Source organism: Pseudomonas sp. SCB32, assembly GCF_009189165.1.
In the GTDB taxonomy this organism is placed as follows: Bacteria; Pseudomonadota; Gammaproteobacteria; order Pseudomonadales; family Pseudomonadaceae; genus Pseudomonas.
Window position 1 is genome coordinate 3,673,147 of the sequence record NZ_CP045118.1, and the last position, 56,731, is coordinate 3,729,877.

Consider the following 56,731-nt stretch of genomic DNA (forward strand, 5'->3'; position numbering starts at 1 on the left):
AGTCCTGCCGAGGTCGATCAAGAAGTCCTGCCCACGCAGGCCATGTCGGCGCAGGATGGTCTCAACGACTTCCGGCACACTCTGATTTTGGTAGATGCGGTACTGGCAGCCGTTATTGAGCAGGGCCAGGCGCGGCTCCAACGTCAGTTCATAACGCGCTTCGTCACGGGATGCAGAGAGTCGTTTGAACCCGGTGATCACACCGTGCAGGGTACGCAACGGCGGCACTACGGGCGGTGTGTAGCCACGGAGGGTGAACGCAGGGGGCGCCTCGCGCAGGCTGAAGGTGCCATCCTTGCCGAGCATGCTCTCAGCAGGAATATCCAACTCGGGGCTGGTAACTTCGATGCCATAGCGGAAGGTCTCGCTCAGCGCCTCCGTGCCCTCGAAGGCCAAGACATCCAATTGTGCATCGAGGCCATCGACACTGAGGGTGTGTCGACTATGGTCGAAAAACGTGCGGAGCTGATTCAGCATGCGAGTGGGTCTCCCTGACTCCTCTAATACACGAGCATCCATTGCGCCATTCGCTGCAAAGTACGGACTGGCTGGCTCAACTACCGAGCACGTACTGGCTTTAACTGCGCCACGGCGCAGCGGCTTTCTTCGCCAGGCCCTACGTGACTATCGGAGCGAATCTCAGGTGAGATGAATTCATGAAAAAACCTCCTGCCTCGTCTTTAAACGACGCAGGAGGGCTAGTTCACTCACAGAGAGCAGTCCCTTGGCGAAGGGGACTGTTTATCCACGCTACAGAACAGCTATATGCCTGCGATATCAGGCATTTCTGTAATACATGAGAAGATCTTCTGATCTGCCTGTAAGCGGATTCCTGGCACTTCGATAGAAGGCCGCACCGAGTAGGCGGCAAGGGATCCAATCAGAGGAGGCATTTGCGCTTCGGCAACATCAGCACCGAACGGGAGCAGTAACCAGCACCGGGTCAACGGTAGCTCGCACATGGGAAGGCGGGGGTTGCAAGTGCTCAGCTGGGATCAAGGTCATGAATCAAATGGGCAATAAAAAAGCCCCCTTACACCGGGTGACCAGCGGTGTAAGAGGGCTTCACTTAGCTTTGCAGACTACAGGTCCTGATCCCTGGCCCTGTTGTGAATAAGGTACCGAAGCCTATTGATCTGGGGAGCAGGAAAATTCCCAAAAATAACCAGACATTTTCCGAAGTTCGGCTTGGTGTCGGCGCCCCCATGCTGGCATGCGATTTGCGCTTTGCGCTTTGCGCTTTGCGAGCCTGTCAGATCGCTTGCCCCACGAAGCAATACTGCTAGCCGGCGGAATTGCACTCCACCTGACCACTGATTGCATCGGATATGGCCAGCACGCTTTGTAAACATGAAGGGCAGAGAACGGCCAAATGCAGCCCTCAATCCAACCACAGCCTGCGCGAACTTCGTCTCGTCTGGATAGAATTTTCCGATATGGAGTTGGCCCCCAAAAGCAGTAGATCGACCCCCAGAGGCCTACCGGAAGGCAGGCCTTGGAACGAGCACAACGTACAACATACCCGCAGCCCGCACTGCCTCAGGCGCATCAAGCTGGGGGCTCCCAAGGGGCGAGCTTGAAGTGCAGCGTCAGCAGGGCGCACGAGAGCAGAGGCAGCTTAGTCGGTGGTCTCATTCGCCAACGCAAGGTCATACGCTGCTATGACCTTTGCCATTGCCTGATTCGAGTCATAGAAGTTGTTGTCGTAGATATAGGCCAACTCGGTATCCGGGTGGTTGTAGGTGCTGTGCGCAATGACGTGCTCATGCCTGGCAACCTCCGCTAAGTCATGAACCTGACTCAGCAGCCGGCGTGTACTCACCCTCCCGCCGCTAATACCTGTGATACCCTCCATCAGAACGCAATTGAGCACATCTTGTGCGGCGTCGGTGCACTTGAAAATCCGAACCATTGGCTACGCCTCTCCAGTTAAAAACCTTCAAAATCAAGGCGACGCACTTGCCGCCCGCTTAGTCGAACTAGGGGCCGGCGAGAAAATTTTCAAGCTCCAGCGAAAAGCTTCTTTCGATTTAGCCCTCGCAGCCGTCAACTTTGCCTCGGCAGCTGCCGCCGACTGACGGCTGTAACCGGTCAGAAGCCGCCATTAGCTAAGGCAATCCACTCTAGAGGGTGTTTGCGCGGCTCGTATCCAGGAGGTCGGGATGGGAATTGATTTTCCTCGGGATAGGGCAATAGCAATCCGTAAAGGTGCTGTCGTGGGCACGCTTTAGGTCTGTGGCTATTGGCTCTGAACTGGGTGTTTCAGGGTGAAAAAACCACCAGGTCGGCACCACCTAATGCCGGGTTCGAGTACAGTGGTGAAATCAACTCATTATTAGGCGCAATGCCAGGGGAGCGCATGTCTGGAGAGAATGATCTGCTACAGCGATTCAAGCTGGAGGTGTTGGATCAGGGGCCGGAGGCATGTCTGCCAGTCAATCTGAGTGAGGAGTGGCGTGAGACTTTGTCGCAGGTGATCGAGCGCTATCTCGACGATGACGATGACTCACAGTTCGGTCTAGTGGTGGGGGCTTTGCTGGGAATTCTTTTCGGCAAGAACCCAGGCGCTGAAGTTAGCGTACCGCTGGATACGATGTTCGAGTATATGCAGTCATATCGACTGGAGCTGGCCCTGGAGGAGGTCCGCCGAAAAACAGAGGTGAAGGTAGTTCCAGCGACCCTGGAAACGATCTTCACCGATAGAGACCTGGAGTTTATGCCCTCTGCTTAAAGCAGCATTTGACTTGCTCCAAGGGTATCTGTTGGAGGCTGAGGTGGTAGCAAGTCTCAGGATGGCTGTGTCGCCACTCTGTGTCCTGATTTAACTGGCAGTTCAGCGCGGACGCCAACAAAAGCCATACCTTCGCTATTCACGACCGGCAGCTAAGGGGCGTTCTCTGCCGGTCATGGCCGCTCGTGTGATGGTCAGATCCGATGCAAATGCTTGGTCAAGTCGAATGCAATCAGGTGGTCAAGTAAGTGCAATTGCGCAACCAAGCCGACCAACATGAAAATCCATTGCATACCTTCCATTCCTTAGATGCTTTGTGCGAATCCATCCCGAACTGGGAGCTAGCACCCAGGCCAACTGATTCGTCTCAGCCACAGGCGGCGTCGCGACGCTGCCCACCTGGCACTTGATAATCACGGAGATCGGCCACGGACGAACGCATCGGCTGCGCGTCTTCGCAGTGATAGAACACCAGGCTGCTGGTGACTTCGCGCAGTTGCACCAGGGACAACGGCTTGTCCAACACCTGCAGCAACGGCACACGATTTCTCCACGCCCACTGGTACAGGGCTGTCTTCTCCTCGGCGCTATAGTTCCCGGCCAGTACAAACTGGTGGAAGGCGTTGCTCTGGCTGAGGTTTTTCAGGCTCATCAGCTCGCTGGCGCCCGGCACGAAGTCATCGTGGATAAACAGGCTGTAGTGCTGCCGGCGGGACAGCGCCTTGCGCACTTCGTCCATGCCCTGGCACAGGCTCAAGTGATAGAACTCCAGGCGATTGAACAACACGCCGTAGTCCAGCAAGCGGCCCGGATGCGAACACAGCACCATGGCTCGACGCGAAATGGCAGTCATATCGTTGGCCCTCTCGGAGGTTTCGACAGGGTCAATCTAACGGCGTTCTGAAGAGGTTCTTATCAGACAAGTCTGAAATGCACGTAGCCAATGGACTACTACAACGAGCGGAAAGCCCGTCCTCGCCGCATCAATACCACCACGCCATCGTGCTCAGCCAAATCGTGCTAGCTAGTCGTCGGCCGCTGCTGCCTCAGCATCGGCTTCTAGCTCCCCCCGAATACGCTTCACCAGCAGGTTCATCACTTCCTCGGGGATCAGGTAGCGACCTTCGCTCTCGTACAGGTAGGTGGTGCCGAAGGCTTCGATGCCTTGCCAGGCGTTTCGGAAGACCCGTAACCTTTCGCTGAAGGTATTGGCATCCTCGCGGATGGCGCAGTTGTACATGCGCCTGAGATGGGGAAGAAACTGCCCAGTCGGTGTCGCCATGAAGTCCGGGTCGCCATCACGTCCAACCGTGCGGACGAACGCCGGTCCGCCGGTGCTTTTGATGCGCTCTACGAAGTAATCAATCAGCGTACGAGCACCCACCTGATCCAGCTCGTATGGATTGGCGTCGGAAAGGTTGGTCATGGCATAGCTCCTTGCTGTGGGGTTCATACCTGGTGCCGGATTGGTTATTTTTCTACCGGCAGCTAAAACAGAATGCCCAGCGCGCCGGTGCTGTGTTGACCATTACATCACCCGAGAGCGCGACAGATGTCTAGCCTATAGAAGAGATCGAGCGTTGCTGCTCGAGTGGAGCTGGATGAATGCGATACAGGCCGCCCCATGAGGGGCGAATACTCTTCGAAGGGACGTTATGCGGGACAGCCTGAGACGAAAAGTGATCGAGGTCTGCAATAGGAAAATCGAGCAGAAAGGGCCAGACGTGGGCCTGTCGTTCTACGCCTTTTTTGCCAATAAAAATGATGATCCAGAGCTGCTAATGGAGGCCGCCCGCTGGTGGATAGCGGTGCATGAGCTTGACCATTTTGAGAAGGCGTCGAAGATCAGATTGATGGTAGAGCGGGGAGACTAGGCCGCGTCCATTTCCAGGGCCGCGTATCGATGTGCACTGGCACGCCCTACGAACTCTGCCTAGAGTGAACCAGCAGCCGAGGGATCGGCTCAACCGTTGAAATCCCCTGCAACGGATGTCTTGAAGCCCTGCCTCACGGCGGGGCTTCTCGTTTATGCCACGACGAACATCATGCTGCCTGCTACTGGTAGTGCATCTGCCTCACGGCTGGCTAACTGCCCACAGCAAGGGCTGAGATTGTTGATGCGGAGGCGTGGCGATGACAGCGCACCTCCCCCTCTACGGTCGATAGCAAGGCCTGGGGCCGCTCACAGCCGGGCCCCGCTTGAGAGCAGCGCTCACGAAAGAAGCAGCCGCTGGGCAGCACGCGGTTACCTGGCAGCTCCGTGCGCTGGGCGGCAGCGTCACCAGTCAGAGGCTTGTCCAGGCGTGGCACTGCCTCAAGCAACAATTGCGTGTAGGGATGACGAGGCTGCTCAAGCACCTCAGCAGCATTTCCCAGCTCCACAATTTGCCCCAGATACATCACTGCAACCCGATCCGCCAGATGGCGCACTACCGAGACATTGTGGGAGATCAGTACGAAGGTAAGACCACGCTCGCGCTGCAGCTCAGCAAGCAGGTTAAGGATCTGGGCTTGGACCGAAATATCCAAGGCTGAGGTGGGCTCATCGAGGATGATAATGTCTGGGTCTGAGGACAGTGCTCGGGCAATGGCGATGCGCTGGCGCTGGCCGCCGGAGAACTGGTGCGCATGGCGGTCCAGATACTCAGGGCGAATACCCACCTGAAGGGCCAAGCGCTCAGCGACCGCACGCAGTTCGGCGGATGGTCTTCTGCTGCGTACCACGAGAGGCTCCGTGATGAGCTTCCAGACTGGAAGTCTGGGATCGAGCGACGATTGAGGGTCCTGGAAAACAATCTGAGTATTCCGCTGCCCCAGGTTTTCCCCGGTGGCACTCAGGGTACCGCCCACCGGCTCGACCAGCCCCATGAGTACCTGAGCGAGAGTGCTCTTGCCGCAACCGGACTCACCGAGAATGCCCAAGGTTTCACCCTTGTAGAGCGTGAGGTCGATGCCGTTAAGCGCGTGAGCCTGGCCCTTGGCGCGCCCCAGCCAATCGCGACCTACTGGATAACGCACTTCAACTCCGCTGAGCTCCAACAGTGTCGAGGGTGGAGAAGAAAGATGATTCATGTCGGAAGCTCCTCCGCTTGCAGCCAGCAGGCGCTTAGGTGATCGGTATCGCGCGTCGGCAGCAGTGTTGGACGCGCCTCACAACGCTCATGGCGCCGAGCGCAACGTTCTTTAAAGGTGCATCCAGTGGGTAGGCTGGCGAGGTTGGGCACCTGTCCGGGAATGCTGTTCAGTTCACTGCCCGGCTCAGCGTTCTCCGGCAAACACGCCAGCAAACCTTGTGTGTAAGGATGCTGTGGTGCCTTCATCACTGCAGCGGTAGCACCTTGCTCAACGATGCCACCGGCATACATCACGTAGACGCGGTCGCAGAATTGCGACACCAAGGCCATGTCGTGAGTGATCAGCAAAATAGCGGTGCCGCGCTCTCGCGCTTTTTCGCGCAGCAGCAACAGCACCTGGCGCTGTACTGTCACATCGAGAGCCGTGGTGGGCTCATCAGCGATGAGCAACTGCGGATCACAGGAAAACGCCAGAGCAATCATGATGCGTTGACGCATGCCACCCGACAGCTCGAAGGGGTAACGGTCAAGGATTTGCTCGGGGTCAGCGATGTGCATGTCCTTGAGCAATTCAATGGCCTTGCTCCGTGCCTGCGGCACGTCCAAGGCGGTATGGCGGCGAATGACGTCCAGCAACTGCTGGCCGATACGTCGGGTCGGATTCAGCGCGGTCATCGGTTCCTGGAAGATCATTGCCGCCTTTCGGCCGCGCACCTCCATCAACTGACGCTCGCTCAGTGCCAACATGTCATGCCCCACCAAGGTGACACTGCCACTGGTAACTCGGTAGCTGCCTTGCGGGAGCAAGCCCAAGGTCAGCATGGCGGTGACTGACTTGCCCGAGCCTGACTCCCCCACTACTCCAACGATCTCTCCGGGCGCTACGCTCAAGCTAACGCCATTGAGCGCCTTGGCACTGGCACGAAAACCAGGGAACTCCAGGTTGAGCTTGTCTATTTGCAGAACGGCCTGGCTCATGTCATTTCCCCCTCTGCCGTGGATCGAGTAGATCGCGAATGCCATCACCCAACAGGTTGAAGCCGATTGCCGTCACCAGGATCGCTAAGCCAGGAAAGGTGGAGTACCACCACTGATCAAGGATGAAGTTGCGACCACTGGCGACCATCACGCCCCACTCTGCGGTCGGAGGCTGGGCGCCCAGGCCGATAAAGCCCAGTGCGGAAGCCATGAGGATGGCATTGCCGATATCCAGACTGAATTGCACCAGCAGTGGGGGTAAGGCATTACGCGCTACGTGCCAGTGCACCAAATGCCATTTGCCAGCGCCGAAGGTGCGTGCGGCCTGTACGTAGGCCATCTGACGAATGCTCAAGGTCTGACCGCGTGCCAAACGAACATAGAAGGGAATACGCACCAAGGTGATCGCCAACATGGCATTGAACAGGCTTGGGCCAAGTGCTGCGGCGAGCGCCATGATCAGCACCAGCGAGGGCACCGACAGAATGATGTCCATCAGGCGCATCACCAGACGGTCAAAGCCGCCGCCGACAACACCGGATAGGCAGCCAAGCAAACCACCGGCCGCGCATGCAGCAAAGGCTACGAACAGGCCGACGCCGACCGACTGGCGGCTGCCGTAGATCACGCGGCTGAGCAGGTCACGACCCACCTCATCGGTACCGAACCAGTGCAGGGCACTGGGTGCCTGCAAGCGTTCGGTGAGTTTCAACGCATTAGGCTGATAGGGTGCCAGCCAAGGCGCTGCGATCATGCACACCAGCACCAGCAGTGTGATCAGCAGGCCAGTCAGCATGAGCGGATTACGGCGAATGCGATAGACCGACCAGGCGCACTGCTCCTGCCAGGTCGGACGCGAAACACTCAAAGTCGTCATGGCTAGTTCACCTTGCCGATACGAGGATCGACCAGCCGGTAGAGCAGGTCGATGAAGCGGTTGAGTAGCACGTAGATGAACGACACCACGATGGCAAAGCCCATCACTGCCGGGAAATCGAGCGCTTGGATCGACTTGACGACGTAGGCCCCCATGCCCGGCCAGGCGAATACTGTCTCGGTGAGCACCGCACCATAGAGCAGGTCGCCCAGTGCTAAACCAATCACCGTAATGGAGGGAATCAAGGCGTTCGGCAGTGCATGACGCAGCACTACGGTGGCCTGCGATAGACCGTAAGCACGCGCAGTGCGGATATAGTCCTCTCCGAGTTGTTCAAGCATGGCGCCACGGATCTGCCGGGTGATCACGCCCAGATTGACGAATGCCAGGGTGACAGCGGGCAACAGCAAGTGTTTGGCGGCACTGACGAATCCTTGGAGATCACCAGCCAGCAAGGTATCGATCAGATAGAAGCCGGTTACGGTTGGCGGTGGGGTAAGCCCTTGGTCGAGCCGGCCACCGCCCGGCAACCAACCGAGGTGGCCGTAGAACAGAACGATCAGGCCTAAACCCAACCAGAAGGCTGGCGTGGAGATACCAGCGACAGCCAGGGTACGGCTGATGTGATCGATCCAGCGATTGTTGTAGACCGCCGACAGCACGCCCAACGGAACACCAATCAGGATCGACAGCAGCAGTGCGGCCAGCGCCAACTCCAGCGTGGCGGGAAAGAACAAGCCCAAGTCTTCCAGCACCGGACGATGGGTACGGATCGATTGCCCCAAGTCGCCTTGCAGCAGATCCCGCATGTAGTGGAAGTACTGCTGGTACAGCGGTAGATCCAGGCCCAGTTGGTGGCGAATGCTGGCCACGATCTCGTCGCTGGCACGCTCACCAGCGATCAGCCGTGCCGGATCGCCGGGGATCAAGTGAGAGATGATGAAAGTGATCAGGGAAACCCCGATGACCACAATGAGGATATCGGTCAGCTGCTTGCGCAGCAGATGAAATACGGCCATGGCATACCTCGAAGACCAGGTGCCGGTGGTAGCCGGCACCTGCCGCCGTTACTTGGACATCGCAGTGAAGTCAAACACCTGCTCGAGCATCGGGTTGAATACGTATCCCTTGACCTCTGCTCGCATCGGCACCGTGTAGGCCTTCTGGTAGAGGTAGGCGTAAGCGTTGTCGAGGAGCACGATATTCTGCGCCTGCTGGTACAACTCCTTACGCTGGGCGATATCGCTGACACTGGCGGCCTCACGGACCAACTGATCGACCTTGGCGTTGCTGTAGAACGAACGGTTGCCCGCCAAGCCCGCATTCGAACTGTCGAACCAGAAGTTCATGAACATGTACGGGTCAGCGAAGTCCGGACTCCAATTGCCGATGGCCACGTCGAAGTCACCACTCCCTAGGCGCTCACGGAACGTCGCGTTGGCCAGCTTCTCCATTTTCACGTTGACGCCTAGGCTGGCGAGTCCGGCCTGCAGGGTCAGGCCAATAGGTTCCCAAGCTGGGTCCTTGTCGGAATACAGGAATTGCAGCTCACGCACCTTGGGCGCATCAGACAAGGCCGCCTGCGCTACATCCATATCCTGGTTGGGCAGTGGCAGGCTCGGATCGTGGCCCCACATTCCATCTGGGATCGGGCCATTCATGCGCTGGGCTTTGCCCATGGCGATACCTTCGACGATGCCCTGATAGTCCAAGGCGTTGACGACCGCCTTGCGAGCATTCACATCGTTCAGTGGCGCACGCTTGTTGTTGAGGTAGAGGTAGGTAACCCGTAGCGACGGGTAGGCCGTGGTGACGAATCCCGGCTTCTGCTCCAGCGCCTTTACCTGATCCTCAGGCAGGTCCTCGATGATATCCAGGTCGCCCTGCTCCAACTGCAGGCGACGTACCGAAGGCTCAGCGATGACACGGATCACAACCTGCTTCAGGGCCGGAGCCTTGCCGGCATAATGCGGATTGGGCTCCAGGGTCAACATTTGCCCCTTCTGCCAGGAGGCCAAGCGGTAGGCGCCTGAGCCCGCCGTATGACCCGCCAGCCAGCTGTCCATCTCCTTGCCATGCTTTGCCACCTCCGGGTTGATCACGCTGGCACCGTCGTGGGCCAAGGCGAAGAGGAAGGGTGCGAAGGGCTTTTGCAAGGTGAAGCGCACGGTATGGGCGTCCACGGCTTCAACAGTCATGTCTGCAGGAAAAATACTGGAAGGTCCCTGCTTGAGCTTCATCAGACGCTCGACGGAAAACTTCACCGCCTCGGCTGTAACTTCGCTGCCGTCGTCGAACTTGTTGCCCGGCTTGAGCGTGAAGGTCCACACCAGGTTATCGGGGGAGACCGTCCAGCCACTGGCCAGATCGCCCTCGACGTCGGTGCTGCCCTTGCCATTTTCCACCTTGTAGCGCATCAGGCGCTGGTAGGCAGGATAGGTCACCGTCCAGTCGTTGTTGTCGAACGTGACACCGGGATCGACTGTTTGTAAGTCAGCGGGCTTGCCGATCACCAGCGTATCGGCGGCAGTAGCGGCACTGGCCGGCTGCCAGGCGCCCAGGCCCAACAGGACTACTACAGTGAGGGCACGGGAGGCCGAAGAGACGAACGTACGCGAAGACGAAAACATGCCGGTACCTCGGATTGTTAGGGTTAGAAAGTGGATTCGGCAGGTGTGACAGAACGGTCGAGCCAAGGCCGGCTCGCCGGGTCTCAGGTAGCCCCCGTAATGGGGGAATCAGTCCAACAGAGCGGAAAGCTCCCTTTGGCTCAGATGGTGGTAGTCGATCAGTGGATAGCGCTCCGCGGCCGGTAACTCGAAGTGCCACCACTCGCTGGCGATACGTGCAAAACCGGCTCCCATCATGATCCCCAATAGCAGTAGCCGATGACGTTGCGCGTCGGTGGAGACGCCTGAATTGAAGTGATGTGACAGGTCACGCATGTCATCAAATCCAGTCCCCATATCCAGTGGCACGCCCTGGCTATCGAGTAGGGTTACGTCAACTGCCACTCCGCGGCTGTGGTGCGAACCTTTGCTCGGATCACTGATGTATTGGGAGTCGGGGAGCGCTCGCCAGAGCAGTTGTTGGGCATAGGGCGGGCGGTAAGCATCGAGTACGCGCAAGCGATAACCAGCCAACTGAGCGATCGCACTGGCATGCCACAAACAACGCGCGGCATCACGGTGCAGCAGGCAGCGGCTGTCTTGGTAGATAACCCGACCAGCCAGGTTGTCGGCAGTCGCATAAACCAGGTGGATGTCCACTTCAAAGCGATGAGCTTCGATTTCAACGAGATCAGGGTGAGCCATAGTTCAATGCGTCTCTGAGTCGGGTGGTTATTCGAACTGTCCGAAGCGCTGCTGTAAGGCTCGGTTGTCCGCAAGGCGCTGCTCCAGCGCATCACCCGAGCGATCAGCCACGGCCGACACCAACAAGTTGAGCAGGCAGGCAAGCGGTGCCAGTGAGTCCCAGAACTGACTGACCTCAAGCCGCAGCTGCAGCAGGTCGACGGGAAAGTCCCGTGCCCAAGGACAGTGGAAGTCGGTGATCAGGGCCATCGGCATCCCAGCGTGATGAGCCGTCTCGCACAGCTTGCGGGTCAGGCTGGAATAGGCGCGAAAATCGGCAACGACCAAATACGGCCGCTCGAAGCCGCTGTTGAAGATATCGGCATAAGTCCCAGACAGGCCGTCGACGTAGAACGCCTTAGGACGGATGTACTCAAGCAGGCTGTGGAAGCTGCTCAACACGCCGCGTGTGGTCTGGATACCGGCGATGAACACTGCATCGGCGGAATACAGTTGCTGCACCACCTGCTCGAACACCGGTCCACGGGCCAATTGGTAGACATCCTCAATGGCCGCGAGCTCTTCAGCTAGAGAACGATCCAGGGCGTCGCTGCGGCCGCTCTGTTGGCGGAAAGCACTGAAACGATCGGTGATCCGCCAGGCTTCCAGCCCCTCCTCACGGAGGCTCTGTTTGACATCATCAAGATTGCGATAGCCGAGTGAGCGCAGCAGCCGCCCTACCGAGATACCAGTCGTACCCGTGCGTTGAGCAATGCTGTCGGCCGTTTCAAACGGCAGCTTCTCCGGATTGGCTAGCAGATAGCCAGCCACTCGTTTGCCGGTGGGCGTGAGGTCGGCAAAGGCACTTTCGAGTGATTGGAAGAAACGAGGCTTAGGCAAGACGGTCAGACCTCAATGTTATTGTTTTGTCATCTTGAGATGAGATGTTCAAAATCTAACATTGCATTTTGTAGCACTGCAAGAGGGGCGCAACGGTTACTGGAGACGAAGCGCAAATGAGGGCTGAGTTGTGTTTAGAGACGCCACATATGGAGCATGGGGTGACAGGCAGGTAGCTCACGCCGTTATTGCAGGCATCAACGACGCCCCGATTCGGCGCCCTCTCAAAGTTGATGAGTTTCGAGGGTGACGCTGGCCACAGCGTCATATCTGTCAGCGCGGCTGCTTTCTTGTCTTTCTCTCAATCGAACCCGGCCACTGCTCGAATGAGCAACAAAAAAGCCCTCTTACACCGGACGAGCGGGTGGTGTAAGAGGGCTTCACTCAGCGTTGCAGACAACAGGCCCTGATCCCTGGTCCTGTGGTGCGCAAGATACTGAAGGCCATTGACCTGCGGAGTAGGACAATTCCCAAGATGGCCAAGGTGCTTTCCGAATAGTGGTAGGTATGCTGCCCCTCGCTATAGCCTTTGGAGGCAGGATGAGCAGGTGCTTCGTTGTGTGCTGGAACTTGCGGCGGGCTTTGCCTAGCGCGGGCTACCGCCGAAGGATCGCTGAGCGCTGAAATTCCCAGCAACGGATGTCTTGAAGCCCTGCCTCACGGCGGGGCTTCTCGTTTATGCCCGGAGTGGAAGAGGATGCCTATTTAGTCGATGGCTCGAAATCCTTGCGAGCCCGCTCCCGCAGCGTGCACTGCCGCGAGGAATCCCCTCCCACGATACCTTCAGACGGGTGTTTGCGGCGCTTAATTCCCAACAGATCGAGGCCTCTTTCATTCGCTGGGTGAGCCACGTGACTCCCTCCCTGGACGACCAGGTGGTAGCCATCGACGGAAAGACAGTGCGCCGATCCCATCGGCGTAATCAGCGGGCGATCCACCCGGTATCGGCCTATGGCGCCGGACTCGGCCAGGTGCGCTTGCGCATCTACCCACCAGGCCAGAAGCCAGTAAGCCAAAGGATGGGCAACATGATGAGCTGAAGGACGTAGAATTTAAATTCCGCCAGTGGCCGGAGAAACTCGTTGAGCATGCGGTTGCGCCGAAACAAGGCAGGATCATCCAAGGTCACATAAATCGTTGAATCGGAAAAACTGCGGAGATCCCTAGTGCCATCGATGTTCCGGCTGCCCGATGGGTGCCGCTGCCCGGCAACGTGTTCAGCTTTCCACACCATGTAGAGCGATGGCGCCCCCGGATTACGTTGCCCCATAGGGGCCGTTGCCCCAAAATGGTCAGCGGGTGAAAAACCCTGCCCCCGCAATTGCATGCGCTCCCCGTCGGACAGGGTGCTCCTCAGCACTCTGTGATAGCAATCTGCACTGATCTCCGGACACGGTTTCGGGCCTCCGCATGCTACCTCAATGCTCGTAGTCGCATTCCCCGCTTGATCGAATTTCACGCCATGGACGCCAAGCTCGCAATTCCCGGCAGCAAAGGCTGCGTTCAATTGATTGGGTGGCAACGCAAATTCGTAGTCGTGCTCCTTCGTTCGTAGGAACAACTGCTGGCTGGAAGCATCAAGATTGACGGCGGTCAGTGCTACGTCCAACGTAGGGGGATCTTCCTCAAAGTGCGGAACCAGAAACGAAAGCCCGAGCAGCACAGCCGCGACCATCAAAATTCGAGGAAATAGTTTCATTGTCAGTAGTGCCCTGTTCAATTGAGGTCAGATGGCACCGCCATCATGGCAATGCACCAACCCATAGCTGCCCGAGACCGTGTGCTCATAGCGGATCTGCGCACATGTGCAGATCCGGCGGAACGTGGTTACCTCGCGCACCAGCCGCGTTGGCCAGCGGCGGTCAGTTAGGTCGCCTTCAGGCGGCCATGACCAGCAGGTAGAAGGCCTCCGCCGGAGCGCCCTGCTCGAACGATGACAACGCACCTCTCCCACTGCGCACGAGAGCAAGGCCTGAGACCGCCACAGCCGGGCCCCACCTGAGGGCGCGCAGCCACTAGGCAACATTCGATTACCTGGCAACTCAGTGCGCGGGGCAGCAGCGTCACTCCTTCGACGCCGACACGGTGACGGCACCAACACCACAAGAGTGAGGTGCTTCGAAGGTCGACACTGAGCGCTATTGATAGCTGTCAGCGGGGCCCGCATCGCCTTTTCGAACAGTCGAGATCAGCGAGGAGCAGGCACGACTATGGCATCAAGGCAATATTCGCCCCACAAAAAAGCCCTCTTACACCGAGAGTGCGGGTGATGTAAGAGGGCTTCACTCAGCGTTGCAGACTACAGGCCCTGATCCCTGGCCCTGTGGTGCGCAAGATACTGAAGGCCATTGACCTGCGGAGTAGGCAAATTCCGGGGAATGGCTAGGCGCATTCCGAATGCATGTATTCCAGTGATCCAGGGACTCAATTACAACGGTTCGGAATCGCCTGCGCTGGAGGTTCAGCCCCACCTTCCAGTGACTGTGATCCACCGCACTGATGATTCTGTGGGGCAGCAGATAGAAATGGGCACAAGGGTCGTAGGGAGTGGGAAAGCGCAAGAATTTCCTTTCCTGAAATTCAGAATTTTCCCATGACCGCCGCGTGGCGACATATGCGAACTTGCCGCTCACTTCTTACGAATACGGACAGGATATGGCAGTTGGTCATTTCATCCACCGAGGCGAGAAAACGACCTGTGTCGGAGTGGTCATAGAGGGCGACCCGGCGTTCCTCCTGGGAAATGATCCGCTGGCCCGTGACGTGAAGAGGCCTCCTCATTGGCACGTCAACGGTGAACGACGCCCCATGTATGCGAAAAGCCTTCGCGTGACCCGCTATTTCGCGACATTGACTGTCGTGATGACGGGAGTTACCGGCTATGAGGTGATCCATCCACTGGAGAATCTCAAGTGAGCAGAGGGGGATTAGATGAGAGATTGAAAGCACGGGAGCGCATCCTTGGCATCGCCCAGGCGACACACGACGCTCTTCTAGCAAGCCTATGCCTGAGCGATACCGTGATGATCGGGAAGTTGGATCGCCTCGGTCACTCACTCAGCCGCACGCCACTGAACTGGACTGCCCCTCGACGTTCAGGATCATTCACCGATTATCTTGAGCCGCTCCCTACGGCCTAGCCTCCACCCAAGAGCTATGATCGATAGAGCCACAGGGCTGTGGACAGTTCGTTCCGATCGATGAGAAGGACCTTCATGATCTCCGTCTACCAACTCAAGTCCCGCTTCCAGAACCTCCTGCGTCCCCAGGTGACCCGCCTTCACCAGCGTGGCGTGACGGCCAACCAGGTGACGCTCGCCGCGTGCGGTGCTTCGCTACTGGTCGCGCTGGTCGTCGCGCTGCTCAGTGCCCATCTCTGGATTTTCCTGCTGATTCCGCTGTGGATGTTCGTGCGCATGGCGCTCAACGCCATGGACGGGATGCTCGCCCGCGAGTTCGGCCAGCAGTCGAAGCTCGGCGCCTACCTCAACGAACTCACCGACGTGATCGCCGACAGCGCCCTGTACCTGCCGTTCGCCCTGCTGCCGGGCGTCGCGCCGGGGTTGGTCGTTCTGGTCGTGCTGCTGGCGATCATCAGCGAGTACGCCGGCGTGCTGGGCGTGATGGTCGGCGCCTCGCGCCGCTATGACGGCCCGATGGGCAAGAGCGACCGCGCGCTGTGCTTCGGCATTTTCGGCGCGGGGCTGGCGACGGGAATCCTGCCGCTGGACTGGCTGAACGACCTGGTGGTGGTGGTGGCGGTGTTGCTGCTGCTGACCATCGTCAATCGCGTGCGCCATGGGCTTTCCGAGCAGCAGGAAAAGTAAGCCACCTGAGTAATCTTTACGACTTAAACGGCGGGAATGGGAAAGCCCCCCAAGCCATCGAACAGAGGAAGTTATGCGCGAATCTTCGAATCACCATTTCGTGACCCACGACGGCGTCGAATTGTTCTACCGCCACTGGCCGGCGCTATCCGCCGCAGAGGAACCGCGCCGCGCGGTGCTGCTGTTCCATCGCGGCCACGAGCACTCCGGGCGCATCGCCCACCTGGCCGACGAGCTGGACATGCCCGGCTTCGATATCTTCGCCTGGGATGCCCGTGGCCACGGCCAGTCCCCCGGCGCCCGTGGCGACAGCCCGAGCTTCGGCACCAGCGTGCGCGACGTGCAGACCTTCGTCGAGCACATCGCCGCGACTCACAGCATCGCCGTCAGTGACATGGCGGTGGTGGCGCAGAGTGTCGGCGCCGTACTGGTTTCCACCTGGGTACACGACTACGCGCCGCCGATCCGCAGCCTGGTGCTCGCCTCGCCGGCGTTCAAGGTCAAGCTCTACGTGCCCTTCGCCCGGCCGGGGCTGAAGCTGGCCCGCTGGTGGCGCGGCAATTTCTTCGTCAACAGCTACGTCAAATCCAACTTCCTGACCCATGACCCGGAGCGCATCGCTTCCTTCGACAGCGACCCGCTGATCGCCCGCGCCATTTCGGTGAACGTGCTGCTCGGCCTCTATGACGCCGCCGAGCGTGTGGTGGCCGATGCCCAGGCGATCCAGGTGCCGACCCAGCTGCTGGTCTCCGGTTCCGACTTCGTGGTGCACCGCAAGCCGCAGCAGCGCTTCTTCGACAACCTCGGCACGGCGCGCAAGGAGTTGCACGTCCTGCCCGGCTTCTTCCACGACACCCTCGGCGAGTTGCACCGCGAGCAGGCGGTGAGCCGCGCCCGGCGCTTCATGCTCGAATGCTTTGCCCGGGCGCCGGAGCGCCCCGACCTGCGCGCTGCTGATCGCTTCGGCTACACCTGCGCCGAAGCCGAGGCGCTGGCTACGCCGCTTCCGGCCTGGTCGATCCGCGACCTCTACTGGCGCGTGACGCGGGCCAACATGCGCCTCGGCCGCCTGCTCTCGGACGGCATCAACCTGGGCTTTCAGACCGGTTTCGATTCCGGCAGCACCCTGGATTACGTCTACCGCAACCAGCCCGCCGGCGCGGGCCCTGTGGGCCGGATGATCGATCGCACCTACCTGGAATCCGCCGGCTGGCGCGGTATCCGCCAGCGCAAGGTGAATATCGAGGAACTGCTGCGCCAAGCCATGGCCAGCCTGCGCGAGCAGGGCCGTGAGGTACGCATCCTCGACATCGCCGCCGGCCACGGGCGCTACATCCTTGAAGCGCTGCAGGGCGTCGGGCCGCTGCCGGAGAGCGTGCTGCTGCGCGACTACAGCGAGCTGAACGTGCGCGAAGGCTCGGCACTGATCGAGCGCCTGGGCCTCAAGGACCGCGCCCGCTTCGTCCAGGGCGATGCCTTCGACGGCGCGGACCTCGCCGCCGTCGAACCGAAACCGACGCTGGCGGTGGTCTCTGGCCTCTATGAGCTGTTCGCCGACAACGCCATGGTCAGCGGCTCTTTGGTTGGCCTGGGCGAGGCGGTCGAGGAAGGCGGCTACCTGATCTACACCGGCCAACCCTGGCACCCGCAACTGGAACTGATCGCCCGCGCCCTGACCAGCCACCGCGCCGGCCAGGCCTGGGTGATGCGCCGACGCACGCAGCTGGAGATGGACCAACTGGTGGAAGCCGCCGGCTTCCGCAAACTGGCCCAACGCATCGACGAGGACGGCATCTTCACCGTGTCCCTGGCCCGCCGGGAGCGCCGCTGATGGCGCCGCGCGAGCCCGGCGTGCTGCGCCGGGCGGTGATCTGGCTGGTGTTCCTCGGGCCGTTCTTTTTCCTGAGCTACGGCTTTGCCAACTGGTCGGCGGCGCAGCGCGAGTCGGTCGGCATGCTGGCGTTCGACTGGGAACGCGGCATGCCGCTGTGGCCCTGGACGATCATCCCGTACTGGTCCATCGACCTGCTCTACGGCTTGTCCTTCCTCCTGCCGCGCACGCGCCGCGAGCTGGACAGCCACGCGCTGCGTCTGCTCAGCGCCCAGGTGATTGCGGTGAGCTGCTTCCTGCTCTTCCCGCTGCGCTTCAGCTTCGAGCGGCCGGCGCTGGACGGCGTGTTCGGCTGGCTGTTCGACCTGCTGATGGGCTTCGACAAGCCGTTCAACCAGGCGCCTTCGCTGCACATCGCGCTGCTGGTGATTCTCTGGGTCGCCTACGGGCGCTACGCCAGTGGGCTGTGGCGCTGGCTGCTGCACGGCTGGTTCGCGCTGATCGGCCTGTCGGTGCTGACCACCTGGCAGCACCATTTCATCGACGTGCCGACCGGCGCGCTGGCCGGATGGTTGTGCGTCTGGCTGTGGCCGCGCGAAGGGCTCTCGCCCGTCGCCGCCTGGGCCCTGAGCGGCGATCCGCGCCGGCTGCGGCTGGCGGCGTCCTACGCCATCGGATCGGCCGTGTGCGCCATGCTGGCGCTGGTTGGCGGTGGCGGGTGGCTGTGGTTGTTCTGGCCGGCGGTGTCGCTGGCGCTGGTTGCGCTCTGTTACCTGGGCATCGGCGCGGAAGGCTTCCAGAAGCGCGCGGATGGCCGGCAGTCGCTGGCGGTGTCCTGGCTGCTGGCGCCCTATCTGCTCGGCGCCTGGATCAATTCCCGCGCCTGGACGCGCCGCCATCCGCAGCCGGACGAAGTGCTGCCTGGCCTCTGGCTCGGCCGCTTGCCTGGTGCTGCCGATCTTGAAGCAAGGCCCGACCTTGCTGTGCTGGATCTGTGCGCCGAGTTGCCCTGCATGGCACGGGCTCGCCGTTACGCGTGCCTGCCGCTGCTCGACCTGGTGGCACCCTGCGTCGATCAGTGCCGGCGTGGCGCCGCGCTGATCGACGAGTTGCGTGCCTCCGGGCCGCTGCTGGTCTGTTGCGCCCTGGGCTATTCGCGCAGCGCCACGCTGGTCGCGGCGTGGCTGCTGGTTTCCGGCCATGCCCGCTCGGTCGAGGAGGCCGTGGCGCAGCTTCGGCGTGCACGACCGCAGGTGGTGCTCAAGGCCGAACAACGGACGGTGCTGGCGCAGATCGCCGGCCAGCCGAACCTGTCGCAGGAGGTGATCCATGTCGGTTGATCCGGGCCTGACCCTCGTCGCCAGCCTGTTGCGCCGTGGCAGCAGCCTTAATGGCCTGTCCTCCGCGCTGACCGTGCTGGCCCTGGCGCTCGGCTTCTATGGCGTGCTGATGGCCAGCGCCACGCTGGCATTCAGCCTGAGCATGGCGTTGCTGGTGCTGCTGGGCCTGGTGCAGAAGTTCTACGCCATGCGCGTGGCGCTGGATGCCGATCTGTTCGAGGCCATGGCCAACGCCGGCGATGCGCTGCCGGAGAAGACCCGGCAGCTGGACGACGCGCTGGCCACCTACGCCGGAGTACCAGCGGACAAGGCCGGCCGTCCCTGGAGCGAGCGCAGTCGAGGCGCGCTCGCGCTGTTGCGCAGGCAGGTTCTGCTTTGCGCGGTGCAGTGGCTCGTCGCGCTGCTGTGCCTGATCACCCTGACCTTCCAATCCTGAGGAACGTACCCGGAATGCTGGAACGACTCTTCGCCTACGCCATCATCGCCGGTGCCCGCGCGGTGACCGGCCTGCGCAGCCTGTGGCTGGGTACCACGCCCATTCCCGCGCAGCGCATCTACTACGCCAACCACAGCAGCCACGGCGATTTCGTCCTGCTCTGGGCCTCGTTGCCGCCCGAGCTGCGCGCCCGTACGCGTCCGGTGGCGGGCATGGACTACTGGGGCAAGGGCGGCCTGCGCGGCTTCATCATCAACCGCGTGTTCCACGGCGTGCTGATCGACCGCCAGGGCAGTGTGGAGGGCCGCAATCCGCTCGAACCGGTGGAGCAGGCGCTGGCCGACGGCGACTCGCTGATCCTGTTCCCCGAAGGCACGCGCAACCTCGACGAGGAGGTGCGCCTGTTGCCGTTCAAGAGCGGCATCTATCACTTGTCCAGAAATCATCCCGAGGTGGAGCTGGTGCCGGTATGGCTCGACAACCTCAGCCGCGTGATGCCCAAGGGCCGCGCGCTGCCGCTGCCCCTGCTGTGCACCCTGAGCTTCGGCGCGCCGCTGACGGTACAGGAGGGCGAGGCCAAGGAAGCCTTCCTCGAACGCGCCCGCGAGGCGCTGCTCAAGCTCGCCGCGCCGGAGGGCCACTGAGATGAACCAGACCTGGCTGCTCTTCGGTGGTATCGGCGCCATCCTCGTCCTCGCCTCGCTGGTCGGCGCGGTGCTGCGCTGGAAGGCGCCGCCCGGACCGCACGCGGTGATCGACAACCTCAACGCGCGGATCAACGCCTGGTGGGTGATGGTCGCGGTGATCGGCGGCGCCTTCGCGCTGGGCCAGTGGGCGGTGATCCTGCTGTTCTATGGCGTGTCCTTCTACGCCCTGCGCGAGTTCCTCACGCTGATGCCGACCCGGCGCAGTGACTATCCGGCGCTGGTGGCCGCCTTCTACTTCGTGCTGCCGATGCAGTACCTGCTGATCGGCATCCAGTGGTACGGGCTGTTCTCCATCTTCATTCCGGTCTACATGTTCCTGCTGCTGCCGATCCTCGCCTCGCTGGGCGGCGACTCCAAGCATTTCCTCGAACGCGCCTCGAAGGTGCAGTGGGGGCTGATGCTGGCGGTGTTCTGCATCTCCTTCGTGCCGGCACTGCTGACCCTGGACATCGCCGGCTACGAGGGGCGCAACCTGCTGCTGATCGCCTTCCTGGTGATTGTCGTGCAGCTCTCGGACGTGCTGCAGTACGTCTGCGGCAAGCTCTTCGGCAAGCGCAGGATCGCGCCGAACCTGTCACCGTCGAAGACCGTGGAAGGCTTCGTCGGTGGCGTGGCGCTGGCCACCCTGATCGGCGGCGCGCTGTGGTGGATAACCCCGTTCAAGCCCTGGCAGGCGCTGCTGATCGCGCTGATGATCAACATCCTCGGCTTCTTCGGCGGGCTGGTGATGTCGGCGATCAAGCGCGACCGTGGGGTGAAGGACTGGGGCCACATGATCGAGGGCCACGGCGGCATGCTCGACCGCCTGGACTCGGTGTGCTTCGCCGCGCCGGTGTTCTTCCACTTCGTCCGCTACTGGTGGACCTGACGGGTGATGGAGCTGACTGGACGAGGCCTGGGGCGGTGTTCACCACGCTGGCAATCGGGGTGGATGGCCGGCATGGCCCTGCGGGCGGCGAAGAAACTCCCACCTGGCAGCCGCTCCAGGGCATTGTCGATGCGTCATGCGATGGACTGGCTACGCCACGCGGCATCGCTACGCCCCAGTCGCCGGCTCCAATTTGTTTGTATGGAGCAGGTATCCGGAAGCGGCGCTGCCCGAATTTCCCGATGGCATGGAATCCGCACTCGAGCATCACACAAAAAATGATCTGCAGTGCAACAGCCCTTTGTGAGGAACCTATTGATGAAACCCATGACTTCGTGGATCGCCGCTCTTGTCGTCGCCGCTTCCCTGACCGCTTGCGCAAACGTCGGCCCGGGCAATGGCGGGCCGGGTGAAATGGAAATTCGCACCGGACGCATCGAACAGATCACCCTGACGCAGATGCAGACCAACCATGACAGCGGGATCGGCGCCGTGCTCGGCGGCGTAGGCGGCGCGGCACTGGGCAGCCTGATCGGCCAGGGCACCGGCCGCGATGTAGCGATGGTTGCCGGTGTCTTGGGCGGCGCCCTGGCCGGCAACTATGTGGAGAAGAAGTATGACCAGCCCCAGGAAGCACAGCAGATCATCGTCCGCATGAGGAATGGCGTCCTGGTGTCCGTAACCCAGCCGGTCAATCAGAGCCTGAGCCATGGCATGGCGGTCTACATCGAGGGCACTGGCGGTGATGCGCGCGTAATACCACAGAGCTGACTCCAGCGGCTGAGGAATCAGCTCGATCGTGAAATCCCCAGCAAAGGATGTCTTGAAACCCTGCTTCCCGGCAGGACTTCTCATTTATGCCTTGCACCAAGCCCTAGCTATTGCCCTCATATTGCTCATCGCCGGATGCACTGCTAGGGTCGCCGCAACCTGACGCCCACGGAGTGCGCATGCCCCCATCCAGCATTGAGTTAATCGGCGCAGCTCTGTTCGCCGTAGCCATCCTGCATACATTCGCCACTAAGTTCTTTGAACACTTGGCGCATACCCGTCCTGCCCATGCGGGGCTGTGGCATCTACTTGGTGAAGTAGAGGTGGTGTTTGGCTTCTGGGCATTGGTGTTGGTCGCGGCGATGTTTGCCACTGATGGCGCAACCGTTGCGACTCGCTACATCGACTCACGTAACTTCACCGAGCCGATGTTTGTCTTTGCCATTATGGTAGTCGCGGGTACCCGCCCCATTCTGCAAACGGCCCTGGGTGCAGTCCGCTTGATTGCTCGCGCTATTCCACTACCTGGTAGCATCGGGTTCTATTTCACCGTGCTGTCGGTGGTACCTCTGCTGGGATCATTCATTACCGAACCGGCAGCCATGACGCTGGCGGCCTTGATCCTGGCGGAGGGCTTCTTTGGGCGGGGCATTTCATCACGCTTGAAGTACGCCACGCTGGGCGTGCTCTTCGTCAACATTTCCATTGGCGGCACTCTGACACCCTTTGCTGCACCACCTGTGCTGATGGTTACAGGTAAATGGAACTGGGATATTGCCTTCATGATGTCGGCGTTCGGCTGGAAAGCAGCCATTGCAGTGCTGTTGAACGCCTTGGGTGCAACATTGATGTTCCGCAGAGAGTTGGGGCAGTTGGCCGCAGCGCAGAGTGACAACGCCGCCTCAGTGCCGCCCGTCCTGGTATTGGTTCACTTAGCGTTTCTCGCGAGCATCGTGATCTTCGCCCATCATCCTGCGATGTTCATGGGGTTGTTTCTCTTTTTCCTAGGGATTGCCCATGCGTACCAACTCCACCAGGACCGCCTGATTCTCCGGGAAGGATTGTTGGTCGCCTTCTTCCTGGCTGGACTCGTCGTTCTAGGAGGACTGCAACAATGGTGGCTCCAACCTGTGCTGATGAGCATGAGCAGCGACCAGGTATTCTTCGGAGCAGCCCTCCTGACAGCGTTTACCGACAATGCAGCCCTGACCTATCTGGGCTCGCAGGTTGAAGGGCTGTCCGACGGATTCAAATACGCCCTGGTGTCCGGCGCAGTAGTTGGTGGTGGCCTAACTATCATCGCCAATGCCCCCAATCCGGCTGGCATTGCCATCTTGCGCGGACACTTCGAGGATGAGGCGGTGCATCCGCTTGGGCTGCTGTTGGCTGCACTGCCTCCGACCATCATTGCTGCGCTGGCATTCAGGCTCTTTTGACGACGGTCAATCTTGGTTCGGCGGCAGGGCCGTTCCGATACCCTGGCGCCTGGCGAAGGGCACGTAACTGCTCATTCATTTCGTTGCTCTAGCCGTATAAGCACTGGACTAGAGCTGGATTGCTTCCAACTGGAAACGCAGCCCGGTACGACTCGTGTAAACACCCGACACAACGTTGATGTCGCCCAGTTCGGTCTGCCCGGCGAAGACACGCATGCTGGAGCCAGCGCCCTGCTCCACCATCCCTATTGGCGGTCCCTCGAAACGCTCGAGGGGATTGCTGAGCCGCAGTTGCACGGCGCGGAATAGCTCTACACCACGCAGATAGTAAGCTGCCATCGGGTACAGCACACCGTCTTCGCCAATGCGGCGCAGCGAATAGTCATGATCGGGCTGGTAGTGGGGCATCGAGGCAGTTTCGCGCGGTCGGGCAGAAAGGTACTGATGTTACAAGATGGAGCAGTGAGAGGCATCCTGAGACCTGCCCACCTCGCCGCTGACGCATCGCCCGATGCCAACGAGGCGAGCAGGTCGATCTATAGACTCTTTGCCTATCGCAAGTTCCCCAGCACCTGGCTGCGTACCTCGCTGAGTTTCTTCAGCGCATCGACGAATACCAGCCTCGATATCATTCTTGTTGAATGCGAAGCAATGCCCAACACAGGCCGTGGAGGTCAACTACTCCCTGCTGTACCCGCAGGCATGCTGCCCAGCGCCGTAGACTTTGCTCCTGGCTTTGCACAGGTAACTCATGCGGTGGACGTACGCTGTGAGTCTCTTTGCTGGCAAATGCGGATGTGCGCTAGCGCGAATGAGCCTCAGACCAACAATCCGGCGTTTCCATAAAGCGCCGGACGGCGGTCCTGATGGAGGTCGTTGTGGCGGCTGATTCGTTTATTGCACGCTTCTGCCAGGTTAAGCGTCGCAACGAGGATCTGCTCGCCCACGGCCTCCGCCGGCCCCGCTTGCGGGAAACCATCCGCATCGACAATCACCGAACCCTGTACCCAATCCACCCCACGCTCGTGGCCGTGCCGGTCGCATGCGGCAATGAACAAGCGGTTTACCGAAGCGTTAGCTTGCACTCGAATGACCTCCGCCGGGCGCTCCTCGCTCGGGCGAGGTCCCCAAGGCCAATTCACTGGAGCGCACAGCAACTCGGCGCCGGTCAACGCGGGCAGGCGTACCCATTCGGGAAACTCCAGGTCGTAGCAAATCATCACCGCGATCCGCCCGAAGGCCGTCTCTACTACCGGCGGCGCTTCACTGCCTGCAGTGAAGATGGCGTTTTCGCCATCCCACAAATGAGCCTTGCGATAGATCGTTCGCACGCCACAGTCATCAACCAGTGCCGCACTGTTGGCGACCCGACCATCACTCAAGCGCTCGCAGAAGCCGCCAACGATGACGATGCCCAACTCTCGGGCCAGCATCTGCCAAAGCTGCAGTGTCGGACCGTCTGGCGTCTCGGCAAGCTCAAGCGCCTCAGCCAGATCGCGGAAGACGTAGCCGCTCTGCGCCAGCTCAGGCAACACGATAACCTGTGCACCACGCAGTGCGGCAGAGCGGATCACCCGCTCACCGAGACGTCGATTGTGGGTCAAATCTCCCACCTTTGGCGCCACCTGGCAGCAGGCTACGGTGACAAATTTGGGAGCATTCATAACTGTTCTCTCTGTTGGCAGCATCACGACGAAGACTCATCAGCCACGTGTGTCATGGCGAGAATGTCACGCTCACTAATGGCATCGACTACACGGCGCTCCGCTTCTAGATCCAGAGAGCGGCTGAGCATGAAGTAGGTCAGGCCGGATACCAGCAGGCCAACCAACCAGGCGATGTCCACGCCATTGAGCATCCGCGCGATGGGGCCGACGAAGACCTCTTTACCGGCTGCCGCATCGTAGATGTAGAAGAACGGAATCATGCAGACGAAACCCACCCCATAGGCAAGGATGCCGCGTATCTGCCAGGCGCCGTAAATGCCACTGGGCGTGAAGAAGTGCGGGATGGCATAGCGGCCTTTGCGGACGCCGAAGTAGTCCACCAAGTTCACTGCGGTCCAGGGCACCAGGAAGTACAGCATCAGCACCAGGAAGGTGTTAAGGATGGAAATGCCGTTGCCGCGAATCGACAGGACGCACGCCAAGATCACCAGCGTGATGACCAGGATCGACAACACTCGGGCGCGCGGCGTGGGTGTGATTCGACGAACGGAATCGACTCCAGTAAGCAGGGTCAGCATGGCGCTGTAGGTATTCAGGGCGATCACCGGCAGGAATCCAGCCACCGATACCAATACCAACACATGGCCGAGACCTGGCAGCAGCGAAGAGCCCACCCGATCCAGCGCCACCAGCGCATCAGACGCTTGCAGCAACTGAGCTAGCCAGGCACCAAGACCGATCATCCAGGCTCCCGACAGCGATGCGCCGAGGAACACCGCTGCAATCAGCTTGGGACGGCTGGTGTGCTTGGGCAGATAACGCGAGTAATCCGACACGTAGGGTGCGTAGGAGATGTTGTAGCTGGCGGCAATGGCGAACTGGGTGGCGAAGGCGACCCAGCTGAAGCCCAGATTGCTCGGTTGTGCGGTAGACACATCGCTCTGGCCGGCGCCGAAAATCAGCGCGACCGTCACCAACGAGTAGAGCGGCAGTGTCAGCATCAGCGCCCATTTGAACGCCTTGTGCATCAGGTCGTGGCCATAGATCGACAGCAAGGCCCCCGCAGCGATGACTGTGCAGGCGACCGGCACCGGCTCAAGACCGAAGACACTGTGCAAACCGTCGATGATGAGCGAGACGTTGACCACGTTGAAGCCGACGAATACGAAGAGTGTGGCCAGCAGCGCCAGCACAACCCCGCGATAACCGAATTGGGCGCGCGACTGGATCATCTGCGGCAGCCCCATCTCCGGCCCCTGGGAACCATGGAAGGCCATGAACAGGGTGCCGAACATGATCCCGAGTGCACCAGCCAGGGTCGTCCACAAGGCGGACAGACCGAGGCTCGGCCCGACAAAACCAATGGAAATGGTGAAGAAGTGGAAGTTGCCGAGGAACCAGAATGGCCCCTGGCTGGAGAGCCGAGCATGACGTTCGGACTCGGGAATGTAATCGATGGAATGGCCTTCGATGGCCAGTCCGCTGCCGGTTTCGGCAGTGCGGGCTGTATGGCTGGACCCGGACATGGAGACGCTCCTGCTCTACGCGATATTGTTGTTGTGGAGGATTCGACACGGCCACTGCACATGGAGTCGATCTATGCTGCACAAGGTGCAGGTCATCACGAATGGAGCAGCCCGCGCTTCATGCGTACCCATCCAGAATCACCTACCAATTACATCCCTACACTTGCGCAAATCCGTGTCGTCGACGGCAGAATCTAGGCTCAGTCAAGGCGCTGTAAAATATTGCGGCCCCACTGTTAACATTGATCTCTACCTATGTAAGACGTCCGAGGTAAGCGATGCTGGGTAACGTATCGGAACTGGATATCCGTCTGATCAGGGTCTTTCTCGCCGTGGTCGAAGCGGGTGGTATTTCCGCCGCACAAGGGGTACTCAATACCACTCAGCCGACCATCAGCGCCCAATTGGCATCACTGGAAACGAGGCTAGGCTTCCGGCTTTGTCAGCGCGGTCGCGCTGGCTTCGCCCTGACGCCCAAGGGCAGTCAGTTCCTTGAGGCCGCGCGGCGATTATTGGCTGCTGCAGAGGGCTTTCGGCTCGAAGTGCTACAGATCAACCGCACGCTAAGTGGCACGCTCAATATTGGCTTGCTCGGGCAGATCGACCCGCAGGCGAACAAGCAGATCGCCCTGGCTGTCGCGCGTCTACGGTCCCGCCATCAAGGTCTGTTTTTCCAGTTCACCGAGCTATCCTCGACCTTTCTCGAGGAGAAGCTCATCAATGGGCACCTCGACCTTGCCATTGGCTACTTCTGGAGACGCCTCGACACCCTGGATTACCTGCCGCTGTTTCGTGAAACGCAAATTGCCTACTGTGGCGCTACTCATCCCCTGTACCCAGCAGCTGGCGGGTTGGAGCACAAGGATGTAGCCGAGAATGAATGGGTTTGGCCCAGCCATCCTCTGCCGGAAATGCCAGCTCCCACAGCACTGGAGCGCCTGACCGCCTTGACCGACAGCATGGATGGTGCAGCTCTGCTGATTCTGTCTGGTCAGCACCTAGGTTTCTTACCCGAGCACTACGCCACCAAACACGTTGAACAACAGCAGTTACGTGCCTTGAACCCCGAGCTCTTGCGCTACGAAGTAGACTTTCAGGTCGCCATTCGCCACTCGGCACGCCCAAGTGAATTAATGACCACACTTCTTGAAGAGTTGATAAATGTGTTCGAGGTTGAAACCAAGATGCTCACAAAAAAAACCACTCCCGGAAGCTTAGCCCCATCAGACGCATGACCTAATGGAAATCGCTCTAGAACTGAATGGTGGGCAGTACTTCGAAAAACGCAAAATACGGCCTTATATTTCTTAGCGCACACAGCTCCGATTAGACATCTTAAAAAGTTCTGGCAAAAACACAATCCACAACTAAAAACCCCCTCCACGAAGAGCGAGGGGGCTTAATAGAAAATATCTCAGTCACCCTCTGGGAACGTGACCTTTTCCGTGATGACCATAATGCCCAGGTCCGTTAGGGTTAATATCTAGACGATCGACAGGCTTCCAGAGATCCCACTCGGTAATCGGCCCAGGTGTCAGATTGTCGCCTCCACCAAACACCACTGCGAGTTTGTTAACCGCGTTGATGGCAGAGGTCACAGCGCCTTCTGTCCAGCCGGCAGTCCAAGAAACATCATCCCCTACCAATACGAATGCATCTGGAGTCCCAGTGTCCATGCCATTCATGAATTGGCTGAAAATTCGCTGCTGGTACACATACTGGCCTGGCAGGTTCATTTTGAATCCGCCAAGATAGTAACGGTAGTTCTCCCAATTCAACTCCACACCACCATTAACCACATCCAGTTCGGTGTCAAAGTCAACGTCAGGATAAATATCCTTAAGCACCGTCAGGCATTGAGTTAAATGTGTTGGGGCAAGATCCTCGGGCCTTCCATCGAGGAATTTTAATGAGTCATCGTTCCATGTGTAGGATAGAAAAATCCCTGACCCCGTATAGCTCCCACTCAACGACCCAGAATAGTCCAACAAATAAGTCCCACGCGTCAGACGGTCAGACAGGGTTACACTCATCCTTCGTTTCGGCGGAGTCTCGTTATCGCGCTGAGTCCAGAAAGCAGAATTAGTAGCAGCAAACACCTTGGTAGACTGCATATAGTGGGTATACATGATGCTTTCCCACATTTCCGGGCCAAATAATGTTTCAGTCATAGCCCTATAGTCTTGCTCCGATCCATTGTGACGCATTTTGTCCAGCAGGCGAATCGGGGCTGCATAGATAACAGCGGGGAAATTATGCGACTCGATAGTCCCACCATTGTTATTATTCTCCACCTTAAGAGTGAAGCTGCCATCCGGCTCGCGCATAATCTGATTAACCTGTTGATTAAACGGATTACGGCCGCCCTCGCGAGACAAAAGATCCAGCGAGGCCCCACTACTCCAATGCGTATACGAGTCACCAAAAGCAGCTAGGGGGCTGAACCAAAGCCTATTCGGTAAACTATTTGCACCGTCATACATTAACTCGTGATCCACATCTAGCGACATGTACATGACGCGAAGGACTTCCAGGAAGCAATTTGGATAGTCGGTATTCCACCCGCCCGTGCCGAAACCGATCTGACCAAACATTTCGATTTCAGAGAAGCTCCACGAAGGGTCATTACTTAAGCACTCGAAGAAGCTCCGATAATCCCATGACTTCTCCCCGGATGGCGGATTTATCAGTGCATTCCAGGCATTCTTTATCGCCTGCTGCTTTTGTGGCGTGATGGGGTCGGTCATCAAGTCGACCATTTCATCCAGGTTGTATGGGGCAGCATTGAGGAATTCAACGATAAACTTATCCTCTAGGGCGGTATATTCTGGAGGCGTGGGAAAGTTGACCTGATCGGCTGGCTCGTAATAATTAATTTCCCCCAAATAGTCCACCACAGTGCTGACCGCCGCATCAGTACCTGGATTGGGGAAGGGAGCCTTGTTCTGATCCATTCCAACTTTCTGATAGTAAAAGCTCAATGCCTTCCCTGCTAAGGGAAATCGCATGGCGCCCAACTCAGCAACGGCTCCATTACCTCGAGGATACGAATACAGCCTCCCCCCAACTCTATCAGAAGCCTCAAAAAATATTGGCTTCAATCCCATACGCATCAATTCATAGCCGGCCACGATGCCGGAGACTCCGCATCCGACTATGGCCACTTCCTTGCCATAGTGCGCCGCGTCAATATTGAATGGAGTTGCGTTGTTGTCTCGAGCCGTAGTTAACAAGACATCATAGTTGTATGGGAAATCTGGACAAAGTGCTGTAACGGAAATCTGTTTTCTCAGTGGAGTGTAATTCTTTCTTGACGGAATAGATGACATATTCATTACCTCCCAAGCCAGCCAGCGTGTCCCATCCGAAGAGCACAATAGCTTGACTCATAGTTGATTTATTGAATTTTGCAGTCCCGCCATAGTCCTCGGGCCAATATTGGCCCGAGGACTTTCGAGTAGAAATCTTAGCCCACTCCTACCTAGCGCAAATGCACTGAAGCCGCCGCTCACACTCCGCCATGAATAACTAGCGCATACGGCACTAGCGCAGCCATAAATCTTGACATTAACCAAATGGCTTTGTGGTTTTATAACTAAGACTTTGATTTCAATAGCATCTCCCTAAAGACACTCCCCGAATGTGACCACTGAATCTGAGAATGGACGATGCCTCAGGCCAAAAAAATATCCTATATTTTAGTGATCTCCAATTTTCAAGGAAAATACTTACGGCATAAATGGAAAATAAATCAGAAGAAAGAGAAAACACCTACAACGAAATCTGAAAATACTTACAGAATAAAAAGATAAAAAACCTACACTGCTTCGTGTGGCCTAGATTTCGCCGTGGCAGCGTTATTTCACCGAACTAATTGAATGCATCGGCGATGCAACATTCTGAAGCTTTCATGTCAGAATCAGGAGGGAAAAATTTGGCGCATCCCGAGTTGCCTTTCGTTTAATGCACCGGAACTGAACTTTGGTGCGAATTTCTACCTACGCTATCGTACGCCCGAAAAGTTCAGGAATCTTAATTATGCTTAGCTGCGGAGGGAGGATTGCCTTCCGCGCATGAGATGAGAGAGGAAAATCGATGAATTATTACCGAATCCGCTCTCTAGGTAGTCGGCTTCTAGGATGCGTTCAGCATCGCACTCTGTGGGTGGGGCGGGGAAAATATGTTTAGAGTCTTGGTCGTGGATGACCACCCCTTTATGCGGGTCGGTGTTAAATTGACTCTGAGTCATGAGGGATTTGAAGTTGTGGGTGAGGCGGAAAATGGCTTGGCCGCTGTTGAGCTGGCTCGTGAGTTGTTGCCAGACCTAATTATCTTGGACCTTTCTATTCCAGGCCTGGACGGCCTGGGGGTGCTTGAACAATTGAATGCACCAACATCCGGGCTTAAGGTGCTGGTGCTGACCGAGCAGCCGGCCAACTATTATTCCAGTCGCTGTATGAGTGCAGGTGCTTTGGGTTTTGTGTCCAAGCGTGGTGACCTTGCGGAGTTGACTAATGCCGCTTTGGCTTTGATGAATGGATATACCTATTTTCCACAGAGCACCTTCAACTCAGACGGCGGTGCCGATATGGAGATTAGTGAGGCCCGACGTATTGCATCACTTTCCGATCGCGAACGGCTGGTATTTCAGCAATTACTACTGGGTCTTTCTAGCAAGGAAATCAGCGAAAGGACTAATCTGAGTAGCAATACGATCGGCACCTATAAATCTCGAGTGTTTGCGAAGTTAAAAGTCAGATCGTTAGTGGACCTGGCAAGCATGGCGCGCCGAAATGGCCTGCTCTGACTTGGATCGAGGTAGTGCAGACTACGGGCTCTAATCCGTGGCCTGTTACGCCAAGGTATCGAATGCCAGTTGAATGGCGGAATGCGAAATATCCCAAGTACGCCGAGTCATCTTCCGAAGTTCAGCCTAGCGTCGATACAACCTACTGACATTTGAGGTGCAGTAGGCGAATCTGCCGGACTTGTTACCCAGCAAACTGCAAGCTTCAATACCGACTCAAGTCGGCTCATTCTGATAGCGGGGCGACAGCCTTCTCGCCGTATACGTAGCAGACCCGCTGTCCCAAAAGCTCGCCACGAATCTTCCGGTTACTACGGGCGATATCCTCTACGGTGGTGATCCAGGATCGACCGTGGGGCCAGCCGTTAGCTTTAGCTGCAAGTAAACCGCACACGGTGCGGCGTTGCTACGGTGAGCACGACAGCGATCGAGGCAGCCCATACCCACGAAGTAGGCAAGCCAGTACGGGCACTTGCACACGACAGGCAGGCGTGCTGGCCGCCATTTCAGCAGCCAAGCGCAAACCGCCGATATCCTGATAGCGCTCGTTGCCTGCCAGATATTCAGCCAAGCTAACCACGTCGATAGGCGAGCCTGTGCTCATCAGCTCTTCCATAGCAAGGTAGAGTCGGCAATTGACGTACCCCACGAAGTCACTAGGGTTCAGCTCCTTGGCGGCTGTCGATCATCAGACATCCGAGCAGGTGCCGTTCTGCCAGCTCTGCAGCTGCTTCAAACACAGGGGCCAGGCCGTCTTACTTTCCCATCACCACCTTCCAGGCTGTATTAACTGAACTCATCGACAATATTCGAGCGGTAACCCTCAATCTCGACCATCGCGACGGTCCTTTGAAGGGCAATTTGCAATCGGATCTGGACGTAGCGGAGCAGCTAATTTCCGCTGCGCCCACTTCCTTGACAGCCGAGCCGGCCGCGCTGAGCTCAATCAAGACTTACGTCGCGGCCTTGGGAGGCTTAGCACGGGAAGGCTTTACGACCCCGTTCAAAGAGGCTTTACCTTTTCCCTTTGCTGGCGCCTTTCGTACTTTTGTAGCTGCGGCGACCTTAGCCGCGGATCGTTGACGTTGTTGGCCGAAATTCAAGACGAGAAACACGACCTTCACCTCGCCAAAATCTCCCTGATAGCTCGCCACAAATCCAGGCGGTCGCGAGTCTACGTGCGCTATCGTTGTACGCCCCTGATAGACGAAGCCTTCGGGGCAGGCAGTCTCGCTCGCCGTTTCCAGGAACTGCAGGAGTGCTTGCTTATCTGCAAGGTAAGCGTACGAGAGATGAAAGAAGATCTGGGTGGTGCTGTACCCAAGTAGCTTCTGGAAATGGCTTTCCAGATTTGCCTTCACCGAGTCCTGAGTTACGGCATTCTCACAGATCAGCGCCTCGATCACCGCGAGGGTTGTGTGCCCCCACTTGACGAGGAGATCCCTCTCGCCAGGGTTGCCCTTGCCAGTAAATCCACCCTTGGACTGGTCCTCTACTGTCCAGCCCAAGAAATGAATGCGCGCAGCCAGGATTCGCTGAATAAGGGCATTCAAATCATCCTCGCACGAGTCAATGCGGACGTCCTTCATCATCGGAACAAGCGAGGTCACCGCGTCGGATGCTCCTCGCACGTACTCGATGAGCAGTAACTCAAAGGCGTTGCTTTCTTGCTTGAGCACCTGCGCTTGCCGCTGGGGATCCAACGAAAGAAAGCGCGCAATCGCAGAGGGAAGATTCAGATTGTCATGAAGAGAAACGTCCGGAACCGATAGGTAGAGACTGCCGCTCGCAATGTGCGACCGCGCAGCAGCGAGTACAGGCGTCTTACCACAGGCATAGTCCGCGGCGTCCAATTCTGCCGTTGCTTTGGATTTTTGCCCCATTCTCGCGTAAGCAACAGCACGGTAGGCAGCAGCCGTGTCTTGCCATCGAGTAAATGTCACGGCCGTCAGGCTAGCCAGCGCTTGTGCAGGTTCGGATAGCCCGAGTAGCAAGAGCGCACGATTACATTCAAATGCCTCGCTCGACTCTCCAGGCTCAGCTCTCAACCTGGATGACATGCTTTGTGCCTGCATGAGTAATTGCTGGCCTTCCCGAATTTGCGCACCTTGGAGCTGCGCAAAGCCATCGCTCCCTAGAACTCCTCGCAAAGCGGCAATCAGCCAGTTGGCAGCCAATGCCCAAGACGGGCGTCGCGCAAACAGCTGAGAAAAAGTAGCCATCGCTGTCTGAGCATTACCGTTGTGCCCGTGAAGCGCAGCTAACGCTTGGCTGAACTGCAACGACTCCTGGGCATACTGTCTATCCATCTGCGAGAAGTGGGTGGGCACCTGGGCACAAGAAATCGCAGCCCAGTTCTCGCGAAGAAGGTAAATCTGTAGCTGATTTTGAAACCGCTCCAGTTCGCGCCCCGGCACCTGCCCCATAGTGACGAGCCGCTCTTCTGCCCCCATATACAGCTCAGCAGCGTCTGCCGCCCCTGCAGCTATCAATTGCCTGATTCGTTCCTGCATCTCCGAAAGTGAATGGATGGTACCCGCATCAGTCGGCGCGATGGCTGCAATGCGTTGATCTACTTGCTGCCGCAGGTGGGAGGGGCACTTCAGAAGCAACTGCGCCAAAATAAGTGGTTCATCGGTTTCAAGAATCGCAGCCAGAAGGCGCTCCTGATGCGGATGATCAATTTTTCCTAGAGCTGCGGCCAAGTCAAAAGCCAATGGTCGGTCATTGGGCGTTACGCCAACAGTGGACTCTTGGCGCGGAGCGAAAGCAGCAACTCGGCCCTTTTCTTTGTGCTCAAGCGCCCCTGTTTTGACCATTGCAACTAGAGCCTGGAACAGGTCCTCCGGTACATCTGTCGTTCCACCAATGACTGCTCGACAAAGAATCCGAATGTGGGCGCGAACCGAGCGAATGACGGTATACGCAGCAACGTGTTCGTTTGCTACTTCCTCTGTCTTGGTAGCCAACCTTTCCTTTACATCCATGGGGAAGAGGAACTGTCGCCTCAGAGATTCGGATCGCTGAGAAATGCGAGCGAGCGCAGACGCGGTAGAAGAACCAATTCGGTGCGCCGACAGTGAATACTCACCAGCAGCAATAGCGTCGGCATATGCACCGATGATTGCCTCGGCATCAATCTGCTCCTCAATTCCGCCGAGATCACACAACTCCAGGACTGCGGCAAAAGCAGGCTCTCCAGGCCCGCGCTGAATTGCCTCCCTATCAAGCGAGCCTGCGATCGCCATCAACGTTTCGCCTGTGCACTTGGCTAGCTCTCGCTTAAGCGACACGTACGGCGCATCTGCTGGGGCGACGTCATCGACAAAGCCTCGTGCAGCTCGGCTATGGAACCATTGCAGGAGTGCAGCCACACTTGCGACATCCGCTTTTTGGGCACGCAGATGCTCACCAAGGATTGATACTGCATCATCAAATGCATCGGCCTGGTCGAGTAGAAAAGCTCGAGAGAGCAGGTCGCGCTCCCATCCCCCTGGAGGTGCCGTCCATTGCGCGATTAGGAGGCATGCGAGGCCAGAACCATGAGGATCAAGGACCATGTCGGCAAGCAAGCGAGGGTCAGACTGAACATCAAAGAGCAGGGAGTTGAACAAGGTTGCCCGATCAGCGGCAAGAGCAAAAATTTGCGCTGCCACTGGGTGTGGGGCTGGCGAGAGATCGGCGTCTCCTGCCTCTGAGAGGACGACCCTCATCAGTCGAACCAAGTCTTCGAACAGCTCGTGAGACTCAAAGGCAAACCCCTCAACAGTTACCGACCGAATCCAAAGTGCTCGCGCTATCGGTGATCGGGGCACGAGCGGGAGATCCGCGGCGCCGAAGATCCGAGCGTGGCCGGGAGCGAGCTCCGCCTGCTTGAGGTATCTGTCACGGGTCTCGCTCCAGCTGAGTAGAGCGGGCTCCTCTGATAGCACCAGCAGCACTTCCTGCCGGAATGGCTTGGCGTCTGCCTCACTCCAAACTGCTTTCGGAGTCAGGGAGGGATATCCGAGGATTTTCCACAAATCGACCCACCGACGAAGCGCGTCAGCCGGTGTGGCTTCTTTTTGCAGGAGTATTTCCCAAAGCCTCGCAGCGACCCATTCCGGTGTGCGCGCAACGATCCTGGACGCGCGCCCATCTGGCGATTCAAAGGATTTAACGAGCTCCGCCAATTCCACATCTTCACGAACGGTGACATCAATCTCATACCGCTGACCATGCAGATCAGACAACAAGGTCTGTAGTGCATCGATCTCGCCTGGATGCGTTTGGCGTATTGCTGAGCGAAGGGCGCGTTCGGCGCCAACGCGCCCCCAAATGTAACGCAGCCAACCAGCTTCGATGACAGCCGGGAGGTCTTTCAGAGGGGTGGTGTCCGTCACTGCCTGGCTGTAGGTGCTTGCCGCCGTCGACCAATCCGACTGTGAGATAACCGTCAGTCCTGCGAGAAACCGCAGCGCTAACTCATCCCGTACTACAGTCGAATCAGCACGATGCGGCTGCTGCCGCATCACTGGCAGCTTGCTAAGGAAGCGGTCCCGCAAGATTTTCCTTGTCTCACTGGGGGCAACACCTAGGCTGGAAAAACGCGACATCAATCAAATCCTTTTTCGAATATCTGAAATTCAACAAAGGCCTCTAAATTCCATAGTGACCTCCGGCAAGCATCGAGAGGCTAAGACGAATCCTGCCAAGCCCACAAGAATGGGGCGAGAACCAATGCGATGGCAGCCTCGTGGGGTATCCTAATGAGTGTGGGCGCTCGGCACCTGTCATCCCAAGGCCTACGCTCTGCTGTACCCGCAGGCATGCTGCCCATCGCCGTAGATCTTGCTCCTGGCCTTGCAGAGGTAGCTCATGCGATAGAAGTACGCCGAGTAGCCCTCTGCCGTGATGCTGTAGCAGGCATTCTCCGGGATCTGCACCAGCCCCATGGCTTGCCAGCCCTCCACTCCCAGAGCACTCGCCCAGGCGCTCACCAGACGGCTGTAAAGGTTATCCCTACCTAGCTCGAACTTCCCCAGCGCATTAAACGCATCTCGGTTGAGCAGCAATAGGCAGTGGTAATGCGGCTTCATCTGCCCGCTCTCATCGCCGTATTCCTTCACCCACATCCAGCGCACTGTTGTCTTGTGGGCCTTGGCATTGCCTATAGCGGCCTTCTTACGAGCAGCCTGGATGCGGTCTTCCAAGTATTCAACGAAGCGACTGACGACTTCATTGGTCATCCAGTGCCACGGCGTGAACTCTACATCAGGAAATCGCAGGTCGAACCGTACAGCAAATACTTCACGATGATCCGCCAATGATCGCTCAGTAATACGCTGCAGCGCCTGCAGGTATTCTCGAATCAATGGGGCGTGCTGATGCATGACAGGCAGTCCATTGAAATGCTTATCGTAGTGAAAGTGCAGATTGGTGTTCTGGGGATGTCTTTTAGGTAGTCGAATGGACTGCATGATTTAGATGCTCGATGACGATACAGCGCCTGCGCTCTGTTGCGCATGCTGTACATGGAAGTGATTGTTTAGACGGTGAAGGCGAGCACTGACTCTGCTCGCATACTCTTGTGCGGCTCAGTACTTATTTACGATGAGCAGTCAAAGGACTGCGTAGTGTGCGGATTGATGCTCAGTTGCCTATTCACTACTAATGATGGTTACTCAGAAGCCAATGACCATCCAGCAATAATGGACTGTAGTCTGTGAGAGAGTGCTTCTGTGGCTGGCTAGATTGGGAAAGCTAATTACTCATCTCTAGATGAATGCATCACCAGGATGCATTCGTTATTTTCTTGGTGTCCATTCGTCATGCATGGCACATGCAGTCAGCAATACTCATCACATGAGCAATGAGCACTCTCTTGGAGAATATGTGTTACTGGGTAAGGTTAGATAGAAGGTTATCTGAAGGATATAGACAGGGGCTAATTATCTAGATAGAGATAGGTATCTGAATGAGAGGAATATATAGGTGGAGATGAGTGTATGGATGAGGTGAGTGTCTAGGTGATATGAGTGGAAAATATAATACTAATACCGAGACTCAAGCTGGCCTGTCCAGACTGAATTGTCGTGCACACTCCCAGCAATGACTGGGGAGATACTGGGGAAAAGTATCAAGTATCTATTCCGGATAAATATCATTTTCCATCTGGCATATCAGGCCGCCTTAGGGCGGCCTTTATGTCGTATGTCCAGGCTCCGCTAGTAGCGACTAGTAGCCACCCGCTCATCACGCTCCCTAATGCGCGACTCGATCCATTCGATGATCTCACTTTCCACCCAGGCTACTGCACGGCGACCGAGTGCTACGGGGCGAGGGAATAAGCCTAGTGCGATGTAGTTATACAGCGACGAGCGCTTGAGGCCGGTCATCTCAAGGACTTTCTTTTGGCGAAGCAGTTTCATGGCGACGATTCCTTTGGTTTGTCCAAAGGATTGGGAGGGGCAGTAGATATTTACCGCATAGGCAGCCTCTTGCCTCATATAGGCAGAGGCTGATGGAGCCCAGTGGTCGATGGGGCGGGAGCAGCGAGTCGGCTGCTGGAGGATGGCGCCAGCTTCAGATGCTTGACCGAAAACAGGGCTTAAAGCATGCTTTCGGCAGAGCAAAGCCAAGTGATTCTGGGGTTTTCGTAGTAAAATGGATTCATGATCGCTTCTAGAAGCCTTCAGATCCGACTCGTAATCTGCTCGTTTTTGCCGCTTAATCGACTCTAGATTCCATCATGAAGTTTCTGGCATTTTTTAGGATATCCTAATGGTTAGTAATCGGAATACTTCCCCCTCTTTTTGTATTGAAGACAGGTTGTCAAAACTAATTGGAGATAGGCCATGGAGTGCCCGTTGGGATAACTGGCTGTGGCTCTATCTTTCACAAATTAGAGTCGCTCGGTATGACGGGACGGTGGTTGATAGGAGAACCATGCGGGATGTAATGGCGGAAACTATCGAACAAGCCGGTATCAACTCTTACGAAATAGCTGAGGCAGAGAAAAAGCTCCTGCTTCCGGATAGTGACCTAGAGTGGATAGGCGACTGCAAAAGGCAGCACGAGTGGGTGGAGCGAAAAATAATTCAATACTCAAATAATGCGAGATTTAGGATTCCGCAAAGCTTTATTGGCAAGGAGCACGTCCTGGCGATGATTGATTGCTGGGATATATCTTCTAAATTCCTCTCTATAGAGGGACTTCGCCGAGAGTGGAACGAGCAATTACGACAAGACAAGCAGCTAGATTGGATCAAGGAAGGGGACGAGAGAAAGGCCTGCGGCTATATCTGGGATTGGCTTCGTAAGCACCAGCTAACTCGAACATTCATGCGTAACGAGCCAACAGATCACCAAAGCATGCTGATGTTTTTTGATGCGTGCTACATGAGCGATATTGAGAAAAAGCACTGCATAGCCTCTGCCAGAAAGTTATGGCGGCAGGATATTCGCAGGAATTCAGATACAGGCAAGGATCAGCTAAATGTCACTCTGAGCAAAAAGGCAATAGGGCGTCTAGATAAGTTCTGCAAAAAGCATGAACTGTCGCGTTCCAAGGTGCTCGAAGTGCTTCTCATGATGGAGGAGGAAAAGGGGCTCTACATTGCGGAGCGGCTTCGAATTCTACGCGAAATTGAATCTTGATGAATTGATATGCGGAGGCGCTAGGCGCCTCCGAGATATCATTATTTACCACTGGCTAGATAGTCCGCCCAGTCAGTCATCAAAGCGCGACGTTTCTCCAGAAAATTGGATCGAGAGTAGGCGCTCTCGGTTTGCCCTCGCTCATCGTGTGCGAGGGCTAGTTCGCATATTTCTCGTGGGTAGTTTGTGCACTCTCCAGCCCAGTCGCGGAAGGTAGAGCGGAAGCCGTGACAAGTAACGCCGCCGTATTGAAGCTCTTCTTGAAGTAGCTTTCGCATGGCGTCAGCGTGCATTACTCCGGAGCGGCCTTGACCTGGAAATAAGTAAGAACTTTCATCAACCTTCGGGATTGATCGCAGAAACTCAATAACCTGTTCTGGTAGCGGAATTACAAACGCAGCGCGGGCCTTCATTCGTTCAGCGGAAAGGGACCAGGTACGATCTTTAAAGTCGAACTCATCCCACCGAGCTTGCCGGACCATGTGCGAGCGCGATCCAGTCATGATTAACAACTGCATTGCTTGAGCGTCACGAGTATTCATTGCTTGGAGTTGCTGAATTAACTTCGGAACGTCTTGCCAAGATATTGCGGCAAAGCTGGTTTGCTTCCTGGCTTTTTTCTTGTCGGCTCGGCTCAACAGGTTATCCAGATGACCGCGCCAGCGAGCAGGGTTTTCACCCGTACGCCGGCCTCGTGCTTTCGCAGCGTCGAGGATCTGTTCTATTTGCGAGCGCACCTCATCAGCAGTGCGGTTCTTCGTGGCCCAAATAGGGCGAAGGACAGCGAGTACTTCATCGGTTCCGACTTTCGCTACCGGGACTTTTCCGATGCGGCTGAACACATGGATTTCTAGCTTACGAATCCAACCTCGCGCCCAACTGGCCGACCAGCCTGGGCTGTGAGCTTCGAAATACTCCCTGGCAACCTCCTCAAAAGTGGCGTTCTTTTCCTTGCTGCTCTTCTGGGCGGTTTGCAGGGCCTCGCGCTCAGCATCTCTGGCTGCGAGAGGATCAATGCCATCAAGAAGCTGGCGGCGATAGGTGGCGGTCTTGAGGCGCGCATCTTTGAGGCTGACCTGGGGAAAGCCACCGAGCCCCATTTCCCTGCGCCGACCTGTGAGCTGAAACCGCAGCACCCAGGATTTGCGGCCCGAGGCTTGCACCACCAGGCGTAGGCCATCGCCGTCCTCGTATGTGCCGGGCTTGTCGAGGTTATCGACCAGCTTTGCGTTCAGCTTTCCCATTGCTTGGCTCCTGTGGGGGATGTAGCGGAGTGATTTATACCCCCACTTATTCCCCCACTTTGAGCTGGATAGAGTCAAGCAAAATCAAACGAGTCTGGACGCTAATCCTCTGTGAATCTGATTTATAGCCACGTGGCAAAAGGGATTAGAGATTTCTGTAAAAATAGATGGATTAAAACAGGGCCGACCTATAGCCGGGCTTTTTTCACACAACGTGATTCACTCGACGGTGAAGGTCTTTTCCGCCAGCAGGCGATCGCCCTGGAACACCATGAAGCGCCACTGCCCCTGCACCACCTCATGATTCTCGGTGAACTGGTAGGCCATCACGTCGGTCGGCGCCCCGACTACCAGCTTCTGCACCACCTCGAGCTTGTCGTGGCGCTGGCCGTCCGGAGTGACCACGCCCGGGGTGAAATACAGCAGGGTCAGCGGCGCGTCACCCTGCTGCTTGCCGCTGAGCTGGTAACGCAGGCCGAACTTGGTGCCCAGCTTGGCCGGTACGCGAGTCGTCGACTCGAGCTGCTCCTGGCTGCTGGTCAGCACGTGCTCGCCCGGCTGGTAATCCTTGTAGTTGCTGACGAAGACGCCGTACTCGACCGGGCCGGTGACACGCACTTCGGCGAAGGCCGAGGACGCGAAGGCGGAAGCCAGGGTGAGGGCCAGGGCCGCTGGCAGGCGGGAAATGGACATGTCGCGCTCCTTGTTGGGGACCGCGCGAGGCTATGACATCGGCGTGACAGGCTGATGACAGGCAGAGTGCCAACGCGAACCGGGTCGGCCCAGCGGCCAGGGTCTATCATGCCCAGATCAGACCTGTCGGAAACCACCATGAGCGACACCCTGCTAGCCATCCACCCGCGCGCCGAAGATGTCGAAGGCGTCCCCATCCTCCGCCCACTGCCGTCCGCGCAATGCCGCAGCGTCGGTCCCTTCGTGTTCTTCGACCACATGCTCGAAAGCACCTTCGCCCCCGAGCACGGCATGGACATCCGCCAGCACCCGCACATTGGCCTGTCCACCCTCACCTACCTGTTCGAAGGCCAGGTACAGCACAAGGACAGCCTCGGCTCCGACCAGCTCGTGGAGGCCGGCGACGTCAGCTGGATGACTGCCGGACGCGGGGTCGCCCACGTCGAGCGCACGCCGGAGACACTGCGCCACCATGGCTCGCGCCTGCACGGGCTGCAGGTCTGGCTGGCGTTGCCGCGCGAACAGGAAAGCTGCGAGCCCAGCTACAGCCACCACCCCGCCGCCAGCCTGCCGGAAAGCGACGCCCTGGGCGTGCGCATCCGCATGATCGCCGGCACAGGCTTCTGCCTCGAATCGCCCGTCCCGGTGCTCTCGCCGACGCTGTATGCCGAGCTGACCCTCAGCGCCGGCGCCACCCTCGCGATTCCCGACGAGCACCCGCAACGCGCGCTGTACCTGATCGAGGGCGAAGCGCTGCTCGACGATGAGCCGCTGCCGCTGCACACGCTGCTGGTGCTGCCCGCAGGCACCGCCTTCACCCTCGCAGCCTGCACCGATTGCCACGCGATGATCATCGGCGGAGCGCCACTGGATGGCCCACGGCGGATGAATTGGAACTTCGTCTCCAGCGACCCTGCGCTGATCGACAGTGCCCGTGCCCGCTGGTCCGCCCGCGACTGGCCGACGGTGCCGGGCGAGCTGGAGCGCATCGAACTGCCGCGCTGAGCGCGGCCCCTCCCCGCACAAGGAATTCGCGATGGACCAGCCGAACGCCAACCGCCACACCAGCGCCCTGACGGTACTGACCCTGCTGTTCTTCATGTGGGGCCTGATCACCTCGCTGAACGACATCCTCGTGCCGCACCTCAAGGCGGTGTTCACGCTGTCCTACGTGGAAGCCTCGCTGATTCAGTTCTGCTTCTTCACCGCCTACTTCGTCATGTCCTTCCCCTCCGGGCGGCTGGTGGAGAAAGTCGGCTACAAGAGCGGGATCATCGTCGGCCTGGCTACCGCCGGGGTCGGTTGCCTGCTGTTCTACCCGGCGGCCAGCGCGCAGTCCTATCCGTTCTTCCTCGGCGCACTGTTCATCCTCGCCTCCGGCATCACCCTGCTGCAGGTCGCGGCCAACCCCTACGTGAACGTACTCGGCCCGGCGGCCACAGCTGCCAGCCGTCTCAACCTGACCCAGGCCTTCAATTCGCTGGGCACCACGGTCGGCCCGCTGGTGGGCTCGGTGACCATCCTCGCCATCGGCGCCGGCGCCGCCTCGCAGATCGGCAGCTCCGCCGCCAGCGAAGCGGACTCGGTGAAGCTGCCCTACCTGGTACTTGCCGGCCTGCTGTTCGCCATCGCCGTGCTGATCGCCCTGTTCCGTCTGCCGAAGATCCAGCATGGCGAACCCAGCGACGGCGCCGCCGCCGGCCGGCATTCGCTGTTCGCCCACCGCCATCTGGTCTACGGCGTGATCGGCATCTTCGCCTACGTGGGTGCCGAGGTCTCGATCGGCAGCTACCTGGTCAGCCTGATGGGGCAGCCGGAAATCGCCGGCATGCCCGCCGAGCATGCCGGCAGGTACCTGTCGTTCTACTGGGGTGGCGCGATGATCGGCCGCTTCATCGGCAGCATGCTGATGCGCGCCATTCCGGCCAATCGCATGCTGGCCTTCAATGCCCTGGTCAACACCCTGCTGATCGCCGTGGCCCTGGGCATTGGCGGGCACGTGGCGATGTGGGCGCTGATCCTCATCGGCCTGTTCAATTCGATCATGTTCCCGACCATCTTCTCCCTGGCCCTGGAGGGCCTGGGCAACCTTACCAGCAAGGGCTCGGGGCTGCTCTGCATGGCGATCGTCGGTGGCGCGGTGATGCCGCTGATCCAGGCCTTCTTCGCCGACCGCATCGGTCTGCTGCACTCCTTCGCCATTCCCCTGCTCTGCTACCTGTACATCGCCTGGTTCGGCGCCAAGGGTTACCGCGCCGATGAGTCCGTGGCGCAGCGCCCGGCCAGCGCGCCCTGAGACGCTCCTACGAGAAGCAAAACAAAAACGCCGCGCCTCCAATGGAGACGCGGCGTTTTCGCTCACCGAGGGACGTCAGCCGCCGAAGCGCTCGCCCAGCAGATCGAACATCGCGGCAAAGGCCCGGCGCGAGACCTTGGCGTCGTACTGCATGGTGCCCGGCACCTGGGCGTGCGGATCGGTGAAGGAATGCGCGGCGCCGCCGTAGCTGGTCAGCGCCCAGTCGACGCCGGCGTCGGTCATCTCTTTTGCGAAGGCACCGAGCTGCTCGCGCGGCACCAGCGGGTCGATGGCGCCGTCGAGGACCAGCACCGTGCCCTTGATGTTCCTGGCATCGGCCGGGTCAGGCGTATCCAGCGTGCCGTGGAAGGACACCGCCGCCGCCACTGCCGCGCCGTCGCGGGCCAATTCCAGGGCGCAGCAGCCGCCGAAGCAGAAGCCGAAGGTCGCCACCTTCGCGGTATCCAGCGGGGCCTTCGCGGCCTGCTCCAGCAGCGCCTTGAGCGAAGCCTGCATGCGCTTGCGCAGCAGCACGCGGTCGTTCTTCAGCGGCATCATCGCGGCGCCGGCCTGCTCCGCACCGTTGGGCCGTACGTCCTTGCCGTAGAGGTCGGCGACCAGCACCACGTAGCCGCGCTCGGCAACCTTGCGCGCGATGTCCAGCGCCCCCTGGCTGACACCCATCCAGTTCGGCGCCATCAGCAGGCCCGGACGCGAAACCTGACTCGCGGCATCGAACACCAGCTGACCTTCGAAAGGCTGGCCGTCGACGCTATAGGCGACGGGTTGCACGCTGATCTGACTCATTGGGGTATCCCCTTTCTTGAGATGAGTAACGATAAAGAGTGGCGGGTACAGAAAAGCACAAAGCCCGCCGAAGCGGGCTTTGTTTCGATCAGGCGGAGAGTTCCACCAGCAGCTTGTTGAGCCGGCGAACGTAGGCCGCCGGGTCTTTCAGGCTGTCCCCCGCGGCCAGTGCGGCCTGGTCGAAGAGGATGTGGGCCAGCTCGCCGAAGCGGTCTTCGTCGGGCTCGGCGTCCAGCTTCTCGATCAGCGGGTGCGCCGGGTTGAATTCGAAGATCGGCTTGGAATCCGGCACCTTCTGCCCGCTGGCTTCCAGGATCTGGCGCATCTGCAGGCCCAGGTCCTGTTCGCCGATGGCGAGGATCGCCGGCGAGTCGGTCAGGCGGTGGGACACGCGTACTTCGGCGACTTCTTCGCCCAGCGCGGTCTTCAGGCGCTCGGTCAGGCCCTCTTTGGCCTTGGCGACTTCGTCCTGGGCCTTCTTGTCCTCGTCGGAATCCAGGCTGCCCAGGTCCAGGTCGCCACGGGCGACGTCGACGAACTGCTTGCCGTCGAACTCCGGCAGGTAGCTCATCAGCCACTCGTCAATGCGGTCGGTGAGCAGCAGCACTTCGATGCCTTTCTTGCGGAAGACTTCCAGGTGCGGGCTGTTCTTCACCTGCGCGTAGCTCTCTCCGGTGAGGTAGTAGATCTTGTCCTGGCCTTCCTTCATCCGGCCGATGTAGTCGGCCAGGGAAACGCTCTGCTCGCCACTCTCGTCGCTGATGGAGGAGAAGCGCAGCAGGCCGGCGATCTTGTCCTTGTTGGCGAAGTCTTCGGCCGGACCTTCCTTCAGCACCTGGCCGAAGTTCTTCCAGAAGCCCTTGTAGGCTTCGGCGTCGTTGCTCGCCAGCTTCTCCAGCATGTCCAGGGAACGCTTGGTCAGCGCCGACTTCATCGAGTCGACGATCGGGCCGGACTGCAGGATCTCGCGGGAGACGTTCAGCGACAGATCGTTGGAGTCCACCACGCCCTTGATGAAGCGCAGGTACAACGGCAGGAACTGGTCGGCCTGATCCATGATGAACACGCGCTGCACGTACAGCTTCAGGCCGCGCGGGGCTTCGCGGTGGTACAGGTCGAACGGCGCGCGGGCCGGGACGTAAAGCAGCGAGGTGTACTCGAGCTTGCCCTCGACCTTGTTGTGGCTCCAGGACTGCGGGTTCTCGAAGTCATGGGCGATGTGCTTGTAGAACTCCTGGTATTCCTCATCCTTCACCTCGGTGCGCGGACGAGTCCACAGGGCGCTGGCACGGTTGACCACTTCCCACTCGGCTTCCGCCGGCTGCTCCTCACCATGATGCTCCTGGGGCAGCTCGATGGGCAGGGCGATGTGGTCGGAGTACTTCTTGACGATGTTGCGCAGGCGCCAACCGTCGGCGAACTCGTCTTCGCCGTCCTTCAGGTGCAGGACGATGCGGGTGCCACGGCCGGCTTTCTCGACGGTGGCAACCTCGAAGTCGCCCTCGCCTTTCGACGACCAGTGCACGCCTTCGCTGGCCGGTGCGCCAGCGCGGCGGGTGAACACGTCAACCTTGTCGGCAACGATGAAGGCACTGTAGAAGCCCACGCCGAACTGGCCGATCAGGTGCGAATCCTTCTTCTGGTCGCCCGAGAGGTTCTTCAGGAAGTCGGCAGTGCCGGACTTGGCGATGGTGCCCAGGTGCGCGATCACTTCCTCGCGGCTCATGCCAATGCCGTTGTCCTCGAGGGTAACGGTCTTGGCGTCCTTGTCGAAGCTGACGCGAATCTTCAGTTCGGCGCCGCCTTCGAGCAGCTCGGGCTTGGCCAGGGCCTCGAAGCGCAGCTTGTCAGCGGCGTCGGAGGCATTGGAAATCAGTTCGCGAAGGAAGATTTCCTTGTTCGAATACAGGGAATGGATCATCAGGTGAAGCAGCTGCTTCACTTCGGTCTGGAAGCCCAGTGTTTCTTTTTGAGTCTCCACGCTCATTGTTTCTCGCTCCGAGGATGACAAATGCCGCGTCTTGCGGCCGATGTCAGCGAGATGGGGGCTTCCTGAACTAATTCAAGGGTTTGCCCCGAAGACTCAACGTACGAGCAATTCGATGCGGACCACTTCGCTGGGACGCAGGACGTAGCTCGCCTCCCCCGCTCCGCTCAGGCTGTGGCGAATGACCAGGCGCCCGTCGGCATCCAGGCCGACGAAAACCCCTTCGGCCGTACGTCCCTGCTCGGTCTGGACACGCATGCTGCGGTTGGCGAAACGCTCGGGCGCAGCCTGCAGGCGCTGCAACGCAACCACGCCGGTCTCCGGCGCCGAATGTGGCTGACCGGCCGTCGGTTCGACAGCTTGTGTCGACGGTCGCGCCGGGGCCGGCGCCGGCGCATCGACCAGGCGCGGATACTTGTCGCCCTTGACCTGCCAACCCCGGGTCTCGGTCTTGGCCAGGGTGAGCGACAGGGTCTGCGCCTCGCCTCCAACGCTGAAGCTGATCGGCACATCCGGCGCCGGCTTCCGGGTGTCCAGCCGGGGCAACTGGGCCAGATCGATGTCACGCCGAGCAAAGCGCCGCTGCAGGTAGTCGCGCACGACATAGGCCAGGGTGTCCTGGGAGTCGACACGGGTGTCCACCTGCCCATCGCGATACCGCAGGTGATTGGTGTACAGCTCGACCTTCCCGCTCAGGGTCGTGCGCATCTGCGCGGGGAGCACCAGGTGGAAGGCGCCGACCATGCGGTTGGGTGCCTCCGGCGCCAGATCCAGGTGCAAGCTGTAGCCCCGTGCCAATCGAACAGCCTCGGGCAAATCCTGGCCGGGGACCAGCCAGCTGATTTCGACTTCCGGCAAGGTGCCGGAGTCGTTGGGCAGCACATCCAGCCGCAAGGGGCCTCCGACCGTCGCGGGCAGGCGAACCCTCACTTCACGGTGCGCATAGAAGTCCTGCCCTTCCCGCAGGCTCAGTACCCCGTCGATCAGGTCGGCCTGCTCAGGCGCGAACGGCTTGCCGTTCAGCTCACCGCGAAGCTGGATTGCCAGCTCCGGCTTGGCGGCCGGCTCTGGTCGCAGCCAGTCGAGGCGCAGAATAGCCTCCAGGCGCGCGCTGTCGTGGGCCGCCAGCAACGCCAGGCCAACCACCAGCGGGATGCACCCCAGACCGCCGAGTACCATGGCACGCCGCGCCTGCGTCCAGTGGCGCAACACGAACAGCAGCGCCAACGGTGGCACCAGGCTGGCGAGCCCCCAGAACAGGCTGCGGCTGAAAGCCTGCATGACCAGCCAGACGTAACCCGCGAGAATCAGCAACAGGCCGAGCAGGATCAGCAGGGTATCCATTCAGGCGCCATCGACCTTGAAGTGGGCCCGCGCGGTGGCAATGGGCTCGGCACGGGTGGTCTGCCAGGCGGTGATCGCCACGTTGGCCACCCGCCGCCCCTGTCGCCAGACCTGGCATTGCGCGTAGGTATCGCGGAAGTGGCCGGCGCGCAGGTAGTCGATGGAGAAGTCGATGATCTTGGGCATGTGCGGAATGCCCATGAACATCAGCAGGTGCAGCAGCGCGGCATTCTCCATGAAGCCGGCGATGACACCGCCGTGCAACGCCGGCAGGGTCGGATTGCCGATGTTGGCGGGATTGGCCGGCAGGTGGAAGGTCGCCTCGTCACCCAGGCGCAGGCAGCGGATGCCGATCAGCCTGGCGTAGGGGATCGACTCGATCAGCCCATCGTAGTCCTTGCTCTCGTGGGCTTCACGCACCAGTTGCTCGATGCTCGGCGCGCTCATGCGGAGGCCTCCCCGTCGACACTGCGTTTCACATCGCCGGCGGAAACCGCCTTGCCCATGCGCATGAAGGTACCCACTACGTGGGCGATGGGCTCGGAGGGATCATCCTGGTAGGCGATGCCGCGGGTGAAGATGATATTCGGGGTGACGCGGTAGCACTCGGCGAAGCCGAACACATCCTTGCCGGGCTCGGCCGGGTGCATGTAGTCGATGCGCAGGTCCAGGGTCGGGCAGATCTCGAATTGCGGCAGCACGCAGAGGGTGGAGATGCCACAGGTGGTGTCCATCAGCGTGGTGATCGCGCCGCCGTGAATGACGCCGGTCTCAGGATTGCCAACGATGGCCTCGCTGTACGGCAGGCGCAGCGTCAGGCCGGAAGCGTCGGCGGCATGGGCGCTGATACCCAGCAAACGGCAGTGGGGCAAGGCCGAAAGAAAGCGCTGGGCACGCTCAAGGATGGGGGTTTCACTCATGGAGTGGACGACCGAATGACTGCACGGGCCCGCATCATACCCCGCCCCCAGCCACACCTACAGTGATGGAATAGAGTGCTGTAGGAATATTCATTGAACTTATTCGAAGGGCGCTTGCTCCAAGGGCTATCACCAGGAAAGCCGCACATGGAGGCTCCACATGAAAAAAACCCTTCCCCTCGCTCTGATGCTGATCGCCGGTCTGGGCCTTGCCGCCTGCGGCAAGAAAGAAGAGCCGAAAGCTCCGGCCGCCCCCGCCGCCACTGAGCAGCCGGCTACTCCGGCGCCGACGACTCCGCCGGCACCCGAAGCTGCCCCGGCTGCACCGGCAGCCCCGGCCACCGCACCGCAGCAGCCCGCAGGCGAAGAGCAGAAGCAGCAGTAAGCCGCTTTTTCCGCTGCACAGCACAAGGCCCGCATTTGCGGGCCTTGTCGCATCCGGCGTTTGCTCAGGCCGGGATATCGTCTTCGCGCGGGGCGTCCCCCTGCTGCGTCGGGGTATAGACCATCACATGCAGCACGCGGGAATGGAACTCGCGCTGGTACAGCACCCCCACCACCCCGGCGGTCACCACCATGAAGATCAGCGGGTTGATGAACCAGGCGAGCATCGCCAGGCCGAAATAATAGGTACGCAGGCCCTGGTTGAACTGGTGCGCCGCCAGGGATACCACGCGCGCTGCGCGTTCGGCGTACAACTTGCGCTCCTGCTCGCCCACGCTGCGCTCTCCCACCATCGGCGCGGAAGCCACCAGCACCGCGGCGAAATTGTATTGCCGCATGCACCAGCTGAAGGTGAAGAAGGCATAGACGAAAACCACCGCCAGGCACAGCAACTTGAGCTCCGACAGGCCACGGGTCGGCGGCGCCACGAACGGCAGGTCGGCCAGTACCGAGATGGTGCGTTCGGCGGAGCCCAGCAGGGTCAGGATGCCGGCGAGGATGATCAGTGTGCTGGAGGCGAAGAACGAGGCGTTGCGCTCCAGGTTTCCGATCACACTGGCGTCGGCCACGCGGTTGTCGCGCAGCAGCAGGCGACGCATCCAGTCCTGGCGGTAGAGGTGCAGCACGCTGGCCAGGCACGCGGTATCGCGGGCCTTGACCTTGGCATAGCGGGTGTAGCCGAACCAGCAGACGAGGAACCAGAGGATGGCGAACAGGTTCCACAGGTACTGGATATCGAACAGATCGACGACGTCGGTCATGCTTGTCCTTGCGCGAAGATTTGGAGGAATACGCGGCGGATAGACGCCAGATTCACGGAGAAAGACACGGACGGGTAAATCCCGTTAATGAAAAAGGCCGCCTTGTGGGCGGCCTTTTTCGTTGGCGCGGCGGGTATCAGGCCATCGCTTCCTGGGGCTTGCCCAGCAGGCGGTCGAGCACCGCCATCGCGGCCAGCATGGCCACCGACGGGATCAGCCAGGCGAGGCCTTGCTCGGCCAGCGGCAAGTGCTCCATCCAGCCCGGCATCCAGGCGTCGAGTTTGGCGCCCTTGAGAGCATCGATGACGCCGAAGACGAAGGAAATCACCATCACCGGGGCGACGATGCGGGCCTGCGAACGCCACAGGCTGGCGCAGAAGCTGAGCGCCACCAGCACGATGCACGGCGGGTAGATGGCCGTCAGCACGGGGATCGAGAATTGGATGAGCTTGGTCAGGCCCAGGTTCGATACCAGCAGCGAGAACGCCGCGAGGATGACCACCAGGCTGCGGTAGGACAGCGGGAGGATGCGGCAGAAGTACTCGGCGCAGGCGCAGGTCAGGCCCACGGCGGTGACCAGGCAGGCCAGCGCGATCAGCACGGCCAGGAAGGTACTGCCCAGCGAACCGAAGGTGTGCTGCACGTAGGCATGCAGGACGGCAGCGCCATTGCTGGCACCGGCGGCGATGTCATGACTGCTGGCACCCAGGCGGAACAGGCTGATGTACACCAGCGCCAGACCGACACCGGCGATCAGGCCGGCGATGATGGCGTAGCGGGTGATCAGGCGTGGCGACTGCACGCCACGGGAGCGGATCGCGTTGACGATGACGATACCGAAGACCAGGGCGCCGAGGGTGTCCATGGTCAGGTAGCCATTGACGAAGCCCTGGGAGAACGCGGCCGTCTGGTAGGCAGGCTCCGCGGTGCCGATGGGGCCGGCCGGCAGCATGAAGGCGGCGATGCCGAGGGCGGCCAGGGCGATGATCTTCAGCGGCGCGAGGAAGCGGCCAACGGTATCGAGCAGCTTGCCCGGATACAGCGAGATCACCAGCACCACCAGGAAGTACACCAGGCTGTAGAGGAACAGCGGCAGTGCGCCCTCCCCGGTCAGCGGCGCCAGGCCCACTTCGAAGGAGACGGTGGCGGTACGCGGGGTGGCGAACAGCGGCCCGACCGACAGGTAACAGGCGGCCGCCAGCAGTCCGCCGGCGATGCGGCCGATCGGGTGGCTGAGGGTATCCATCGCCCCGCCGACCTTGGCCAGCGCAACGACGGTGATCACCGGCAGACCGACCGCGGTGATCAGGAAGCCCAGTGCCGCCATCCACACGTGCGGTCCGGACTGCAGGCCGACGATGGGCGGGAAGATGATGTTGCCCGCGCCGACGAACAGGGCGAAGGTCATAAAGCCAAGCGCCAGGATGTCCTGGCCTTTCAAAACGTTCATGAAGGGAAATACCACAGTGCTGAAACGGTTTCGTGGTCTCCCAAGGCGCAACGGCCGTACGGACGTGACAAAGCCGCATCGGACGGGATTGGCTGACTCACTCTGGGCGAGCCCGCGCATCCTGTGATGCTGCAGTCATGGGTACGGAAATTTGTTCTTGGAAGTCCGATAGCAGAGGTTTTCCATGGGCTCGTGGCCCGGTTGCTCCTGCATGTTGGTGACGCGCCATCCTTGACGGTCAGGAATCGCCGTCACTTCCGGGTAGGAGATGACGGTGAGCGAGCCTTCCCTTGTGGGGAACGCGACGCTTCAGATAGTTGCTAGCCTAACGATCTATTCCGATGAACTGCACTGACATACGTCAGGTCGTCCGCGGAATGATCGGCCATGTCGCCTGAGCGACAGTTTTGCGACGGCGCTGCAACGACAGAGGCCACCCGAAGGTGGCCTCTGTTGACGGACGATCAGTAAGCGAGGCGCTTACTTGACCGGCCAGCCGGTCAGCTCGGCCAGGGCCTTGCCGATGTCAGCCAGGGAACGCACGGTTTTCACGCCAGCGTCCTGCAGGGCAGCGAACTTCTCGTCCGCAGTGCCCTTGCCACCGGAGATGATGGCGCCCGCGTGGCCCATGCGCTTGCCAGGCGGTGCGGTTACACCAGCGATGTAGGACACCACCGGCTTGGTCACGTTGGCCTTGATGTAGGCAGCCGCTTCTTCTTCGGCCGAACCACCGATTTCGCCGATCATGACGATGGCTTCGGTTTTCGGGTCTTCCTGGAACAGCTTCAGGATGTCGATGAAGTTGGAGCCCGGGATCGGGTCACCGCCGATGCCCACGCAGGTGGACTGGCCGAAGCCGGCGTCGGTGGTCTGCTTCACGGCTTCGTAGGTCAGGGTGCCGGAACGCGACACGATGCCTACCTTGCCCGGCAGGTGGATGTGACCCGGCATGATGCCGATCTTGCACTCGCCGGGAGTGATCACGCCCGGGCAGTTCGGGCCGATCAGGCGTACGCCCAGCTCGTCGCACTTGACCTTGGCTTCCAGCATGTCGATGGTCGGGATGCCTTCGGTGATGCAGACGATCAGCTTGATGCCGCCGAATGCCGCTTCCAGGATCGAGTCCTTGCAGAACGGAGCCGGAACGTAGATGACCGAAGCGTCAGCGCCGGTAGCTTCCACGGCTTCCTTGACGGTGTTGAACACCGGCAGGCCCAGGTGGGTGGTGCCGCCCTTGCCGGGGGTCACGCCGCCAACCATCTTGGTGCCGTAGGCGATGGCTTGTTCGGAGTGGAAGGTACCCTGCGAGCCGGTGAAGCCCTGGCAGATGACTTTGGTGTCTTTATTGATCAGGACGCTCATTACTTACCCTCCGCGGCCTTGACGACTTGCTGGGCAGCGTCGGTCAGGCTGGTCGCCGCGATGATGTTCAGACCGCTTTCGGCCAGGACCTTGGCGCCGAGGTCGGCGTTGTTGCCTTCCAGACGAACGACAACCGGGATTTTCACGCCGACTTCTTTCACGGCGCCGATGATGCCTTCGGCAATCATGTCGCAGCGAACGATGCCGCCGAAGATGTTCACCAGAACGGCAGCGACGTTGCTGTCGGACAGGATGATCTTGAACGCTTCGGTCACGCGCTCTTTGGTCGCACCGCCACCAACGTCAAGGAAGTTGGCCGGCTTGCCGCCGTGCAGGTTCACGATGTCCATGGTGCCCATGGCCAGGCCAGCGCCGTTGACCATGCAGCCGATGTTGCCTTCCAGCGCGACGTAGTTCAGTTCCCACTTCTGCGCATGGGCTTCACGCGCGTCGTCCTGGGACGGGTCGTGCATGGCGCGCAGCTTGGGCTGACGGTACATGGCGTTGGAGTCGATGTTGATCTTGGCGTCCAGGCAGTGCAGGTTGCCGTCTTTCTTGATCACCAGCGGGTTCACTTCCAGCAGCGCCAGGTCGTAGTCCTGGAACAGCTTGGCCAGGCCAACGAAGATGTGGGTGAACTGCTTGATCTGGTCACCTTTCAGGCCCAGCTGGAAGGCCAGCTCGCGACCCTGGTAGGGCTGAGCGCCAACCAGCGGATCGATGGTGGCCTTGAGGATCTTCTCAGGGGTCTCGTGCGCAACCTTCTCGATGTCCACGCCACCTTCGGTGGAGGCCATGAAGACGATGCGACGGCTGGAACGGTCGACAACGGCGCCGAGGTACAGCTCCTTGTCGATGTCGGTGCAGGATTCCACCAGGATCTTGCTGACCGGCTGGCCGTTGGCGTCAGTCTGGTAAGTCACCAGACGCTTGCCCAGCCAGTTGGCGGCGAACGCCTTGGCGTCCTCTTTGCTCTTGACCAGCTTCACACCGCCCGCTTTACCGCGGCCACCAGCGTGTACCTGGGCCTTAACGACCCACTCGGTACCACCGATCTTTTCACAGGCTTCTGCGGCCTCTTCGGGTGTGTCGACGGCGAAGCCCTTGGATACGGGCAGGCCGTACTCAGCGAACAGCTGCTTACCCTGATATTCGTGGAGATTCATGCTTGTCTACCGTTTTCGTCTTGGGTATTGCGCATAAGGCGCGGCGCTCGTGGCACCGCGCCACCTGTGACCGAGTCCCCCTCAGGGGAGAAACGATCCGGCAAGTCGGAGGCAGCCCCTCGCAAAAGACTGCCGCCCTCCCCGCCGTGGTCCCGTTCCTTAGCGCTTCTTGCGGTTGGCGATGTGGATGGCGTGGCCATTCACTGCCAGGGCCGCTTCGTGCAGCGCTTCGGACAGAGTCGGGTGGGAGAAGACCATCATGCCCAGGTCTTCGGCACTGGTGCCGAATTCCATGCCGATCGCGCCCTGCTGAACCAGCTCGGCGGCGCTCGGGCCGATCACATGGACGCCCAGTACGCGGTCGGTCTTGGCATCGGCGATGACCTTGACCAGGCCGGTGGTGTCGTTGGCAGCCATGGCGCGGCCGCTGGCGGCGAACGGGAAGGTACCGACGTTGACTTCGACGCCTTCACCCTTGAGCTGCTGCTCGGTCTTGCCGACCCATGCGATTTCCGGGTGGGTGTAGATCACCGACGGAATCAGGTCGTAGTTCATCTGGGCCTTGTGGCCGGCGATGCGCTCGGCAACCATCACGCCTTCTTCCGAGGCCTTGTGCGCCAGCATGGCGCCACGGACCACGTCACCGATGGCGTAGACGCCCGGAACGCTGGTCTTGCAGTGGTCGTCGACGTAGATGAAGCCACGCTCGTCCAGGGTCACGCCGCTGTCGGCGGCCAGCAGGTCGGTGGTCACCGGGCGACGGCCCACGGCCACGATCAGCTTGTCGAAGGTTTCCTTCTGCTCGCCGTTGGCGTCGGTGAAGGTCACGGTGACTTGCTTCTTCTTCACGTCCGAACCGGTGACGCGAGCGCCAAGGCGGATGTTCAGACCTTGCTTGGTCAGGACCTTCAGGGCTTCCTTGGCGACCTGCTCGTCGGCAGCCGGGAGGAACTTGTCCAGGGCTTCCAGAACGGTGACTTCAGCACCCAGGCGAGCCCAGACCGAACCCAGTTCCAGACCGATGACGCCAGCGCCGATCACGCCCAGCTTCTTCGGTACGCTCTGGAATTCCAGGGCGCCGGTGGAGTCGACGATCACGTCGTCGGTCAGCGGGGCCGGCGGGATTTCTACCGGCTTGGAGCCCGAAGCGATGATGATGTTGTCGGCTTCCAGAACCTGGGTCTTGCCGTCCAGGCCGGTCACTTCGACCTGCTTGTTGGCCAGGACCTTGCCGTGGCCTTCGAAGGAGGTCACGCCGTTGGCCTTGAACAGGGTGGCGATGCCGCCGGTCAGGTTCTTGACGATGTTGGCCTTGCGGGCAACCATCGCCGGAACGTCCATCTTCACGCCGCCGGTGGAGATACCGTGGACCTCGAAGCCCTCTTTGGCTTCCTTGTACTTCCAGGAGCTGTCCAGCAGTGCCTTGGACGGAATGCAGCCTACGTTCAGGCAGGTACCGCCGAGGGCAACCTTGCCCTCTTTACCGATGTACTTCTCGATGCAAGCGGTCTTCAGGCCGAGTTGGGCGGCACGGATGGCAGCTACGTAGCCGCCGGGGCCTGCACCAATCACAACCACGTCGAATTTCTGGCTCATGTCTCAATCCTTATTCCGGTGAAGCGGACGGCCCCTCGCGGGGCCGTCGTGTAGTACGGGGCCGTCGTGTGAACTGACGTATCAGACGTCCAGCAGCAGGCGAGCCGGATCTTCCAGCAGATCCTTCATGGTGACCAGGAAGCTCACCGCTTCCTTGCCATCGATCATCCGGTGATCGTAGGACAGCGCCAGGTACATCATCGGCAGGATGACCACTTGGCCGTTAACGGCCATCGGGCGCTCCTGGATCTTGTGCATGCCGAGGATGGCGGTCTGCGGCGGGTTGACGATCGGAGTCGACAGCAGGGAACCGAATACGCCACCGTTGGAAATGGTGAAAGTACCACCGGTCATGTCTTCGATGGACAGCTTGCCGTCTTTGGCTTTCTTGCCGAAGGTGGCGATGCCGTTCTCGATCTCGGCCAGGCTCATGAACTCGGCGTTACGCAGAACCGGAACGACCAGACCGCGGTCGCTGGAAACTGCCACACCGATGTCCTGGTAGCCGTGGTAGACGATGTCGTTGCCGTCGATCGAGGCGTTGACGCCCGGGAAGCGCTTCAGGGCTTCGGTGGCGGCCTTGACGAAGAAGGACATGAAGCCCAGGCGAACGCCGTTGTGCTTCTTCTCGAACAGGTCCTTGTACTTGTTGCGCAGGTCCATGATCGGCTTCATGTTGACTTCGTTGAAGGTAGTCAGCATGGCCATGGAAGACTGAGCTTCGACCAGACGCTCGGCGACCTTGGCGCGCAGGCGGGTCATCGGTACGCGCTTCTCGACGCGGTCGCCAGCGGCGAAGACCGGAGCCTCGGCAGCCGGGGCGGCAGCCTTGGCGACCGGAGCGGCAGCCGGGGCGTTCTTCTTGGCTTCAACGGCGGCCACCACGTCTTCCTTGGTGACACGACCGCCTTTGCCGGTGCCGGCCAGGCTGTTGGGGTTGATGCCGTTTTCTTCGGCGAGCTTGCGGGCGGCCGGCGACAGGATGTTGTCGTCAGCGGCAGCAGCCGGGGCAGCGGCGGCCGGGGCGGCAGCCGGAGCTGCGGCAGCAGCCGGAGCGGCAGCGGCAGCACCGCCTTCGCTCAGCTTGCCCAGCAGTTCGTTGGAGAGAACGGTGTCGCCTTCAGCCTTGACGATCTCAGCCAGTACTCCGTCAGCCTCGGCGAGCACTTCGATCACGACCTTGTCGGTTTCGATGTCGACGATCAGCTCGTCACGCTTGACGGCGTCACCGACCTTCTTGTGCCAGGTTGCAACGGTGCCGTCGGCAACCGATTCCGGGAAGGTTGGGGCTTTGATTTCGATAGCCATTATGTGTGTTTCCTTAAATTCGGTATCAACTGCGCGTTGGCGTTAAACGGTGAAGGCGTCCTGCAGCAGTTTTTCCTGCTGCTCGGCGTGCATCGAAGCGTAGCCGCAAGCCGGAGCTGCCGAGCCTTCGCGGCCCGCGTATTCCAGGTTGAGACCTTTCTTGTGCGCGGCGATGACACGACGCATGTGGTGCTGCGAGCAGAACCAGGCACCCTGGTTCATCGGCTCTTCCTGGCACCAGACGATGTGCTTGAGGTTCTTGTACTGCGACAGTACCTCGGCCAGATCGTCCTCCGGGAACGGATACAGCTGCTCGAGACGAACGATCGCGATGTTGTCGCGACCTTCGGCACGGCGCTTCTCCAGCAGGTCGTAGTACACCTTGCCGCTGCACAGCACGATGCGCTCGACCTTCTTCGGATCCAGGTTGTCGATCTCGCCGATCACAGTCTGGAACGAGCCGTTGGCCAGATCTTCCAGGGTCGAGATGGCCAGCTTGTGACGCAGCAGCGACTTCGGAGTCATCACGATCAGCGGCTTGCGCAGCGGACGGATCACCTGACGGCGCAGCATGTGGTAGACCTGGGCCGGAGTAGTCGGCACGCAGACCTGGATGTTCTGCTCGGCGCACAGTTGCAGGTAACGC

Annotated in this window: 52 protein-coding genes (2 of these 52 running past the window's edge); 19 read left to right on the top strand and 33 right to left on the bottom strand. The window is 59.5% G+C overall.

All coding sequences use genetic code 11. The features are described 5' to 3' along the window. Positions 1-477: the start of a type VI secretion system Vgr family protein gene (locus GA645_RS16720; RefSeq protein WP_152224121.1), read on the bottom strand. Its footprint begins 1,899 nt before the window's first position; only the first 477 of its 2,376 coding nucleotides appear in the window; its start codon is at positions 475-477; its stop codon lies off the left edge, out of view. Between the two features lie 1,418 nt (positions 478-1,895). Here GA645_RS16720 and GA645_RS16725 point away from each other — a divergent pair. Together GA645_RS16725 and GA645_RS16730 are read left to right on the top strand one after the other, a co-directional pair. After that, positions 1,896-2,078 carry a hypothetical protein gene (locus GA645_RS16725; protein ID WP_152224122.1) on the top strand — a complete coding sequence of 61 codons (183 nt, stop codon included), beginning with the start codon at positions 1,896-1,898 and terminating at the stop codon, positions 2,076-2,078. 164 nt (positions 2,079-2,242) lie between these two features. Then, positions 2,243-2,731 (top strand): hypothetical protein, encoded by a 489-nt coding sequence (locus GA645_RS16730; protein ID WP_178119564.1) that lies wholly within the window; start codon positions 2,243-2,245, stop codon positions 2,729-2,731. A gap of 367 nt (positions 2,732-3,098) precedes the next feature. Here GA645_RS16730 and GA645_RS16735 read toward each other — a convergent pair whose 3' ends face one another. Both GA645_RS16735 and GA645_RS16740 read right to left on the bottom strand, forming a co-directional pair. After that, positions 3,099-3,584 (bottom strand): hypothetical protein, encoded by a 486-nt coding sequence (locus tag GA645_RS16735; RefSeq protein WP_256675942.1) that lies wholly within the window; start codon positions 3,582-3,584, stop codon positions 3,099-3,101. Positions 3,585-3,755: 171 nt separating this feature from the next. Then, positions 3,756-4,157 carry a hypothetical protein gene (locus tag GA645_RS16740; protein ID WP_152224123.1) on the bottom strand — a complete coding sequence of 134 codons (402 nt, stop codon included), beginning with the start codon at positions 4,155-4,157 and terminating at the stop codon, positions 3,756-3,758. A 229-nt stretch (positions 4,158-4,386) separates the two neighbouring features. On the opposite strand from GA645_RS16740, the gene GA645_RS16745 reads away from it, so the two are divergent. Next, positions 4,387-4,605, top strand: coding sequence for a DUF6500 family protein (locus GA645_RS16745; RefSeq protein WP_152224124.1), 219 nt, complete (start codon positions 4,387-4,389; stop codon positions 4,603-4,605). A gap of 211 nt (positions 4,606-4,816) precedes the next feature. Here the strand turns inward: GA645_RS16745 and GA645_RS16750 are convergent, their stop codons facing one another. The 7 genes from GA645_RS16750 to GA645_RS16780 form a co-directional block, all read right to left on the bottom strand. After that, positions 4,817-5,803, bottom strand: coding sequence for an oligopeptide/dipeptide ABC transporter ATP-binding protein (locus tag GA645_RS16750; RefSeq protein WP_152224125.1), 987 nt, complete (start codon positions 5,801-5,803; stop codon positions 4,817-4,819). Then, on the bottom strand, positions 5,800-6,783 hold the full coding sequence (locus GA645_RS16755; RefSeq protein ID WP_152224126.1) for an ABC transporter ATP-binding protein: 984 nt from the start codon (positions 6,781-6,783) through the stop codon (positions 5,800-5,802). The genes GA645_RS16750 and GA645_RS16755 overlap by 4 nt, the downstream gene beginning before the upstream one ends. Position 6,784: 1 nt before the next feature. After that, positions 6,785-7,660 (bottom strand): D,D-dipeptide ABC transporter permease, encoded by an 876-nt coding sequence (gene ddpC / locus GA645_RS16760; protein WP_152224127.1) that lies wholly within the window; start codon positions 7,658-7,660, stop codon positions 6,785-6,787. A gap of 2 nt (positions 7,661-7,662) precedes the next feature. Next, positions 7,663-8,679, bottom strand: coding sequence for an ABC transporter permease (locus GA645_RS16765; protein ID WP_152224128.1), 1,017 nt, complete (start codon positions 8,677-8,679; stop codon positions 7,663-7,665). Between the two features lie 48 nt (positions 8,680-8,727). Next, complete coding sequence (locus tag GA645_RS16770; RefSeq protein WP_152224129.1) at positions 8,728-10,290, bottom strand: ABC transporter substrate-binding protein; 1,563 nt, start codon at positions 10,288-10,290, stop codon at positions 8,728-8,730. A gap of 108 nt (positions 10,291-10,398) precedes the next feature. After that, on the bottom strand, positions 10,399-10,974 hold the full coding sequence (gene ddpX, locus GA645_RS16775) for a D-alanyl-D-alanine dipeptidase (RefSeq protein ID WP_152224130.1): 576 nt from the start codon (positions 10,972-10,974) through the stop codon (positions 10,399-10,401). A 27-nt stretch (positions 10,975-11,001) separates the two neighbouring features. After that, positions 11,002-11,853 carry a MurR/RpiR family transcriptional regulator gene (locus GA645_RS16780; protein ID WP_152224131.1) on the bottom strand — a complete coding sequence of 284 codons (852 nt, stop codon included), beginning with the start codon at positions 11,851-11,853 and terminating at the stop codon, positions 11,002-11,004. A gap of 791 nt (positions 11,854-12,644) precedes the next feature. Between GA645_RS16780 and GA645_RS29315 the strand changes: the two genes are divergently transcribed. Beyond that, a complete protein-coding gene (locus tag GA645_RS29315; RefSeq protein ID WP_372239767.1) occupies positions 12,645-12,893 on the top strand; it encodes a hypothetical protein in 249 nt (82 codons plus the stop codon). On the opposite strand, the gene GA645_RS16790 is transcribed toward GA645_RS29315, so the two are convergent. After that, positions 12,839-13,552 carry a hypothetical protein gene (locus GA645_RS16790; protein WP_152224132.1) on the bottom strand — a complete coding sequence of 238 codons (714 nt, stop codon included), beginning with the start codon at positions 13,550-13,552 and terminating at the stop codon, positions 12,839-12,841. The two genes, GA645_RS29315 and GA645_RS16790, sit on opposite strands and share 55 nt — an antisense overlap. Before the next feature lie 956 nt (positions 13,553-14,508). Here GA645_RS16790 and GA645_RS16795 point away from each other — a divergent pair. The 9 genes from GA645_RS16795 to GA645_RS16835 all read left to right on the top strand — a co-directional run bounded on the left by GA645_RS16795 (position 14,509) and on the right by GA645_RS16835 (position 23,069). Next, on the top strand, positions 14,509-14,769 hold the full coding sequence (locus tag GA645_RS16795; RefSeq protein ID WP_152224133.1) for a hypothetical protein: 261 nt from the start codon (positions 14,509-14,511) through the stop codon (positions 14,767-14,769). A gap of 299 nt (positions 14,770-15,068) precedes the next feature. Beyond that, complete coding sequence (locus GA645_RS16800) at positions 15,069-15,680, top strand: CDP-alcohol phosphatidyltransferase family protein (protein WP_152224134.1); 612 nt, start codon at positions 15,069-15,071, stop codon at positions 15,678-15,680. A 73-nt stretch (positions 15,681-15,753) separates the two neighbouring features. Then, positions 15,754-17,511 (top strand): bifunctional alpha/beta hydrolase/class I SAM-dependent methyltransferase, encoded by a 1,758-nt coding sequence (locus GA645_RS16805; protein WP_152224135.1) that lies wholly within the window; start codon positions 15,754-15,756, stop codon positions 17,509-17,511. Next, entirely contained in the window at positions 17,511-18,851 is a 1,341-nt protein-coding gene (locus tag GA645_RS16810; RefSeq protein ID WP_152224136.1) for a phosphatase PAP2/dual specificity phosphatase family protein, read from the top strand. The genes GA645_RS16805 and GA645_RS16810 overlap by 1 nt, the downstream gene beginning before the upstream one ends. Beyond that, complete coding sequence (locus GA645_RS16815) at positions 18,841-19,287, top strand: hypothetical protein (RefSeq protein ID WP_152224137.1); 447 nt, start codon at positions 18,841-18,843, stop codon at positions 19,285-19,287. The genes GA645_RS16810 and GA645_RS16815 overlap by 11 nt, the downstream gene beginning before the upstream one ends. A gap of 14 nt (positions 19,288-19,301) precedes the next feature. Further along, positions 19,302-19,931 carry a 1-acyl-sn-glycerol-3-phosphate acyltransferase gene (locus tag GA645_RS16820; protein WP_152224138.1) on the top strand — a complete coding sequence of 210 codons (630 nt, stop codon included), beginning with the start codon at positions 19,302-19,304 and terminating at the stop codon, positions 19,929-19,931. Between the two features lies 1 nt (position 19,932). Further along, on the top strand, positions 19,933-20,862 hold the full coding sequence (locus GA645_RS16825) for a phosphatidate cytidylyltransferase (protein ID WP_152224139.1): 930 nt from the start codon (positions 19,933-19,935) through the stop codon (positions 20,860-20,862). A 318-nt stretch (positions 20,863-21,180) separates the two neighbouring features. Continuing rightward, entirely contained in the window at positions 21,181-21,633 is a 453-nt protein-coding gene (locus tag GA645_RS16830) for a glycine zipper 2TM domain-containing protein (protein ID WP_152224140.1), read from the top strand. Between the two features lie 179 nt (positions 21,634-21,812). Continuing rightward, complete coding sequence (locus GA645_RS16835; protein WP_152224141.1) at positions 21,813-23,069, top strand: putative Na+/H+ antiporter; 1,257 nt, start codon at positions 21,813-21,815, stop codon at positions 23,067-23,069. 108 nt (positions 23,070-23,177) lie between these two features. On the opposite strand, the gene GA645_RS16840 is transcribed toward GA645_RS16835, so the two are convergent. The 3 genes from GA645_RS16840 to GA645_RS16850 all read right to left on the bottom strand — a co-directional run bounded on the left by GA645_RS16840 (position 23,178) and on the right by GA645_RS16850 (position 26,262). Further along, positions 23,178-23,477 (bottom strand): hypothetical protein, encoded by a 300-nt coding sequence (locus GA645_RS16840; protein WP_152224142.1) that lies wholly within the window; start codon positions 23,475-23,477, stop codon positions 23,178-23,180. 410 nt (positions 23,478-23,887) lie between these two features. Next, positions 23,888-24,733: a nitrilase family protein gene (locus tag GA645_RS16845; RefSeq protein WP_152224143.1), complete on the bottom strand. Its 846-nt coding sequence runs from the start codon at positions 24,731-24,733 to the stop codon at positions 23,888-23,890. Positions 24,734-24,756: 23 nt separating this feature from the next. Continuing rightward, positions 24,757-26,262 (bottom strand): cytosine permease, encoded by a 1,506-nt coding sequence (locus GA645_RS16850; RefSeq protein ID WP_152224144.1) that lies wholly within the window; start codon positions 26,260-26,262, stop codon positions 24,757-24,759. A gap of 278 nt (positions 26,263-26,540) precedes the next feature. Between GA645_RS16850 and GA645_RS16855 the strand changes: the two genes are divergently transcribed. After that, positions 26,541-27,497, top strand: coding sequence for a LysR family transcriptional regulator (locus GA645_RS16855; protein ID WP_152224145.1), 957 nt, complete (start codon positions 26,541-26,543; stop codon positions 27,495-27,497). 183 nt (positions 27,498-27,680) lie between these two features. Here GA645_RS16855 and GA645_RS16860 read toward each other — a convergent pair whose 3' ends face one another. Continuing rightward, positions 27,681-29,591 carry an NAD(P)/FAD-dependent oxidoreductase gene (locus tag GA645_RS16860; protein WP_152224146.1) on the bottom strand — a complete coding sequence of 637 codons (1,911 nt, stop codon included), beginning with the start codon at positions 29,589-29,591 and terminating at the stop codon, positions 27,681-27,683. A gap of 869 nt (positions 29,592-30,460) precedes the next feature. Between GA645_RS16860 and GA645_RS16865 the strand changes: the two genes are divergently transcribed. Then, the gene (locus tag GA645_RS16865) at positions 30,461-31,069 is read left to right on the top strand and encodes a response regulator transcription factor (protein ID WP_306092906.1); all 609 of its coding nucleotides are present in this window, start codon (positions 30,461-30,463) and stop codon (positions 31,067-31,069) included. Positions 31,070-31,475: 406 nt separating this feature from the next. Here the strand turns inward: GA645_RS16865 and GA645_RS29320 are convergent, their stop codons facing one another. The 4 genes from GA645_RS29320 to GA645_RS16885 all read right to left on the bottom strand — a co-directional run bounded on the left by GA645_RS29320 (position 31,476) and on the right by GA645_RS16885 (position 37,479). Further along, entirely contained in the window at positions 31,476-31,718 is a 243-nt protein-coding gene (locus tag GA645_RS29320; protein WP_178119566.1) for a DnaB-like helicase N-terminal domain-containing protein, read from the bottom strand. Positions 31,719-32,022: 304 nt separating this feature from the next. Beyond that, positions 32,023-35,664, bottom strand: a complete 3,642-nt coding sequence (locus tag GA645_RS16875) for a hypothetical protein (RefSeq protein ID WP_152224148.1) — start codon at positions 35,662-35,664, stop codon at positions 32,023-32,025. A 189-nt stretch (positions 35,665-35,853) separates the two neighbouring features. Next, a complete protein-coding gene (locus GA645_RS16880) occupies positions 35,854-36,441 on the bottom strand; it encodes an inovirus Gp2 family protein (RefSeq protein ID WP_178119567.1) in 588 nt (195 codons plus the stop codon). An 834-nt stretch (positions 36,442-37,275) separates the two neighbouring features. Beyond that, positions 37,276-37,479: an AlpA family transcriptional regulator gene (locus GA645_RS16885; protein ID WP_152224150.1), complete on the bottom strand. Its 204-nt coding sequence runs from the start codon at positions 37,477-37,479 to the stop codon at positions 37,276-37,278. 517 nt (positions 37,480-37,996) lie between these two features. On the opposite strand from GA645_RS16885, the gene GA645_RS16890 reads away from it, so the two are divergent. Further along, the gene (locus GA645_RS16890; RefSeq protein WP_152224151.1) at positions 37,997-38,707 is read left to right on the top strand and encodes a hypothetical protein; all 711 of its coding nucleotides are present in this window, start codon (positions 37,997-37,999) and stop codon (positions 38,705-38,707) included. A 41-nt stretch (positions 38,708-38,748) separates the two neighbouring features. Here GA645_RS16890 and GA645_RS16895 read toward each other — a convergent pair whose 3' ends face one another. Together GA645_RS16895 and GA645_RS16900 are read right to left on the bottom strand one after the other, a co-directional pair. Continuing rightward, complete coding sequence (locus tag GA645_RS16895; protein WP_152224152.1) at positions 38,749-39,951, bottom strand: site-specific integrase; 1,203 nt, start codon at positions 39,949-39,951, stop codon at positions 38,749-38,751. A 219-nt stretch (positions 39,952-40,170) separates the two neighbouring features. Further along, the gene (locus tag GA645_RS16900; RefSeq protein ID WP_152224153.1) at positions 40,171-40,644 is read right to left on the bottom strand and encodes a DUF3859 domain-containing protein; all 474 of its coding nucleotides are present in this window, start codon (positions 40,642-40,644) and stop codon (positions 40,171-40,173) included. Positions 40,645-40,782: 138 nt separating this feature from the next. Here GA645_RS16900 and GA645_RS16905 point away from each other — a divergent pair, with 138 nt between their 5' ends. Both GA645_RS16905 and GA645_RS16910 read left to right on the top strand, forming a co-directional pair. Beyond that, positions 40,783-41,649 carry a pirin family protein gene (locus tag GA645_RS16905; protein ID WP_152228161.1) on the top strand — a complete coding sequence of 289 codons (867 nt, stop codon included), beginning with the start codon at positions 40,783-40,785 and terminating at the stop codon, positions 41,647-41,649. 31 nt (positions 41,650-41,680) lie between these two features. Beyond that, positions 41,681-42,940, top strand: a complete 1,260-nt coding sequence (locus GA645_RS16910; RefSeq protein WP_152224154.1) for a sugar MFS transporter — start codon at positions 41,681-41,683, stop codon at positions 42,938-42,940. Between the two features lie 75 nt (positions 42,941-43,015). Here the strand turns inward: GA645_RS16910 and GA645_RS16915 are convergent, their stop codons facing one another. From GA645_RS16915 to GA645_RS16935, 5 genes are all read right to left on the bottom strand, one after another. Beyond that, a complete protein-coding gene (locus GA645_RS16915; RefSeq protein ID WP_152224155.1) occupies positions 43,016-43,747 on the bottom strand; it encodes a dienelactone hydrolase family protein in 732 nt (243 codons plus the stop codon). Between the two features lie 88 nt (positions 43,748-43,835). Beyond that, positions 43,836-45,734, bottom strand: coding sequence for a molecular chaperone HtpG (htpG, locus tag GA645_RS16920; RefSeq protein ID WP_152224156.1), 1,899 nt, complete (start codon positions 45,732-45,734; stop codon positions 43,836-43,838). 96 nt (positions 45,735-45,830) lie between these two features. Beyond that, complete coding sequence (locus GA645_RS16925; RefSeq protein WP_152224157.1) at positions 45,831-47,078, bottom strand: MFS transporter; 1,248 nt, start codon at positions 47,076-47,078, stop codon at positions 45,831-45,833. Beyond that, on the bottom strand, positions 47,079-47,525 hold the full coding sequence (locus GA645_RS16930) for a PaaI family thioesterase (RefSeq protein WP_152224158.1): 447 nt from the start codon (positions 47,523-47,525) through the stop codon (positions 47,079-47,081). Further along, positions 47,522-47,998 (bottom strand): PaaI family thioesterase, encoded by a 477-nt coding sequence (locus GA645_RS16935; RefSeq protein ID WP_152224159.1) that lies wholly within the window; start codon positions 47,996-47,998, stop codon positions 47,522-47,524. Before GA645_RS16935 ends, GA645_RS16930 begins: the two co-directional genes overlap by 4 nt. A gap of 160 nt (positions 47,999-48,158) precedes the next feature. Here GA645_RS16935 and GA645_RS16940 point away from each other — a divergent pair, with 160 nt between their 5' ends. Further along, positions 48,159-48,383 carry a hypothetical protein gene (locus tag GA645_RS16940; protein WP_152224160.1) on the top strand — a complete coding sequence of 75 codons (225 nt, stop codon included), beginning with the start codon at positions 48,159-48,161 and terminating at the stop codon, positions 48,381-48,383. A gap of 64 nt (positions 48,384-48,447) precedes the next feature. On the opposite strand, the gene GA645_RS16945 is transcribed toward GA645_RS16940, so the two are convergent. The 7 genes from GA645_RS16945 to GA645_RS16975 form a co-directional block, all read right to left on the bottom strand. Next, entirely contained in the window at positions 48,448-49,203 is a 756-nt protein-coding gene (locus GA645_RS16945; RefSeq protein WP_152224161.1) for a DUF599 domain-containing protein, read from the bottom strand. Between the two features lie 136 nt (positions 49,204-49,339). Further along, on the bottom strand, positions 49,340-50,653 hold the full coding sequence (gene brnQ, locus GA645_RS16950; protein ID WP_152224162.1) for a branched-chain amino acid transport system II carrier protein: 1,314 nt from the start codon (positions 50,651-50,653) through the stop codon (positions 49,340-49,342). Positions 50,654-51,133: 480 nt separating this feature from the next. Further along, positions 51,134-52,015: a succinate--CoA ligase subunit alpha gene (gene sucD, locus GA645_RS16955; RefSeq protein ID WP_038803160.1), complete on the bottom strand. Its 882-nt coding sequence runs from the start codon at positions 52,013-52,015 to the stop codon at positions 51,134-51,136. Next, positions 52,015-53,181 carry an ADP-forming succinate--CoA ligase subunit beta gene (gene sucC, locus GA645_RS16960; RefSeq protein ID WP_015477516.1) on the bottom strand — a complete coding sequence of 389 codons (1,167 nt, stop codon included), beginning with the start codon at positions 53,179-53,181 and terminating at the stop codon, positions 52,015-52,017. The genes sucD and sucC overlap by 1 nt, the downstream gene beginning before the upstream one ends. A gap of 159 nt (positions 53,182-53,340) precedes the next feature. Continuing rightward, entirely contained in the window at positions 53,341-54,777 is a 1,437-nt protein-coding gene (gene lpdA / locus GA645_RS16965; protein WP_152224163.1) for a dihydrolipoyl dehydrogenase, read from the bottom strand. A gap of 81 nt (positions 54,778-54,858) precedes the next feature. Then, the gene (gene odhB, locus GA645_RS16970; RefSeq protein ID WP_152224164.1) at positions 54,859-56,085 is read right to left on the bottom strand and encodes a 2-oxoglutarate dehydrogenase complex dihydrolipoyllysine-residue succinyltransferase; all 1,227 of its coding nucleotides are present in this window, start codon (positions 56,083-56,085) and stop codon (positions 54,859-54,861) included. A gap of 42 nt (positions 56,086-56,127) precedes the next feature. Continuing rightward, a protein-coding gene (locus tag GA645_RS16975; protein ID WP_152224165.1) for a 2-oxoglutarate dehydrogenase E1 component crosses the window boundary here: on the bottom strand, positions 56,128-56,731 show its 3' end. Its footprint extends 2,228 nt past the window's final position; the window shows 604 of its 2,832 coding nt (coding positions 2,229-2,832); the start codon falls outside the window, past its right edge; the stop codon is at positions 56,128-56,130.

What these genes read in the sequence shown, in the direction of transcription:
- GA645_RS16790 (WP_152224132.1), bottom strand. Translation starts at nt 13,552, where the DNA reads ATGAAACTATTTCCTCGAATTTTGATGGTCGCGGCTGTGCTGCTCGGG.
- GA645_RS16770 (WP_152224129.1), bottom strand. Translation starts at nt 10,290, where the DNA reads ATGTTTTCGTCTTCGCGTACGTTCGTCTCTTCGGCCTCCCGTGCCCTC.
- GA645_RS16925 (WP_152224157.1), bottom strand. Translation starts at nt 47,078, where the DNA reads ATGGATACCCTGCTGATCCTGCTCGGCCTGTTGCTGATTCTCGCGGGT.
- brnQ (WP_152224162.1), bottom strand. Translation starts at nt 50,653, where the DNA reads ATGAACGTTTTGAAAGGCCAGGACATCCTGGCGCTTGGCTTTATGACC.
- GA645_RS16945 (WP_152224161.1), bottom strand. Translation starts at nt 49,203, where the DNA reads ATGACCGACGTCGTCGATCTGTTCGATATCCAGTACCTGTGGAACCTG.
- GA645_RS16860 (WP_152224146.1), bottom strand. Translation starts at nt 29,591, where the DNA reads ATGTCATCTATTCCGTCAAGAAAGAATTACACTCCACTGAGAAAACAG.
- GA645_RS16745 (WP_152224124.1), top strand. Translation starts at nt 4,387, where the DNA reads ATGCGGGACAGCCTGAGACGAAAAGTGATCGAGGTCTGCAATAGGAAA.
- GA645_RS16880 (WP_178119567.1), bottom strand. Translation starts at nt 36,441, where the DNA reads ATGCATCAGCACGCCCCATTGATTCGAGAATACCTGCAGGCGCTGCAG.
- GA645_RS16835 (WP_152224141.1), top strand. Translation starts at nt 21,813, where the DNA reads ATGCCCCCATCCAGCATTGAGTTAATCGGCGCAGCTCTGTTCGCCGTA.
- lpdA (WP_152224163.1), bottom strand. Translation starts at nt 54,777, where the DNA reads ATGAGCCAGAAATTCGACGTGGTTGTGATTGGTGCAGGCCCCGGCGGC.
- GA645_RS16735 (WP_256675942.1), bottom strand. Translation starts at nt 3,584, where the DNA reads ATGACTGCCATTTCGCGTCGAGCCATGGTGCTGTGTTCGCATCCGGGC.
- GA645_RS16825 (WP_152224139.1), top strand. Translation starts at nt 19,933, where the DNA reads ATGAACCAGACCTGGCTGCTCTTCGGTGGTATCGGCGCCATCCTCGTC.
- odhB (WP_152224164.1), bottom strand. Translation starts at nt 56,085, where the DNA reads ATGGCTATCGAAATCAAAGCCCCAACCTTCCCGGAATCGGTTGCCGAC.
- GA645_RS16830 (WP_152224140.1), top strand. Translation starts at nt 21,181, where the DNA reads ATGAAACCCATGACTTCGTGGATCGCCGCTCTTGTCGTCGCCGCTTCC.
- GA645_RS16820 (WP_152224138.1), top strand. Translation starts at nt 19,302, where the DNA reads ATGCTGGAACGACTCTTCGCCTACGCCATCATCGCCGGTGCCCGCGCG.
- GA645_RS16855 (WP_152224145.1), top strand. Translation starts at nt 26,541, where the DNA reads ATGCTGGGTAACGTATCGGAACTGGATATCCGTCTGATCAGGGTCTTT.
- sucD (WP_038803160.1), bottom strand. Translation starts at nt 52,015, where the DNA reads ATGAGCGTCCTGATCAATAAAGACACCAAAGTCATCTGCCAGGGCTTC.
- GA645_RS16755 (WP_152224126.1), bottom strand. Translation starts at nt 6,783, where the DNA reads ATGAGCCAGGCCGTTCTGCAAATAGACAAGCTCAACCTGGAGTTCCCT.
- GA645_RS16845 (WP_152224143.1), bottom strand. Translation starts at nt 24,733, where the DNA reads ATGAATGCTCCCAAATTTGTCACCGTAGCCTGCTGCCAGGTGGCGCCA.
- GA645_RS16930 (WP_152224158.1), bottom strand. Translation starts at nt 47,525, where the DNA reads ATGAGCGCGCCGAGCATCGAGCAACTGGTGCGTGAAGCCCACGAGAGC.
- GA645_RS16765 (WP_152224128.1), bottom strand. Translation starts at nt 8,679, where the DNA reads ATGGCCGTATTTCATCTGCTGCGCAAGCAGCTGACCGATATCCTCATT.
- GA645_RS16890 (WP_152224151.1), top strand. Translation starts at nt 37,997, where the DNA reads ATGCGGGATGTAATGGCGGAAACTATCGAACAAGCCGGTATCAACTCT.
- GA645_RS16900 (WP_152224153.1), bottom strand. Translation starts at nt 40,644, where the DNA reads ATGTCCATTTCCCGCCTGCCAGCGGCCCTGGCCCTCACCCTGGCTTCC.
- GA645_RS16750 (WP_152224125.1), bottom strand. Translation starts at nt 5,803, where the DNA reads ATGAATCATCTTTCTTCTCCACCCTCGACACTGTTGGAGCTCAGCGGA.
- htpG (WP_152224156.1), bottom strand. Translation starts at nt 45,734, where the DNA reads ATGAGCGTGGAGACTCAAAAAGAAACACTGGGCTTCCAGACCGAAGTG.
- GA645_RS16805 (WP_152224135.1), top strand. Translation starts at nt 15,754, where the DNA reads ATGCGCGAATCTTCGAATCACCATTTCGTGACCCACGACGGCGTCGAA.
- GA645_RS16840 (WP_152224142.1), bottom strand. Translation starts at nt 23,477, where the DNA reads ATGCCCCACTACCAGCCCGATCATGACTATTCGCTGCGCCGCATTGGC.
- GA645_RS16905 (WP_152228161.1), top strand. Translation starts at nt 40,783, where the DNA reads ATGAGCGACACCCTGCTAGCCATCCACCCGCGCGCCGAAGATGTCGAA.
- ddpX (WP_152224130.1), bottom strand. Translation starts at nt 10,974, where the DNA reads ATGGCTCACCCTGATCTCGTTGAAATCGAAGCTCATCGCTTTGAAGTG.
- GA645_RS16935 (WP_152224159.1), bottom strand. Translation starts at nt 47,998, where the DNA reads ATGAGTGAAACCCCCATCCTTGAGCGTGCCCAGCGCTTTCTTTCGGCC.
- GA645_RS16885 (WP_152224150.1), bottom strand. Translation starts at nt 37,479, where the DNA reads ATGAAACTGCTTCGCCAAAAGAAAGTCCTTGAGATGACCGGCCTCAAG.
- GA645_RS16940 (WP_152224160.1), top strand. Translation starts at nt 48,159, where the DNA reads ATGAAAAAAACCCTTCCCCTCGCTCTGATGCTGATCGCCGGTCTGGGC.
- sucC (WP_015477516.1), bottom strand. Translation starts at nt 53,181, where the DNA reads ATGAATCTCCACGAATATCAGGGTAAGCAGCTGTTCGCTGAGTACGGC.
- GA645_RS16850 (WP_152224144.1), bottom strand. Translation starts at nt 26,262, where the DNA reads ATGTCCGGGTCCAGCCATACAGCCCGCACTGCCGAAACCGGCAGCGGA.
- GA645_RS16815 (WP_152224137.1), top strand. Translation starts at nt 18,841, where the DNA reads ATGTCGGTTGATCCGGGCCTGACCCTCGTCGCCAGCCTGTTGCGCCGT.
- GA645_RS16895 (WP_152224152.1), bottom strand. Translation starts at nt 39,951, where the DNA reads ATGGGAAAGCTGAACGCAAAGCTGGTCGATAACCTCGACAAGCCCGGC.
- GA645_RS16740 (WP_152224123.1), bottom strand. Translation starts at nt 4,157, where the DNA reads ATGACCAACCTTTCCGACGCCAATCCATACGAGCTGGATCAGGTGGGT.
- GA645_RS16795 (WP_152224133.1), top strand. Translation starts at nt 14,509, where the DNA reads ATGGCAGTTGGTCATTTCATCCACCGAGGCGAGAAAACGACCTGTGTC.
- GA645_RS16875 (WP_152224148.1), bottom strand. Translation starts at nt 35,664, where the DNA reads ATGTCGCGTTTTTCCAGCCTAGGTGTTGCCCCCAGTGAGACAAGGAAA.
- ddpC (WP_152224127.1), bottom strand. Translation starts at nt 7,660, where the DNA reads ATGACGACTTTGAGTGTTTCGCGTCCGACCTGGCAGGAGCAGTGCGCC.
- GA645_RS16810 (WP_152224136.1), top strand. Translation starts at nt 17,511, where the DNA reads ATGGCGCCGCGCGAGCCCGGCGTGCTGCGCCGGGCGGTGATCTGGCTG.
- GA645_RS16915 (WP_152224155.1), bottom strand. Translation starts at nt 43,747, where the DNA reads ATGAGTCAGATCAGCGTGCAACCCGTCGCCTATAGCGTCGACGGCCAG.
- GA645_RS16800 (WP_152224134.1), top strand. Translation starts at nt 15,069, where the DNA reads ATGATCTCCGTCTACCAACTCAAGTCCCGCTTCCAGAACCTCCTGCGT.
- GA645_RS16910 (WP_152224154.1), top strand. Translation starts at nt 41,681, where the DNA reads ATGGACCAGCCGAACGCCAACCGCCACACCAGCGCCCTGACGGTACTG.